The sequence below is a fragment of the Microcoleus sp. A003_D6 genome (assembly GCF_036702825.1).
GTDB lineage: Bacteria > Cyanobacteriota > Cyanobacteriia > Cyanobacteriales > Microcoleaceae > Microcoleus.
The window spans coordinates 1-57671 of sequence record NZ_JAUBWA010000004.1 but is presented as its reverse complement, the minus strand read 5'-3'; the positions used below and the strand labels follow the sequence as shown (position 1 = coordinate 57671).

33 protein-coding genes and 1 pseudogene (1 of these 34 running past the window's edge) are annotated in these 57671 nt (G+C 42.6%); 4 read left to right on the top strand and 30 right to left on the bottom strand.

Features of this window, described 5'->3' with window-relative positions:
* From QUB70_RS02305 to QUB70_RS32600, 5 genes and pseudogenes are all read right to left on the bottom strand, one after another.
* Window positions 1-191, bottom strand: partial view of an SDR family oxidoreductase gene (locus tag QUB70_RS02305; protein ID WP_332978127.1) — the beginning only. 712 nt of this gene lie to the left of the window's left edge; 191 of the gene's 903 nt are visible here — the first part of the coding sequence; its start codon is at window positions 189-191; its stop codon lies off the left edge, out of view.
* A 41-nt stretch (window positions 192-232) separates the two neighbouring features.
* Window positions 233-1612: a cytochrome P450 gene (locus QUB70_RS02300; protein ID WP_332978126.1), complete on the bottom strand. Its 1380-nt coding sequence runs from the start codon at window positions 1610-1612 to the stop codon at window positions 233-235.
* A gap of 49 nt (window positions 1613-1661) precedes the next feature.
* Window positions 1662-3044 (bottom strand): cytochrome P450, encoded by a 1383-nt coding sequence (locus QUB70_RS02295; RefSeq protein WP_332978125.1) that lies wholly within the window; start codon window positions 3042-3044, stop codon window positions 1662-1664.
* A 106-nt stretch (window positions 3045-3150) separates the two neighbouring features.
* The gene (locus tag QUB70_RS02290; RefSeq protein WP_332978124.1) at window positions 3151-3393 is read right to left on the bottom strand and encodes a hypothetical protein; all 243 of its coding nucleotides are present in this window, start codon (window positions 3391-3393) and stop codon (window positions 3151-3153) included.
* Window positions 3394-3406: 13 nt separating this feature from the next.
* Window positions 3407-3814 (bottom strand): annotated as a pseudogene (locus QUB70_RS32600) (MFS transporter); the annotation flags it as partial.
* Window positions 3815-3993: 179 nt separating this feature from the next.
* Here QUB70_RS32600 and QUB70_RS02285 point away from each other — a divergent pair.
* The gene (locus QUB70_RS02285; protein ID WP_332978123.1) at window positions 3994-4260 is read left to right on the top strand and encodes a hypothetical protein; all 267 of its coding nucleotides are present in this window, start codon (window positions 3994-3996) and stop codon (window positions 4258-4260) included.
* On the opposite strand, the gene QUB70_RS02280 is transcribed toward QUB70_RS02285, so the two are convergent.
* The 19 genes from QUB70_RS02280 to QUB70_RS02190 all read right to left on the bottom strand — a co-directional run bounded on the left by QUB70_RS02280 (window position 4249) and on the right by QUB70_RS02190 (window position 51781).
* Complete coding sequence (locus QUB70_RS02280; RefSeq protein ID WP_332978122.1) at window positions 4249-8325, bottom strand: non-ribosomal peptide synthetase; 4077 nt, start codon at window positions 8323-8325, stop codon at window positions 4249-4251. The two genes, QUB70_RS02285 and QUB70_RS02280, sit on opposite strands and share 12 nt — an antisense overlap.
* A 209-nt stretch (window positions 8326-8534) precedes the next feature.
* On the bottom strand, window positions 8535-11810 hold the full coding sequence (locus tag QUB70_RS02275; RefSeq protein WP_332978121.1) for a type I polyketide synthase: 3276 nt from the start codon (window positions 11808-11810) through the stop codon (window positions 8535-8537).
* A 52-nt stretch (window positions 11811-11862) separates the two neighbouring features.
* A complete protein-coding gene (locus QUB70_RS02270) occupies window positions 11863-12672 on the bottom strand; it encodes a class I SAM-dependent DNA methyltransferase (protein ID WP_332978120.1) in 810 nt (269 codons plus the stop codon).
* Between the two features lie 3 nt (window positions 12673-12675).
* Window positions 12676-14349 carry a pyridoxal-dependent aspartate 1-decarboxylase PanP gene (gene panP / locus QUB70_RS02265; RefSeq protein ID WP_332978119.1) on the bottom strand — a complete coding sequence of 558 codons (1674 nt, stop codon included), beginning with the start codon at window positions 14347-14349 and terminating at the stop codon, window positions 12676-12678.
* A 57-nt stretch (window positions 14350-14406) separates the two neighbouring features.
* Window positions 14407-19674 (bottom strand): amino acid adenylation domain-containing protein, encoded by a 5268-nt coding sequence (locus tag QUB70_RS02260; RefSeq protein WP_332978118.1) that lies wholly within the window; start codon window positions 19672-19674, stop codon window positions 14407-14409.
* A gap of 53 nt (window positions 19675-19727) precedes the next feature.
* Entirely contained in the window at window positions 19728-22568 is a 2841-nt protein-coding gene (locus QUB70_RS02255) for a type I polyketide synthase (RefSeq protein ID WP_442927687.1), read from the bottom strand.
* A gap of 61 nt (window positions 22569-22629) precedes the next feature.
* Window positions 22630-26004 (bottom strand): non-ribosomal peptide synthetase, encoded by a 3375-nt coding sequence (locus QUB70_RS02250; RefSeq protein WP_332978116.1) that lies wholly within the window; start codon window positions 26002-26004, stop codon window positions 22630-22632.
* A gap of 53 nt (window positions 26005-26057) precedes the next feature.
* A complete protein-coding gene (locus tag QUB70_RS02245; RefSeq protein ID WP_332978115.1) occupies window positions 26058-27128 on the bottom strand; it encodes an HAD-IIIC family phosphatase in 1071 nt (356 codons plus the stop codon).
* A gap of 4 nt (window positions 27129-27132) precedes the next feature.
* Window positions 27133-28317 (bottom strand): acyl-CoA dehydrogenase family protein, encoded by a 1185-nt coding sequence (locus QUB70_RS02240; RefSeq protein WP_332978114.1) that lies wholly within the window; start codon window positions 28315-28317, stop codon window positions 27133-27135.
* Window positions 28318-28360: 43 nt separating this feature from the next.
* Window positions 28361-28612 carry an acyl carrier protein gene (locus QUB70_RS02235; RefSeq protein WP_332978113.1) on the bottom strand — a complete coding sequence of 84 codons (252 nt, stop codon included), beginning with the start codon at window positions 28610-28612 and terminating at the stop codon, window positions 28361-28363.
* 33 nt (window positions 28613-28645) lie between these two features.
* Complete coding sequence (locus tag QUB70_RS02230) at window positions 28646-29503, bottom strand: 3-hydroxyacyl-CoA dehydrogenase family protein (RefSeq protein WP_332978112.1); 858 nt, start codon at window positions 29501-29503, stop codon at window positions 28646-28648.
* Window positions 29504-29559: 56 nt separating this feature from the next.
* A complete protein-coding gene (locus tag QUB70_RS02225) occupies window positions 29560-34254 on the bottom strand; it encodes a type I polyketide synthase (protein WP_332978111.1) in 4695 nt (1564 codons plus the stop codon).
* Between the two features lie 58 nt (window positions 34255-34312).
* Entirely contained in the window at window positions 34313-38587 is a 4275-nt protein-coding gene (locus QUB70_RS02220; RefSeq protein ID WP_332978110.1) for an amino acid adenylation domain-containing protein, read from the bottom strand.
* A complete protein-coding gene (locus QUB70_RS02215; RefSeq protein ID WP_332978109.1) occupies window positions 38584-43386 on the bottom strand; it encodes a type I polyketide synthase in 4803 nt (1600 codons plus the stop codon). The genes QUB70_RS02220 and QUB70_RS02215 overlap by 4 nt, the downstream gene beginning before the upstream one ends.
* A 38-nt stretch (window positions 43387-43424) precedes the next feature.
* Window positions 43425-46892: a non-ribosomal peptide synthetase gene (locus QUB70_RS02210; protein WP_332978108.1), complete on the bottom strand. Its 3468-nt coding sequence runs from the start codon at window positions 46890-46892 to the stop codon at window positions 43425-43427.
* A 58-nt stretch (window positions 46893-46950) separates the two neighbouring features.
* Complete coding sequence (locus QUB70_RS02205; protein WP_332978107.1) at window positions 46951-48459, bottom strand: 3-oxoacyl-[acyl-carrier-protein] synthase III C-terminal domain-containing protein; 1509 nt, start codon at window positions 48457-48459, stop codon at window positions 46951-46953.
* Between the two features lie 183 nt (window positions 48460-48642).
* Window positions 48643-50013, bottom strand: a complete 1371-nt coding sequence (locus tag QUB70_RS02200; protein WP_332978106.1) for a salicylate synthase — start codon at window positions 50011-50013, stop codon at window positions 48643-48645.
* Window positions 50013-51551, bottom strand: a complete 1539-nt coding sequence (locus QUB70_RS02195) for a benzoate-CoA ligase family protein (protein ID WP_332978105.1) — start codon at window positions 51549-51551, stop codon at window positions 50013-50015. Before QUB70_RS02195 ends, QUB70_RS02200 begins: the two co-directional genes overlap by 1 nt.
* Window positions 51551-51781 (bottom strand): acyl carrier protein, encoded by a 231-nt coding sequence (locus QUB70_RS02190; RefSeq protein WP_332978104.1) that lies wholly within the window; start codon window positions 51779-51781, stop codon window positions 51551-51553. Before QUB70_RS02190 ends, QUB70_RS02195 begins: the two co-directional genes overlap by 1 nt.
* Before the next feature lie 625 nt (window positions 51782-52406).
* Between QUB70_RS02190 and QUB70_RS02185 the strand changes: the two genes are divergently transcribed.
* Window positions 52407-53171 (top strand): thioesterase II family protein, encoded by a 765-nt coding sequence (locus QUB70_RS02185; protein WP_332978103.1) that lies wholly within the window; start codon window positions 52407-52409, stop codon window positions 53169-53171.
* A gap of 134 nt (window positions 53172-53305) precedes the next feature.
* On the opposite strand, the gene QUB70_RS32595 is transcribed toward QUB70_RS02185, so the two are convergent.
* The 6 genes from QUB70_RS32595 to QUB70_RS02160 form a co-directional block, all read right to left on the bottom strand.
* A complete protein-coding gene (locus tag QUB70_RS32595; RefSeq protein WP_442927686.1) occupies window positions 53306-53626 on the bottom strand; it encodes a transposase in 321 nt (106 codons plus the stop codon).
* Window positions 53627-54253: 627 nt separating this feature from the next.
* The gene (locus tag QUB70_RS02180; protein WP_332978102.1) at window positions 54254-54412 is read right to left on the bottom strand and encodes a helix-turn-helix domain-containing protein; all 159 of its coding nucleotides are present in this window, start codon (window positions 54410-54412) and stop codon (window positions 54254-54256) included.
* Between the two features lie 211 nt (window positions 54413-54623).
* Window positions 54624-54749: a hypothetical protein gene (locus QUB70_RS02175; protein WP_332978101.1), complete on the bottom strand. Its 126-nt coding sequence runs from the start codon at window positions 54747-54749 to the stop codon at window positions 54624-54626.
* A gap of 134 nt (window positions 54750-54883) precedes the next feature.
* Complete coding sequence (locus tag QUB70_RS02170) at window positions 54884-55402, bottom strand: pentapeptide repeat-containing protein (protein WP_332978100.1); 519 nt, start codon at window positions 55400-55402, stop codon at window positions 54884-54886.
* A complete protein-coding gene (locus tag QUB70_RS02165; RefSeq protein WP_332978099.1) occupies window positions 55399-55656 on the bottom strand; it encodes a hypothetical protein in 258 nt (85 codons plus the stop codon). The genes QUB70_RS02170 and QUB70_RS02165 overlap by 4 nt, the downstream gene beginning before the upstream one ends.
* Before the next feature lie 65 nt (window positions 55657-55721).
* A complete protein-coding gene (locus QUB70_RS02160) occupies window positions 55722-56582 on the bottom strand; it encodes an Rpn family recombination-promoting nuclease/putative transposase (RefSeq protein ID WP_332978098.1) in 861 nt (286 codons plus the stop codon).
* A gap of 218 nt (window positions 56583-56800) precedes the next feature.
* Here QUB70_RS02160 and QUB70_RS02155 point away from each other — a divergent pair, with 218 nt between their 5' ends.
* Window positions 56801-57064 carry a hypothetical protein gene (locus QUB70_RS02155; RefSeq protein WP_332978097.1) on the top strand — a complete coding sequence of 88 codons (264 nt, stop codon included), beginning with the start codon at window positions 56801-56803 and terminating at the stop codon, window positions 57062-57064.
* Window positions 57065-57154: 90 nt separating this feature from the next.
* Entirely contained in the window at window positions 57155-57589 is a 435-nt protein-coding gene (locus QUB70_RS32590; protein WP_442927684.1) for a GUN4 domain-containing protein, read from the top strand.
* Window positions 57590-57671: the final 82 nt, after the last annotated feature.

Here is a 57671-nt window from a genome sequence, read left to right as displayed (position 1 = left end):
GTTAAATTGCCAGAGCTAGCCTGCTTTAATGATTCAGCATCTTTTTCTTTACGAACTCCAGCAAAGACATGGTATCCTTGTTTTTCCAACAGCAGTGCGGTGGCTCGACCAACACCTGAAGATGTTCCTGTAATGACTACAGCACCTTTTTTACTTTCAATCATTTTCGTTATCTCCATTAAAAAGAACAAATCAGAACAATCCCTAAGCACACAAAAACTAACTTCAGAAGCTAAACCGATCCAGCAACAAACTGAGGCGATCGCTCTTGGCGCTGACGTTTACCCACGATGACCATCTTCAAGCCTTTAGCAGGAGGAAAATTGATGCCTAAAGGCTTTGGTTGTTCTGGCCTTTTATCTGCCAAAGCTAATTGATAGCGGGAAAGAATAGTCGCTAATACTAGCTTCATTTCAAACAGACCAAGAGCTTCAGCAGGACAACGACGAACACCGCCGCCAAAGGGCAGAAATTCATAACTAGAAAATTGTCTATCTAGAAAGCGTTCTGGCTTAAATTCCTTTGGCTGTGGATATAAATCCTCGCGTTGATGAGTTTGATAAATACAGCCTCTGAGTATTGTCCCTGGACTCAACTCGTAGCCCATCAGTTTGACTTGCGATTCTACTCTTCTTGGTAATGTTATCACTTGAGATGGATTAATTCGCAAGACTTCATTACAGACAGCATTCAGATAAGGCAGTGCGACAATACGGACGGGATCTGGAAAATCACCCAGATTATCGAGTTCTTGAAGCAGGCGATCGCGAACGGCAAGATTTGTGTGAATCCAGTATAACGCCCAAGCGATCGCGCTAGCTTCAGTATTGCGACCAGCGAATAGGAACGAGGGTAAAAGATCGCGCACATCCTCATTCGTCATCGGCTTCCCATTTTCATCAAGAGCTAATACTAAATCGGAAAGGATATCAGCACGGGAGGAGTCGGCTTGTTGGCGGCGATCGTTAATTTCGCTGTATAGCAGTTGGTCAAATTGCTGTCGCAGGTAAAGAAAGTATCCCCACGGACTCCGCCGACCAAAATCCCTTTGCAGAGCGGGGAAAGAGAAGATAAGGCTCATGATGGGAGAAAATGGAAAACTCAACAGAGAGGGAATTAGCTGCCTGAGTTGTTTGTAACGCTCTCCCTCATTTAAACCAAAAACTACCTCCAATATTACTTGCAAAGCAATAACTTGCACGATCGGAAATGCCAGAAATGGTTTGCCGATCGCTTGTTGGCTAATTATTTCCTCTGTGAGGTGACATATTCGCTGTCCGTAGGATCGCATTCGTTCCCCGTGCAGGGGAGGCATTAACAGTTTGCGGCGATGTTTGTGGCGCAAACCGTCTAGCAAAAGCAATCCATTAGTTCCTCCCAGCAAGGAGAGACCTTGGTTTAATTCACCTGGGGCGGTAATTTCTTTTGTGTTGGTAAAAATCTCCTTTAAACCCTCTGGGTTGCTAACGAAAACTACCGGGGTAGAACCAAACATAATCGTGAAAATTTCACCATAGCGTTTGGTAATGGCATTCATATAGCCAATCGGGTCAGATGCAAATTGAATGTTCAGTAACCAGGTGGGGGTTTTCGGCCCTGGAGGTAGTTTCATCGTAATGGGTAATTGGTAATGGGTAATTGGTAATTGAAATCAGCTATCCCTAATTAGGAAAGTTAGATACTAGCTGCTGCGGTTGCTTTTGATGTTGGCGCTGACCTTTGACTACCAGTTTCACACCACTGACAGGGTAACAAAGTAGTCCTTCAAACTTAGGTTGTTCCGGTTTGCTATCCGCTAGTTCTAATTGATAGCGTGAAAGTATAGTTGCCAATATTAGCTTCATTTCAAATAAAGCTAAAGTTGCACCGATACAAGTACGAGTGCCCCCGCCAAAAGGCAGAAATTCATAAGGAGAAAATTTTCTTTCTAAAAAGCGCTCTGGCTTAAATTTGTTAGGTTCTGGGTATAAGTCCTCGCGCCGATGAGTCAGACAAATATTAACTCTGAGCAGCGTACCGGGACTCAATTGATAACCCATTAACTCGATCGGTGATTCTACCAATCTTGGAAATGTGAATAACTGAGTGGGATAAATTCGCAAGGCTTCATTACAAACAGCGGTGAGATAGGGTAATCCGACAATACTCATTGGATCTGGCGAGTCGCCAAGACTATCTAGTTCCGTCACCAATCGATCGCGTACTGTCGGTAAATGGTGAATCCAGTATAATGCCCAAGCGATCGCAGTGGCGGAAGCATCCTGAGCCGCGAATAAGGGCGAAATTACCAAATCTCGCAACTCTTCATCTGTCATGCTCTCACCCGTTTCATCGCGAGCAAACATCAAATCAGATAGAATATTGCTGCGAGAGGGATCTGCTTGCTGGCGGCGTTCTTTCACTTCTGCTTCGAGCAGTTGGTAAAGTTCTTGCCGGAGTTGAAGCAGTTTCCCCCAAGGGCTCCAACGACCTAAATCTCGTTGCAGAAAGGGCAGAATGTTGGCAGCTTGAATTAAAGGAGTCCGCATCAAATTTATGATTGCCGGAAGCAGTTTCCTGAGTCTTTCGTAGCGTTCTCCCTCGCTTAAACCCAATACAATCTGAATGCTTATTTGTAAAGTAATATCTTCGATCGATGGGTAAGCTACAAAGACTTTGCCGATCGAATGCTGACTGATAATTTTCTCTGTCAGATCGCAGATTCGCTCTCCGTAAGAGCGCAACCTCGCACCGTGAAAGGCTGGCATCATCAACTGACGGCGATGTTTGTGGCGCAAACCATCGAGTTGGAGTATTCCTTGATTCCCCGTAATTAGGGCCATATCTCCGTTCAACTCTCCAGAAGCGGGAATCTGTTTTGTATTGGTAAAAATTTGCTCGATTCCTTTGGGATTGCTGACAAATAATACGGGAGTAGTCCCAAACGTGATGGTGAAAATGTCACCGTAGCGTTTTGCGAGAGTGTCCATGTAGCCAATAGGATTGGTGGCGATTTTAAGATATTGCAACCAGATGGGAGCTTTTGGGCCTGAAGGTAGGTTCATCGATATTTTTAATTAGTTGATGTATATCTACATTTGTCGTGAGATATGGAAGTGGAGTCGGATTTTTTCGATATGTTCTAAGTAGGAAGGTTTTATTCAAAACTCGTTACTCGATTTGTGGAGTTAGCTGAGTGCGTCTCGTCCGATCGAATTCTCGGGCAACGATCGCGATGCTAACCAAAGCAATGGCAAGAGAAATAATAAACACTCCCTGATAGCCCAGCGCTTGTGCGATTACACCACCGATCGCGGCAGCAATAATGCCAGAAAAGAAGAACGTTCGATCTCGATCGGCATCCGCCACCGCCGATAATTGCACCCACAGAGTTACCTGCACTCTGTGCGCCATTGCCAAAGCCTCGCTCGTGGGGTTCGAGCAACCCTAGGGCTAAGGCATCTGTGGCAACATCTTGGCTGGCACAAACGAAACAAATTACCACCAGAGATAAAAATGCAACATGAAGTTGACTATTAATGTCAATAAAGCCAAAAGCTACTAGAGTGCAAGCAACGATGAGTTGAAAGCAGATAATCCAAAATCGATAGTGTCCCCAACGGGTGAAACCGTAGCGATCGATCGGTGGCGACCAGAGGGATTTTAGCATCCAGGGTAAAGTCAACAGGGGGAGAAAACCGATTGCTTCTAAGGAGGCCCCACGCTGTCGCATCAATACGGGCAAAGCTTCGTACAAACACGCGATCGGGATAAACTGCGATACGTACAAGCTGCCAAGCAATCCGAATTTCTGTAAGCTTTTTGGGTTAATCATGGGACTGGGGACTGAGGACTGGCTGGAGAAAAACAATGTCTTGAGAGTACGCCAGCTTATTGCGATCGGGGAAAGTGGGTTTTGTAGAAAAAGTTGAGAAAATCTTTCATCAATATGTATACCCTAAATAATTATAATTGTCAAGTAGTTGTGAGTCATTAGTCAGCAGTCGATGACCAATGATCGATGACCAAAGGCTCAATATCTCAGTCGAAGGGGCAGTATTGGTCGTGCATCGAGTATTTTCCCTCTTTGCACCGCCGTCAAAGGCTAATTCCAGCAGTGGAGAGGTTGCGCGTTCGATCGCAATGGCGTTGTCGCGATCGATCGCAGAAACAGTTTCACTCAGTTCCTTCTGGCGAAAGACTGCGATTTTGACACTGGTTAGCTTTTTTACTCTAGCCCTGTCAAAGTGCGATCTACCTCAACAATATCTAGCAATCTAGTTCAATTCGATCGAGATAACCTTTCAACTGTTGGGCTAATTTTTGCACGTGAGGTTCAGCGAACATTGAGAAATGATTTCCCGGAACTTCAATAACTTCGATCGCTTGCTGGGAACACTTACCCCAACCTAACAATAAGTCATCGCTATGGAACTCAGAACTATCAAAATCATGCTCAATTTTATCGTGAGCTCGAAACAACGTAATTTTGTCAGGATAAACCTGGGGAACGTAATCTCGCATGGCTTGAACGTGAGATTTAAAAACCTTGTAATCGCGAATATACTGCGACATCTCCGTGTCGCTGACGATGAAGTTTGCCTTTCTATTCAATAACTGAAATTGCTCATCCAACGGTAGATCGAGCATTTCGTCGTAGGAGACTGAAAAATCGATACCGAACCAGTTTTTAATTGATTCAGCTAACCGGAGTAAAAATTTAGCATCATCATCCTTTGTTGGTTGAATAACTGTTTCTGGCAAAATCGCGTCAATTACCACTAGCAAGTCTACTTTTTGACCTTGTTTTTGTAGTTGTTGCGCCATCTCAAAAGCAACCACCCCACCAAAACACCAACCTCCTAAAAGATACGGCCCTTCCGGTTGCACTGCGCGAATTTCTTCGAGGTAATAAGCTGCTGTTTCTTCTACTGATTTAGGTTCAACTTCTACGGAACTGGGAGACTGTTCCAAGGCGTAAAATGGTTGCTCTCCACCGATTTTATCTGCCAAGTTTATGTAAGCGAGAATGTCTCCTCCGGCGGCGTGTACGCAAAAGAAAGGAGTCCTCGAACCCGAAGAATTAAGGGCTACCAGCGGGGAACCAGAACTCAAATTTGTTGGCTGGCTGACAATTTTAGCGAGTTTTTCTATTGTTGGGTTTTCAAACAAAATAGATAGGGGAAGGTTGTGTCCGAACAACTCGTAAATTTGAGCCATTAAGCGTACAGCTAAAAAGGAGTGACCTCCCAACTCGAAGAAGTTATCTGTAACTCCAATTGAGTTAATAGCTAGAAGATTTTCCCAAATTTTTACCAAACCTAATTCGGAAATATTTCTGGGCGAAACGAAGGATTTTGTAGAGTTTGAACGGATCGGATTATCAGTTGGAAGCGATCGCTTATCTACTTTGCCATTTGGTGTTAGCGGTATCGCATCTAGCAGCACAAAAGCAGACGGTATCATGTAATCCGGTAGTTTATCTTGCAAGTAACCGTGCAGTTGTGAAACTAAGTTTGGTTCATCTGTTACTATGTAAGCGATCGGATGCCGATCGCCTTGTGTCTCCTCCCGAATAATGACAACAGATTCTCGAATATCTGGATGTTGCAATATCGCACTTTCAATTTCTCCCAACTCAACCCGAAAACCTCTGATTTTTACTTGTTCGTCACGGCGACCTAAATATTCGAGATTGCCATCGTGCAAGTAACGCGCTAAATCGCCAGTCTTATAGAGTTTTGAGTTGGGAGTTAAAATAAACCGTTCCTCGGTTAGTTCGGGACGATTCAAATAACCTTTCGCCAATCCATCGCCACCGATGTACAATTCACCGCAGACTCCGACGGTCGTTGGTTGTAAATGGCGATCGAATATGTAAACTTGAGTGTTATCAATTGGATGGCCGATCGGAACGCTAGTTGCTTTTTCTGGTAATAAACTCGTATCGTAGTAAGTAGCATTAGCAGAAACTTCAGATGAACCGTAAAGGTTAATCAATTTGGCAGATGGAAGCAATTTTTGGAACGATCGCGCTAAGTCGAGAGGTAGTGCTTCTCCACTGGTTATCCAAAGTTTCAACTTCGATAATTTCTGAGTTAAATTACCGTAAGTATCGAGAATTAACCGCAGTAAGGAAGGAACAAGTATGACTCGCGTAACGCGATGGCGATCGAGCGTTTCTAGGAATAGTTTAGTGTCTTTGACAATTGGATCGGGAACGATAACGGTGGGAATTCCTTGGAGTAAAGGAGCAAAAATTTCCCAGACTGAATCTACGAAACTAATAGCTGTTTTCTGACAGCAAATATCTTGACTTTCAAACGGATAAGTTTTCCACAACCAGTGTAACCCATTAACTGTACCTCGGTGAGTGCCGAGAACGCCTTTGGGAGTTCCAGTCGAACCAGAAGTGTAGATTACATAAGCAAGATTGTCACTTCTCGATGCGGTGGCAGGATTTTCTTGACTTTCTCGATTGATAATTTCCCTGTCATCATCTAGACAAATAACCTGTATTTGTTGAAAGCGATCGCGTAATGATGAATGACTGATGACTAATGAAACTTGGGAATCAGAAACCATGAAAGAAAGACGATCGACTGGATAATTTGGATCGAGAGGAATGTAAGCACCGCCTGCTTTCAGGATCGCCAGAATTCCAACTATCATTTCCACCGATCGATCCAGACAAATCCCCACGAAACTTTCGGTTGTTACTCCCAATTTTTGTAAATAATGGGCAAGTTGATTGACCTTTTGGTTGAGTTGTCGATAGGTTATTTTTTCCGATAGATTAATTAACGCTAAACTATCGGGAAAATGCTCTACTTGCCGTTCAAATAATTGATGGAGAGACGCATCTTGCGGATAAGTCGTTTGAGTATTATTCCACTCCAATAACAGTTGTTCTCGCTGTTTGGTAGTTAGGATCGGTAGTTCAGAAATTTGGCGATCGGGATTAGCAACGATGCTTTCCAGTAAGGTTTGAAAATTGTCGATTAGTCCTGTAATTGTTGCCGCATCAAATAAGTCGGTACTGTACTCTAAAAATCCAGTTAATCCTGCTTTAGATTCGCCGATCGACAGAAAAATGTCAAACTGAGATGTGCCACTATCGAACTCCAAACTACGCAAAGTTAACCCAGCAATCTCTCGCTCGGAATTCGGCGTATTTTGCAGCACAAACATGACCTGAAACAAAGGATTTCGGCTTAAATCGCGATCGGGTTGCAATTCCTCTACTAGCTTCTCGAAAGGCAAATCCTGATGTGCGTAAGCGTCGAGAGTCACCCCGCGTACCCGACTCAAAAGCGTCCGAAAACTTGGGTCGCCGCTGAGGTCATTTCGCATCACCAATGTATTGACAAATAAGCCAAGAATTCCTTCTAATTCGGCTTGATTTCGATTAGCAATTGAAGAACCTATGAGGATGTCTTCTTGCTCAGAATGGCGGTAAAGTAAAGTATTAAAACCCGCCAGCAAAGTCATAAATAAAGTGACTTCTTCTTGCTGACCTAATTTACTTAGCGCCTCTGTTAGAGTTTGGGGAAAAGTAAAGTATTGCTTTGCGCCATTAAATGTGGTAATAGTAGGTCTGGAGCGATCGAGAGGCAATTGCAATACAGGTAAATCACCGCCTAGTTGTTGCTTCCAGTAATTGAGTTGGGTAGCGAGTAATTCACCTTGCAAGCGATCGCGCTGCCAAATTGCAAAATCTGCATACTGGATGGGAAGTTCCGGTAATGACGGAGATTGACCTGTGGAAAACGCCGCATACAGCGTTGCTAATTCCCCCGCAAACACTGAGATAGACCATCCATCGGAGACGATGTGGTGCATAGTCAAAAGGAAAATATGTTCTGTTTCGCCTAGACGCAGCAAAGTTGCCCGTACCAGAGGCGGTTGGGATAAATCAAAGGGTTTTTTAGCTTCCTCGCTTGCTATTTGTTGAACTTCAACCTCCCAATTTTGGTTCGATAAATGTTCGAGGTTGATAATAGGTAATTCCAATGTCAATTTAGATGCGATCGCCTGAAATGGTTGCCGCTCTACTATTACAAAACTCGTCCGCCAAGCTTCGTGACGACTGATAATTTCGTTAAGACTTTGCTTAAGCGCCGTCACATCAAGCATTCCCTTTAAATGAATGGCTGTCGGAATATTATAGAACGAACTTCCTTGATAAAGTCGATCGATAAACCAGAGTCTTTGCTGGGAAAAAGATAAAGGAATAAGATTAGAGTCCGATCGCTTAGGAATAGCAGAACTTCTAAATTTTCCTGTCTTCCATTTTTCTAGAAGGGCTTTTTTGGTTGCTGATAGATTAGAGGTTGAGTTTTCCATAATAGATGTTGTTGGTGATGAGTAATGAGGTTATACCAATTTAATGTGAAGTTGCACATATCTCGATCCCCCTAAATCCCCCTTAAGAAGGGGGACTTTGAGTGAAATCTTGTCCCCCCCTTATTAAGGGGGGCTAGGGGGGATCTGATTCTATGCAGCCTCATAAAAAATTGGTATTAGATGGGATTCGGTTGTGTAAAAAGAAAGTTTTATCGATTAGCCAATAAAGCTTCAACTTCTTCCTCAGATAATTCGGCAATTTTTTCTAGGAGAAGTTGGTCGATTGTTTCTGCTTGTTTGGCGACAGTGGATGCTTGAAGCAAAAGGTCGCGGAGTGGTAGTTCGACTGGGAAATGCGATCGCAATCGCGAAACTAATTGAGTGGCGATGAGTGAATCTCCTCCTAACTCGAAGAAATTATCGTGAATACCGACTTGTTTAATACCGATAACTTCTTGCCACATTTCGGCAATTTGTTGTTCTAATTCGTTAGTAGGAGGAACATACGAATTACTGAGGCTGGGTCTTAAATAGCGTGGGGAGGCGTCTGTTTGCTGGGATGGTTTTGTATCCGGGATTAGTTCTGCAAGTAAAGCATCAAAATCGTCTTGGTTTTGGGGATTAATGGTATAAATTCCAGCCCTGAGTTTAGCAAATTTTTCTCCTAACTTTATCCTAACTACATTTTGCTCTTTTTGTTCCAATTTATTAATTAATTGGGAACCGACACCAGATTCATCAACAAACACTAACCATCGATCTTTTTGGTCTGATGTTATTGAGTTTTTAGTCGCAGATAAGGATGGAAATTTGGCATCGATCCAGTAACGTTGGCGCTCGAAAGGATAGGTGGGGAGAGGGAGACGATGACGCGATTCGTGAGTAGAAAAACCCGACCAATCTATCTTTATGCCTGCCATCCAAAGCCGACCTAATGCGTTTAATAATAAGGCAACATCGGATTGTTGTTCTTGAGGATGGCGTAAGGAATTTAGCACGAGATGTTTGGCATCGGGTTCTAAATGCCGCTTAGTTAACGTGCTTAACGTCCGTCCAGGCCCAACTTCCAAAAATATTGCTTCCGGCTGTTTTAATAACTCGGAAATTCCGGCAGAAAATCTCACTGTTTGGCGCAGATGTTTGCCCCAATAGCTGGGATTTGTGGCTTCATTTTCTGTAATCCAAGTACCAGTGACGTTGGAAATAAAGGGAAGTTGGGGCGGATTCAGCTTCACTTTTTTAATAGCAAGTACAAACTGTTCTAAAATCGGTTGCATCATCTCAGAATGGAAGGCATGAGATGTATGTAAGGGGCGACAGTCTATAGCTTGGGAATTTAACTGATTTTGCAATGTTGCGATCGCTGCTGTCGAGCCTGAAACGACGCAGGAGGATGGCGCGTTAATTGCTGCCAAAGAAAGTTCTTTGCTCAAAAATGGCTGAATTTCTTGTTCTGAGAGAGGTACGGCGAGCATACTTCCAGAGGGCAATTGCTGCATCAGTTTACCTCTACTTGCTACTAGAAATAAGGCATCTTCTAAGGAGAAAACACCTGCTAAAGTAGCAGCTACATATTCACCAATACTGTGTCCAATTAGCGCTACGGGATGCAGTCCCCATTCTATCCACAACTTGGCGATCGCGTATTCAACAACAAATATAGCTGGTTGGGTAATTGCAGTTTGTTCCAATTGCTGAGAAGCTTCTGCGGTTTGTGCTTCGCTGGGATAGAGAATTGAACGCAGATCGATACCTAAATGAGGTTTGAGAATTTCCGAACAGATATCTATTTGTTCTCTAAATGTTGGCTCAACTTCGTAGAGTTCTCGCCCCATATTTACATATTGTGCGCCTTGTCCAGAAAACATGAATACGATCGGACGGTGAGAGGGCTTTTGGTAGTGCGTGAAAACTCGTTGCTTATCTACATTAGTTAGCGCATTCAGGGCATCTTCAATATCATGACAAACTACCATTCGGCGATGCTCAAAAGTCCGACGACCGACTTGCAATGTGTAAGCAACATCAGCGATATTTAAATCGGGATGCTGTTGTAAATGTTTTGCTAAATTCGCAGTTGCAGTCTCTAATGCTGTATTGGTTTTTGCTGAGAGTAGCAATAACTGCCAAGGACGTGAAGAACTAGAAACTTCAAGATCGGGAGTTTCTTCTAGAATTACATGAGCATTCGTTCCACCAATTCCGAAAGAACTGACTCCAGCACGACGCGGATTGCCGTTAGTTTTCCATTCCGACAACGTACTATTAACGTAGAATGGACTATTGGCAAAATCTATTTGGGTATTGGGTTTTTGGAAATGCAAACTGGGAGGTATTTCTTTGTGTTTAAGTGCTTGGATAGTTTTGATTAAACCTGTTATCCCAGCGGCTGTATTCAAATGTCCAACATTAGTTTTAACTGAGGCGATCGCACAAAAACCATTCCGATTAGTTCTGGTACGAAAAGCTTGGGTGAGAGCTGCAATTTCGATCGGATCTCCCAACGAAGTTCCCGTTCCATGCGCCTCAATATAACTAATAGTTTCGGACTCCACTCCAGCTAAAGCAAGTGCTTCTAAAATCACCTCCCTTTGACCTTCTACGCTGGGGGCTGTGTAACCAACTTTTAAAGAACCGTCATTATTAATTGCGGAACCTTTAATGACGGCGTGAATACAATCGCGATCGGCTACAGCATCTTCTAATCGTTTCAATACGACAATACCCAAACCGCTACCAAAAATAGTTCCTTGAGCATTTACATCGAAAGCTCGGCAATGTCCGTCAGGAGAATTTATTCCTCCTTCTTGATAGCGATAACCTGTTTTTTGTGGTACTTGAATTGAAACACCACCAGCTAACACGATATCGCTTTCGCCATTCAGCAAACTTTGGCAAGCTAAGTGAACTGCAACTAATGAGGTAGAACAGGTGGTTTGAATGTTAATGCTCGGCCCTTTGAGGTTTAATTTGTAAGAAGTTTGCGTGCAAAGGTGGTCTTTATCATTGCCAATTAACACTTGGAACGGATCGACTGATTCTATTAAATGGCGATTAGGATACAGGTTAGAAAATAAATAACTGCTCAGAGTTACACCTGCAAACAAACCAATTTGACCGGGATAACTTTCCGAATCGTAACCAGCATTTTCTAATGCTTCCCAAGCACATTCTAGAAAAAGACGCTGTTGGGGATCTGCGATTTCGGCTTCTCTGGGTGTAAAGCCGAAAAAGGCCGCGTCAAATAGTTCTATATCTTCCAGTATAGTGCCTGCTTTGACATATTTAGAGTCATTGAGTAAGGCTGGGTCTGTAACTGTAGAGATGAGTTCTTCATCTGTGAAAAAAGAAATTGATTCTACGCCATCTCGCAAGTTTTGCCAAAAATCATCAACATTTTTAGCACCAGGAAAACGCCCCGCCATGCCGACGATCGCGATTTCATCTTTTCCATCAAAACGATTTAATTCATTTGAACTATTCATGGGCATTACTGTTCCTCATTATCCAAGTAAACTTGGCAAACACGCTCTGAAGCTAAGGTTTACGAAAAACGTATATTATCCTTGAGTCTTTAAGGATATTGATTGGAAAGTCTTTGGCTAGATCGTAGATTGTAACTTTCTCAAACCCTACCTTTTCTAGGGCAGATTCAACTTCCGAACGAGAATAACCTCGTTGTGCAAAATTCACATCTGAACGTTCCCAATTTCCATTCAGTAATCGGAAGGTTACGTGCTTGACTTGGCATGATTTGCCATCGGGAGAATGACTGGAATGCTGAAGCCAAACATAATCATCTGCTATTTCACCAATAAATTCATCTTCAACTGAATTACTAGGATCTGAAGCTCGTTCTCCCTCACTCAAATCAAACCCAAACCAGCCGTTTTTTCCAAGTGACGAAAAAACGTTTTGGAAAGCCTTTGTCAAATCCTCCAGAGTCAATATATAGCTGAAGACATTATTTGATGAAACAATTGCATCAAAGTTAGACGGCAACTTACAGAAGCGAATGTCATCTCGGATAAATTGACCATTAGGTACATTCTCGCGAGCATAATGTAACATTTCCTCGGAGATATCTAATCCGGTTACTTGATAACCTTTGTCAATCAGACTTTTTACTATTTCTCCTTTTCCACAGCCAATGTCTAAAAGGTGCGCTTCCTTTGGAAGATGCTTGAGGATATGTTCCTGCATAAAATCTAGCCAAAGTTCTATCCCCTCTTTGCTTACTGGGTAAGCAAAAGCCCAATTATTATAAAGAGAGCGAGAGTTGTCTGCCAAAGATGAATTTGCTGAATACATAAGTTGAGTGTTGTTGTATTTGGAATTTTCAAACATTTTCTAAGCTACATTTTCTGTAGTTTCTAGAGAATTAGAGATCGAAATCTCTAAAGCAATCTCCATCTGGTCGTTTAAAACTGCATCGATATCATCTTCAGTGGTAAGTGGATTAGCAATCACCGCCCGCAATGCGACCATCGGAATTTCTTTTCCAGAACAGATAGTGGTTTTAGTTGTCCGCGAAATAAAAGTACGACCTGCTTGGCGCTGGGCTTTTTGAAGTCGTTCGTTAAATCGATCGATCAGTTGATTTTCACTTTCAGTTAACTGATTTTTAGCCACACTCTCTCTCAATGACTCCGGTATATAACGGTAAATTAACAGGTTAATATCCGGTTCTGCTAACAACTCAAATTCAGCTAGACTGCGGATGCGATCGGCCATATATTGAGTTTTCCGAATTCCTTCATCAATCAAAAATTCATATCCTTTTACCCCAATTAAGTTGAGCCCAGCATGAAGGAATAATGCCATTCCCGGTCGAGAACCTTCCAAAGCGCGTTTACCTAAATCGAATGAACCTTTACGCATGGTATAACTGGCATTTTTTTCGATCGCTTGTGCCGCGATCGGATCGCGCAAAAATACCATCCCAATACCAATTGGCAAATACATTTGTTTATGTCCATCAATCGTCACCGAATCAGCGCGTTCGATCCCAACAATTTTAGGTCGATGCTGTTGGGAAAAAATCAGTGGCCCACCCCAAGCGGCATCGACATGGAAGTGAACGTTCGCTTCTCGCGCAATGTCCGCCATATCGGAAAGAGAATCGACTCCACCTGAATCTGTAGTACCAGCAATGCCCACGATCGCGATAATATGTTTGTTTTGGTCGCGACAATCTGTGACAGCTTGACGAAGCGCACAGATGTCAATCCGATTGTTGCGATCGCTCTTAATTTTAATCAAACCTCGCGTACCGATACCCAACAAATCGGCGGCTTTTTCAAACGAGTAGTGCATTAAGTCCGAACCGATTACTACCGCACCTTTGTAGCCATAATAATCTAAGGCGGCTGTTAAACCTTCCTTTTCTATGCCTGGAAAGTCGTCTTTTGGCCCTAAAGAAGTATTTCTGGCGCACCAAAGTGCCGTGATATTCGCTGTAGTACCTCCAGAAACCAAAATTCCTAATGTACTCTCGCTGTTTTGAATATGCTGGGCGTAAAAGCGATCGCCAAAGTTGTAAATCAGTCGATGAATCATTGCCAAAGCTTGACGTTCATAAGGACTGAAAGCTTTAGCAGTTTCTATTTTAACGGCGTTTTGATTCATCGCCGTCATCAGTTTAGCTAGAGGCTGAACGAAATGGGGAAGTGCGGCGGTCATGTGACCGATAAATCGCGGCGATGATGTGTGGATTGAATGGTTAATTACGTTGTTGGATAAATATTCCAGGTAGCTTTCAAAATTAGCGGGTTCAATGGGAATTTGAGGATCGCAAAAGTTTTGCGTTAACGCTTGAAAATCAATGTCGCTGTTGGTTTTGATGTTGGCTAAAAACTCGCGAGTTACAGCGTTAATTTGCATCTCGATCGTTTTTTCTAGAGAGGCAGTGTGAGTGGATGGAGCAAAGAGTTCGATTGTTTTTTGTTCAATAGTATATTGGCTCGTGTTGTCGGGGTTAAAGGAGGTTTTGATTTTCAGCATTTCTTGTTGGTTTAACATCATTTTTTCCTACTTAATTGGGTTGAAAGATATTGGAAATCCGCCATCTGAAATTAGCTTTTAAGGCTGCTCTCTTCTTTGTCTTGCCGCTCGATGTTCTTGTCTGACTTGTCGGCGGCGGTTGATGGAATCTGTCGGGGTTATTGATGGTTGAGAATGATTTGCATAGGATCGCTGCTTGTTTTCCTCCTGAATTAAATATTCAGCTAAGTAGCCGATAGTTGGATATTGAAACATTCCAACTAAAGAAAACTCTCGCTGAAATATTTTTTGCATCTGGCTGTGAACGCGAACTAAGAGCAATGAATCACCACCCAAATCGAAGAAGTTATCGTGAATACCTACTTCCTCCAAATGGAGATATTCTTGCCAAATAGCACCAATGGTTTGCTCTATTTCCGTTCGGGGTGCTTGATAGGCTGCTTCCAATTTGGGACGCGCTTGTTCTGGTGCTGGTAGCGATCGACGGTCTACTTTACCATTGGGTAGCAATAGCAGAGTTTCTAACATCACAAAGGCGGATGGTATCATATAGTTAGGCAGCTTTTCTTGCAGCAGGCGATGAAGTTCGCTGGCTGCGATCGGCTGTTCTGAATCGGATACGATATAAGCCACCAATTGCTGATTATCGGGTTCATTTTCCCTAGCTAAAACTATTACTTGTCGTACAGATGGATGTTGAGCTAGTACCGCTTCAATTTCTCCTAATTCGATTCGGAAACCGCGAATTTTCACTTGGTTATCGATCCGTCCGAGAAATTCCAAATTGCCATCTGGTAAATAGCGAACTAAATCACCAGTTTTGTATAGTTTTGTCGTTTGTTCGCGATCGACGATCGCTAATGGATTAGGAATGAATTTCTCAGATGTTAATTCGGGACGATTGAGATAACCTCGCGCCAATCCTGCACCACCGACGTACAATTCACCAGGTACGCCAATGGGAACAGGTTGTAAGTTGCGATCGAGGACGTAGATTTGGGTGTTAGCGATCGCACGACCGATCAAAACTTGCGAATTAGCTCGATCTTGCGGACTGCTACTGTAGCAAGTGACATCAGCAGAAACTTCGGAGGAACCGTAAAGATTTAACAGCGTACTCTCCGGTAAAATCTGCCGAAACTTTTGCAATAAATCTACCGAAAGTGCTTCTCCACTTGTCACCCAAAAATTCAATTTTGGTAGCCGTTTTTGCAAGTCAGCAAACGTATCTAAAAGTAATCGCAGCAAAGAAGGAACCAAGACAAGTCGCGTCACTTTATTGTTAGCAAGAGTTTCAACGAACTGGTGAGGGTCTTTGAGAATGCGATCGCTGATAATAATCGTCGGTATTCCTTGCAGTAAGGGCCCGAAAATCTCCCAAACAGAATCTACAAAGTTTAACGATGTTTTCTGACAACAAACTTCTTCTCCTTTAAAAGGATAAGTTTGCCACATCCACTGAAAACGATTGATAGCGCCTCTATGCAAACCTAAAACTCCTTTAGGTTTCCCCGTCGAACCAGAGGTATAAATGACATAAGCCACATTATCAATTGTAGAATGACTGACAGGATTTTCTCGGTTTTCTTGCTGGATAATTTCCCAGTCAGTATCCAAGCAGATAACCGTCATTTTTGCAAAGTTTTTAACTAATGACGAATGACTAATGACCAATGACAATTTAGCATCAGCAAGCATGAAATCTAATCGTTCTTGCGGATATGCTGGATCGAGGGGAAGATAAGCACCGCCTGCTTTGAGGATACCCAAAATTGCGACGATGGAATCGAGCGATCGCTCTAAACAAATCCCCACCATTACTTCTGACTTTACCCCCAACTTTTGCAGGTAATGCGCTAGTTGATTAGCCTTAGTATTCAGTTCCCGATAAGTTAAATTCTGGTCTCCAAACATCACCGCTACAGCATCCGGCGTGCGTTCCACTTGCGCTTCAAAAAGTTCGTGAATGCAGTGATGAGGGTAGCCAGTTTGGGTATCATTCCATTCCACCAACAACTGTTTTAGTTCGGCTGACTTCAGTAAAGGTAAATCCCAAACTCGCTGTTCTGGATTAGCAATAATGCTTTCTAGCAAAGTTTGCCAATGTTTCATCCACCGTTCAATAGTTTGCGAGTCAAATAAGTCGGTGTTGTATTCACAATCGACTACAAATTCGTCATTTTGTTGGTGAATATCCAGAAAAATATCCGAGATGGAAGAATTGGTGGGATTTCTGACAAACTCAACTTTTTGGCTAAAAGACTCTGAGGTAGCCAGAGGTCTGTCCAAATTAAACAGTATTGTCACTAAAGGTGGACGACTGGTATCTCTTGGCAGGTTTAATTTCTTAACCAACCTAATAAACGGATAAATTTGATGGTCATAAGCGTCGGATAATACCTGTTTTATTGAACTTAAATATTCTGTGAATGTCGGGTTTTCCACAACTTGACTGCGGATTGGCAATAAATTCACATAGTGACCGACAAGAGATTCACCTTCAACAGATAATTGTCCGGCTGAAGGGATACCAATAACGATATCGTCCTGACCTGTTAATCGGTGAAGTAAAGCAAAAAAACCAGCCAAAACTGTTGTAAACAAGGTGCTTTTAAACTTGATGCTTTCGTGTTTCAAAGCGCCATAAACAGTTTTATCCAGCGTGAAAGTTTGTCGAGTACCGACGTAGCGATTAACTGACGATCGCGGACGATCGGTTGGCAATTCTAATACCGGAACGGAACTGGAAAATTGCTGCAACCAATAAGCCTCAGCTTTTGCCATTTCTGGACTTTCCTGCTGGCTTGCTTCCCACTGAACGTATTCGCTTAACTGCATTGGTTGTGGGAGTTGATGCGCGATCGCTTGACATTCGGCTGTGTAAATTGCAGTTAGTTCTTGTTGCAAAACTCCCAAAGACCAACCATCAGCAATAATGTGATGAACTGTAAGAACGAAAAGATGATGTTGTTGTTCTAATTTGACGATTTTGGTGCGGACTAAAGGGCCAGTTTCAAGATGGAAAGTTTCTCGTGCTTCTCTCGCTAAAAATTCCGCTAAATGTGTTTCGCGATCGCTGTTATCTAAAGACGATAAATCTACTACTGGAATGTTTATAGTCAGAGTCGAATTAATTTGTTGATAATCTCCTGACGGGCTAAACGTCGATCGCAATGCTTCGTGGCGATCGACTACTTCTTGAATTGCCTTACGTGCTGCTGTCAAATTGAACAAACCGCGCAGATGAATTGTCGTTGATTGGTTATAAGCGCGGGAGACATTTTCTCCCATTTGTGCCATTACCCAAAGTTCTTTTTGCGCTTCTGTTAGGGGGATTGAAAACTGGCGATCTGCGATCGGCGATCGGGAAGATTTTTTCCCATTCTCCACTCCCGATTCCCCGGGTAAAAATCCACCTTGTTGCATTTCGCTGATACTTTCCTTGACTGCTTGAATCATCCGCTCGATATCTGCATCGGTATGAGCGGTAGATAAGAAAAGTCTGCGATTTTCTAAAGCAAAGATTCCCTTTTCTAGAAGATGATAGAAAAACAAATCCATCCAATTGAGAGTGGGAGAATAAGCAAATCGGAATAGAGAACCAAAATGGACTATCTGAATTGGTAACTGTTTTTGCTCGAAGTAAGTATTGAGCGTGTTGGCTAATTTTATGGTTTTGGCAGTTAACTCTTCTTGCAGTTTCGCGCCGCTATTCTTAATGTGGGTGAGTGCAGCTAAAGTAGCAGCCATCACCAGAGGATGCTTGAAAAAAGTACCTGCAAAGTGAGTAACTTCGACTTCAGGATAAGACGCATCTCCATACCTCCAAAATCCACCATCTAATGCGTCCATAAAAGCAGCTTTACCAGCGATTACTCCGATCGGCAAACCACCACCAATTGCTTTACCGTAAGTTGTGATATCGGCTCGAATATTCCACAACGCTTGCATCCCGCCGGGGTGCATCCGAAATCCAGTAATCACCTCATCAAAAATTAAAGTAATTCCCGTTTCTTGAGTTAATTGTCTCAATTCATGCAAGAATTCTTTAGGTTGCAAATCCGGTTTAGCGCTTTGGATTGGCTCCACCAAAACAGCCGCTAATTCACTGGCGCGAGCTCTGATAATATCTAGCGATTTGGGATTTCCGTAATCGAGAACTATTACTTGTTCGACTTTATGTTGCGGAATACCAGCAGCGATCGCGATCGAACGCAAATTTCCCTCTTCACTCGGTACTCCGGCGACCAAAACTTCATCCAAAGTTCCGTGATAGGAACCTGCAAAAAAAGCAATCTTTTCGCGCCCTGTAATGGCGCGAGCGATGCGAATTGCTCCCATTACCGCTTCGCTGCCATCATTACAAAAACAAGCCCTTTCTTGACCTGTTAATTCGCAAACTAACTGAGCAGCTTTACCTGCCATTGCTGATTGCGGGCCGTGTTGTATTCCTTGGCGAACATAGTCTTGAATTGCATCAATAATAAAAGATGGAGAATGACCGAATAAAAGTGCGCCAAATCCCATTGACATATCTATATATTCATTACCATCAATATCCCAAATTCTCGCACCCGAACTTCTTTGAGGATAGATGGGATATACCATTTCTTTGATTGAGGGACGAAATCCCAATATCGATCTGGAATTAGCATGATGAACGCGATCGTTTTGTGTCAAATTTTTCGATGCTTGAGTGCGTTCGATCACCCGTGCGATTAATGCGTCTAAATGTTCTTGTTGGCGCGGAGTTAAATTCGCAGGACTGGGCGATTTTTGGATTTTGGATTTTGGATTTTGGATTGGAATTTCTCTCTGGCGTTCCTGTGCGATCGTTGCGGTAGGTATGCGTGTAGGTTGTTTCTGCTTTGGTGAAATATTTTCGCGTAAAAAATCCAGTTGTTTGGACATCACCTCAAGCTGCTGCGCCATCAAACGTTTGATGGCGGTATTGTCGGTTTGTCGAACTACATTATTTTCTGGAAATGGCGATTCTTTTTTATTTAGTTTTGAGTTATTTTTTCCCGGAAAATCGGGCGTTAATGTTGGCTCAACCGACGGGATTTGCTGAGCTATGTAGACGGCTAATTCGTTAAGCGTAGAGCTATTTTCAATTAATAGTTTTAAAGAAATATTGAGACCGAATACTTTTTTGATTGCGCCATTAATTTGGAGTAATTGCACGGACTCAAAACCGAGTTCTAGAAAATTAGTCCGATCGTCTATTTCCGAAGCACTTACTCCCATTGCTTTACCGACAATTTCTTTTAATGCTGACAAAATTTTGTCAGTTGGCGAGGGATGTATTGATGAATTCAGCTTTTGGTTGAGTTGGGAGTCAGACATTGGAATTTCCTTAATTATTAGTCATTAGTCAGATGAACCATGAAGCATAAAAGCTAGCCATACATTCTCAGGATATCTAGTTGTTGAGACATAATCTCCATTTGTTGAGCCATTATCTCTTCTATCTCGCGATCGCCTACATTTTCCTCCTCGATTGTATTGTCTACTTGTGTAATTTTTTTGTCAGGCACTGCTGAATTAGAAGGCTCAATCCAATATCTTTTTCGCTCAAAAGGATAAGTGGGTAAAGGAATGCGATCGCGTCGCTCGTGGCGATAAAATTCCGCCCAATTGACCGACACGCCAGCTAGCCAAAGTCTTCCCAATGCGTTCAGCAAGAATGCTATATCTGACTGGTAATCTTTCGGATGGCGCAACGAAGAAAGTACAATTGTTTGAGTATCCCTCTCTAAATGCTCTCTGGCAAAGCTACTCAAAGTGCGTCCCGGGCCAACTTCTAGGAGGATTCGCTTTGGTTCTTTTAGCAACTCAGCAATCCCTTCAGAAAAACGCACAGTTTGGCGTAGATGTTTCCCCCAATAATTCGGATCGGTTGCTTCTTTTTCAGTAATCCAAGTGCCACTTACATTGGATATGAAAGGAATTTGAGGAGCCTTTAGTTTGACTTTTCTAACTTCTGCGATGAACGGCTCGAGAATGGGTTCCATCATCTCAGAATGAAAAGCATGAGAAGTATGCAATCGACGACAATCTAAACCTTTATCTATCAAACGATTTTGCAGCTCGTCCACAGCTTTTATAGAACCAGAAACTACACACAAAGATGGTGCATTAATTACAGCTATAGAAAGTTCTTCATTTAGTTCAATTTCCTTTTCCGATAGAGGTACAGCCAGCATTGCACCAGCCGGAAGTTGCTGCATCAATCTCCCGCGAGTGGTTACTAATATCAACGCATCTTTCAAGGAAAACACACCAGCAAGAGTTGCTGCAACGTACTCGCCAATACTGTGACCGATCGCAGCTTCAGGAAGCACGCCCCACGACATCCACAACTGAGCTAAAGCGTACTCAATTATAAACAATACTGGCTGAGTAATATAAGTTTGTTTCAGTTGTTGTGCGGCTTCTTCTTCCCCTACTTCACTGGGATACAAAACGGTACGCAAATCTATTCCCAAGTGCGGTATTAGGAGTTCGCAACAATCATCAATAGCACGAGTAAAAGTAGATTCAGTCTGGTAAAGTTCCCGCGCCATGTTCGCGTACTGCACCCCTTGGCCGGAAAACATAAACACGATAGGGCGACTACCAGAATCCTCGTAGTGGGAGTGCAAAATATCGGGAATTAATATTTTTTTATTGCCTTTTTCCTCAGTTTTTAGAGTCAGCGCTTGTACAGCACTGTTAATATTTTCACATACCAACATTCGGCGATAATCGAATACTTTACGGCCAACTTGCAGGGTGTAAGCCACATCAGCTAAATTGAGGTCTGGATGCTGTTTTAAATGTGTCGCTAAATTTGCCGTTGCTGTTTCTAAAGCCGAACTTGTTTTAGCAGAAAGAACTAACAATTGATACTTTCTCTCTTTCTCTCCTGCTACCTTTAGATTTGGAAATTCTTCCAAAACGACATGAGCATTAGTACCGCCAATGCCAAAAGAACTGACTCCAGCACGACGAGGAATTCCGTCTGTTTTCCATTCACAGAGAGTGGTATTAACATAAAACGGACTGTTGGCAAAATCGATTTCGGGATTGGGTTTTTCAAAGTGCAAGCTGGCTGGTATTTTCTGATGTTTGAGCGCCAAAACTGTTTTGATTAATCCGGTTATTCCGGCGGCTGTATTCAAATGACTGACATTAGTTTTTACAGATCCGATCGCACAAAAACCCTTTTTCTTAGTTTGCGCTCCAAACACTTCTTGCAGCGCTCTAATTTCGATGGGATCTCCCAAAGAAGTGCCAGTTCCATGAGTTTCGATATAAGTGATAGTTTCAGGAGCAAAACGAGCGATCGCTTGCGCCTGAGCAATTACCTTAGCTTGACCCGAAACACTCGGTGCTGTATAACTAACTTTCGCCGAACCATCATTATTAATAGCTGAACCTTTAATAACCGCATCAATGCGATCGCCATCCGCCAAAGCATCTTCTAATCTCTTAAGTACAACAATACCCACCCCATTGCCAAAAGTAGTTCCTCCTGCTTTGGCATCAAAAGCGCGAGTGCGAGCGTCGGTAGAAAATATCCCACTTTCTTGATAAAAATAACCTTCTTTTTGAGGAACTTGAATTGACACGCCACCAGCTAGAGCCAAATCGCATTCGTAGCTCAATAATCCCCGACAAGCCGAATGAACGGCAACTAATGATGTAGAACAAGCCGTATTAACATTAATACTCGGCCCTTTCAAATTCAATTTATAAGAAATTCGAGTCGCTAAAAAGTCTTGATTGTTACCAATCCCCAGCGGCAAATAACCCATTGATTGCAATAAATCCCGATTTGAAATAATATTATTCAGCAGGTACGTACTCATGTTAGCACCCGCATAAACACCAGCCAAACCTGCATATTTTTCCGGGTCATACCCCGCATTTTCCAAAGCTTCCCAAGCACACTCTAAAAAAAGACGATGTTGCGGGTCTGTAATTTCAGCTTCTTTTGCCAGCATACCAAAAAATGAAGCATCAAACATCTCGATATCATCCAACACGAACCCAGCTTTCACATAATTCGAGTCATTCAGCCAACTATCTTCTACCCCCCCATCCCTCAACTCTTCATCACTAAACACTGAAATCGACTCTACTTCATCACACAAATTCAGCCAAAACTCATCAACATTTTTAGCCCCAGGAAAACGACCCGCCATCCCAATAATAGCAATTGGTTCTAACATACTCTCTCCTTCCCATTTATCCATTTCGACCTCTCCTAAAACTTTATCTAAATCTGTGTTCATCTGTGGTAAAAAATAATTGATATTAACGATTCCTAGCTTGTTTAAACAGTTCTTTTTGTCTGGCTACCGCTTCTTCCTGCTTCCTGACATGGCTATTAACTTCTTCAAACATCGGTTGTTCCCCATCGTGTTTTCGAGTCAAATATTCCGCCAACATCTTTATACTAGGATACTTAAATAAGTCGAGCGCCGAAATATCGCGATCGAACATTTTAAGCAATTTTGCTTGTACCTTCACCAAAAGTAAAGAATGCCCGCCAATATCAAAAAAATTATCATTAATCCCCACTTTTTCCAATTGCAATATCTCTTGCCAAACCTCAGCAATCAGTCGCTCGGCTTCAGTTTGAGGCATCACGTAATCCCGTTTCAAATCACGGCGATTTTCGGGTACTGGTAGGGCGCGATAGTCTACTTTACCGTTAGGTGTTAAAGGTAATGCCTCCAACTGTACGACAACTGATGGCACCATGTAATCCGGTAACTTTTCTGCTACAAAGCTGCGTAGTTCGAGGCTAATAGTATCTGAGACAATATAAGCAACTAAGCGCTTGTTATCTACTTCATCTTCTCTGAGTAAAACCACAGCTTGTTTTACTGCTGGATGTTGGTTAAGTACATTTTCAATCTCTCCTAATTCAATGCGAAAACCGCGAAGTTTGATTTGGCGATCGCTACGTCCCCAATACTCTATTTCTCCATTAAATCGATAGCGACCGATGTCTCCACTCCGATAAAGATAAGCGCCATTTTCACTGCTAAACGGATTGGGAATAAACTTTTCTGCTGTTAGTTCTGGGCGATTGAGATAGCCTCGCGCTAAACCATCGCCGCCAATGCACAGTTCCCCCGGAACACCGATCGGAACGGGTTGCAGGTGCGCGTCCAGCACGTATACTTGCATATTGGAAATGGGACGACCGATCGCAATTGAAGAAAGAGATTGGTTTTTGTTCGTGTCGTACCAAGTCACATCTGCGGATACTTCAGAGGAGCCATAAAGGTTAATTAAAATACTTTGAGGCATCCTTTCTTGGAAGCGCTGACATAGTTCCACCGACAAAGTTTCTCCACTGCTAACCCAATACTTGAGTTTGGGAAGTCGGCTTTGTAAATCTGGAAAAATTTCTAATAAGACGCGCAACAATGATGGCACTAAAACAAGGCGCGTAACCTGTTGCTGAGATAAAGTTTGAACCAGTTGATAAGGGTCTTTTACTATTTCATCGGGAATGATGACAGTTCGCAGTCCGTGCAGCAACGGAGCAAAAATTTCCCAAACTGAATCTATAAAATTTAACGATGTTTTCTGACAGCAAATCTCCCCTTGTTCAAAAGGATAAGGATTCCAATTCAAGCGATTAACGGCGCTGCGATGGCGACCGAGTACGCCTTTGGGTGTCCCGGTAGAACCTGAAGTGTAGAGGACGTAGGCGAGGTGGTCAGACAATTTTGGATTTTGGATTTTAGATTTTGGATTGGAGATTGTGTCCCATTCGCGATCGAAATAAACAACTATGGGAGTTATATTTCTACTTAAAGCTGGTAGTTCTTTAATTAAAGATTCGCGAGTTAATAATACTGAAACTCGAGCATCAGATAACATAAAATTCAGACGCTCTTGGGGATAGGCGGGATCTAATGGTACGTAAGCTCCACCAGCCTTTAGGATGCCTAAAAGTCCGACTACCATTTCGAGCGATCGCTCTACACAAATTCCTACCAAAACTTCCGATCGCACTCCTAATTCTCTCAGATAATCCGCCAAGCGATCGGCTTGTTGATTGAGTTCTCGATATGTTAACTGTCGATCTTTAAATACTACTGCAACTGCATCGGGCGTTTTTTCTACCTGAGCTTCAAATAGCTGGTGAATACAAGCATTTTTGGGGTAATCTGTTTGAGTGCAATTCCAATCTAAAAACTGCTGTTTTTCAGATGATGTTAATAGTGGTAATTCATTCAAAGGTCGATCGGGATTGGCGACAATTCCTGCGAGTAAGTGCTGGAAATGCTCGCTCGTTCTCGCGATCGTAGCTGCCTCGAATAAGTCGGTATTGTATTCTATAGTTGCCATGAATTCCTCACCTCTTTCTTCTATATACAAACTCAAATCGAATTTCGCAGTACCTCTATCGCTATCCAAACTACTCACCGTCAACCCCGATAACTCTAACGCTGATATCGGGGTATTTTGAAGTGCGAACATTACCTGAAATAAAGGCGTGTAACTCAAAGATCGTTGCGGTTGCAGTGTCTCGACCAACTTTTCAAATGGCACATCGCAATGAGCGTATGCTCCTACGCACACTTGACGTACTCGACTTAACAATTCCCGAAAAGTAGGATTGCCAGATAAGTCAGTTCGCAGCACTAAAGTATTGACAAAACAGCCAATTAATTGTTCTATTTCGCTCATGTTGCGGTTAGCAATGGGGGAACCGATCGCGATATCTTCAATTCCCGTGTAGCGATACAGCAAGATTTTAAAAGCGGCTAACAATGTCATAAAAAAAGTTGCATTTTCGTTCTGACTTAGCGCCTTGAGTGCTTTAGTTAATTCCGCCGTTATAGAGAAAGTTTTCCTCGCACCTCCGAAGGTTTGTACGGCGGGTCGAGGATAATCTGTGGGTAATTGTAGCACGGGAGGAGTGTTACTCAACTGCTGCTTCCAATAGGCAATTTGTGTTTCCAGAACCTCTCCTTTTAGGGACTGTTGCTGCCATAAAGCAAAGTCGGCATACTGGATCGGTAGTTCGCTAAGAGGGGATGATTTGCTGTTGGAAAATGCTTCGTAAAGTGCTGCTAATTCGCGCATCAGTACGCCATAAGACCAGCCATCATAAATAATGTGGTGCATGGTAACTAGCAGCACGTAATCTTGTTGACCAATTTGTAACAGCATCCAACGCAATAATGGCCCTTGAGATAAGTCAAAGGGTGATTGGCTTTGTTCAACCGTAAGTTGCTGGATTTGGTTGTTTTGTTCTGATAAAGGCAAGTCGGATAAATTGACTATTGGTAACTTTATAGTGAGAGATGGAGAAATGATTTGGACTGGTTGTCCTTCCATCATTTTGAAAGTAGTTCGCAGGGATTCGTGGCGTTCTATAATTTCGTTGAGACTGCTCTCTAGTGCTGCTACATTAAGCTCACCTTTGAGTTCTATTGCTCCCTGTTCGTTGTAAGCAGAATTGTCGCGATCGATTTGTTGGAGTAACCACAGTCTTTGTTGAGGAAAGGACAGCGGTGCAGGATTGATACGATCGCGTTTGGAAATAAGATTTATTGGGGAATCAGGCTGAATTTCACCCCGCAAGCGTTTGGCGAGAAGTGCTTGTTTGGCGGGGGAAAGTCCATCGCGTTTTGCTAGTATTTGTTGTTTGTTTATGTCCATTTTTTGATAAGCTGTTGGTATATTTCTTTGAGCGCAGATGAATAGTGATTTTTCTAATTGATGATTTCGATGTTCATATACTTGGGATAAGGTTGAATTGTTTGTAGATCGTTTTCGAGAATTACCAGCTCGCCGTTGCGATCGATTTCTTTGAATCCTGAAAATTTATAAGCGATGTACATCATCCGATTTCGATTGTTTGAAAGAAATTCTGCACGCAATGGAACGTTATTATCCTTGGCGAGTTCGAGCAGATAATTTAGCAAAACTGTGCCGACACCTCTAGACATAACGCGACAAGACATAAGAAAGAGTTTTATAGTCCAGAAGCTGTCGGAATATTCGACGAGAGCTAAGCCGATTTTTCCATAATTTCCATACTTATCATTTAAACTGGCGATGAGCAGTTTGTGGCGATCCGATCGACTAAACATATTCAGTTCGTCATAGGAATATGTGTAACCTGTTGTGTTTAGTTGATTGGTGCGTACTGTTAATTCTTCGGCTCGCTGTAAATCTTCTTCTTTAGCGTCAGAAATCGTCAAGTGCATATTGAGGGTAGCTAAGAAGTCTTCTTGCGAACCGATGAATTCTGATTCAGCTTGATTTCGCTGGATATCGCTGAGGTACATCTGCCTTCTTTTTTGAGAATCCTCTGTGATAAAACGAGGATTCATTTCTGGCATTTCTAGTAGATATTCTAGGCGATCGACATTAATACAAAGGACTTCAGGAAGTGAAAAATTTACTTCTTCGAGTTCAAAAACTTGGTCGTCAACGAAAGCGATCGCATCTGTCCCGATATTAATTAATTTAGCAATTTCTTTAATCGAAAAAACCTTAGAATTCCAATGGATCTGAGGATAGAGAAAATACTCGTGCAATCCTACTTCTTCTAGTTTCTCGATCGCACTACTATATTCATTCTTGCTAGCGATCGATTGTAAGATTCCTCGACTATCCAAAGTTTTGATGATGTCGAGTATATCGGGTCGCAAGCAAACTCGATCGCCTTCTAACAATATGCCGTTCCAGATGGTGTTATCCAAATCCCAAACTACACATTTGATCGAGCGTGTTTTTTCTTGTTTGTTGTCTGTTGGCACAGAATTTAAACTAATCATTTTTTCACGTCCTTGCTACTAATTCTTGAGATATCGAACTGCGATTTTGTGAGAATATATATTCTTGATAACCATAGTCAGCGATGGTAATCTGTTGAATTTGGGTACTACCTTCGATGATTTCCATGATTTTCGCATCCCGTAAATACCGTTGAACTGGGTATTCGCTGCTGCAACCATTTCCCCCGTGAATTTGGACGGCATCGTTGGCTACTTTGGTGGCGATCGTAGAAGCAAAATATTTGGCGATCGAGGTTTCCATAATTGATTTGGGGTCGCCAATATCTTTGAGATAACCTGCTTGATAACATAGTAATCTGGCGGCTTTGATATTCGCGATCGCCTCAGTAATCATTTGTCGAATTAGTTGATGCTCTTTGAGATAAACATCAAATTGCTTGCGTTGACTCGTATACTGAATGCAGGCTTCCAGGCAAGCTTGAGCGATTCCTACACAACCCCAGGCGACGCTGTATCGTCCGCAATCTAGTGCTGAAGATGCTACGTGGGAGAAACCAAAACCTTGTCTGCATACTAGATTTTCTTGGGAAATTTGACAATTATTTAGGTGCAGTTCTGCTAACATCGAACCTCTGACACCCAACATTCCTAAAATTGGTTTAATGGAGAGTCCCGGACTGTTTTTTTCCACTAAAAAAGCAGAGGGTTTACCTTCCCACTTGGCAAAAACTAAGAAAACATCGGCAATTTGTCCGTAAGTAATCCATTTTTTTTGCCCGTTTAAGATATAAGAGTCGCCAGAAAGTGTTGCTGTCGTCTCTACGGCTTTTGCGTCGCTACCTACGTTAGGTTCGCTCAATGCGAAAGCTGCGATCGCATCGCCGGATGCTAATTTAGTCAGCCAATGCTCTTTTTGAAACTTACTGCCCCATTTGAGAATACCATGCGCGACCATAGAATGAACTGTTAGCAAACACCTGAGCGAAGAACATCCCCTTCCGATTTCCTCGTTTAGGAGACCGTAGGCGATCGCATCCATGCCAATGCCGCCCCAGTCTTCGGGTAATATGGCTCCTAAATATCCTTTGTTAGCTAGCTTTTGGATGATTTCGGGCGGAGTTCTTTCTTCGCGATCGATGCGATCGGCATGAGGAACTATTTCTTCATCTACAAAAGCTCTAAAAGAGGAGCAATTGTCTTTTTGCTGAGAAGTTAATTCGAGTTTCATTATATCACTTAATCCTCAAAATGTCAACATCAAATTACATCTTTCAATCTCTCGCTAATACGGTGGTTTTCCGCTCTAGTAACGACACCATAGAGTTGATACTCCTGAAGTTGGCAAATTCCAGGTCTTCGTTTTCGATCGTCACTTCAAACTCTTTTTCTATAAACAACACCAATTGCATGGCAAACATGGAATTGACGAATCCCAAAGCAAAGATGTCTTCATCATCCTGCAATTCATGGTTGCCAAAAAACTGAGAAAGGAATTTTTTGATTTTGTCTTTAGCTGCTTTCATGTTGTGTAATTTTTAATGACTTATGACCAAGGACTAATGACTGTAGGTATAGAAACCTTTTCCGCTTTTTCGCCCGTGCAATCCAGCATCTACCATTTTTTTGAGTAAAGGACAGGGGCGATATTTACTGTCATTGAAACTTTCGTATAAGACTTCTATCGAAAAGAGAATTGTATCTAAACCAATTAAATCTGCTGTTTCTAATGGCCCCATTTTGTGACCGAAACAGGATTTAAAAATTTTATCAACCTGTTCGGCAGAAGCGACTCCATCTTGCAACAGAAATATTGCTTCGTTAACGGTTAACATTAGCACCCGATTAGAAACAAAACCAGGGGAATCATTAACTAAGATAGATTCTTTTCCCATCTGAGTTAATAATTCGTTTGCGGTTTGGATTGTCGGTTCGGAAGTATGATAACCGCGAATCATTTCCACCATTGGCTTCATGGGTACTGGGTTCATGAAATGAATGCCAATCACTCGATCGGCACGCTTGGTAGCGGAACCGATCCGAGTAATGGAAATGGCAGATGTGTTGGCGGCAAAAATAGTTTCTTCCGGGCAAATCGCGTCTATTTTACTGTATACCTCCTTTTTAATATCCCATTTTTCAGTAACATTTTCAACTACAAATTCCGCTTTTTCTAGGAACTGATAGTTACTGGAAAAAGTGATTTTATCCAAAATGTCATTTGGACTCTCAGTTTTCTCTTTTTTGTTAAAAAACCCTTGAAAACGGATATTATTTTTGATTTCCTGTTTTGCTCGTTCCAGAATATCATCTGAAATATCTATAAGCACCGCATGATGTCCGGTTTGGGCTAGATTTTGCGCTACCCCAACTCCCATAACACCTGCTCCGATTACACCGACTGTTTGAATTTTCATACTTAATCCTTTGGTCATTGGTCATTAGTCATTAGTCATTGGTCATTAGTCATTGGTCATATCACGGAATTAACTGGTACAAGTTCGCGAACTTCATCTTCAGTTAATTTTTCTAATTCGTTGATGATGATTTCCTCAATAACAAAAGCTAATTCAGCTACAGATGGTGACTGAAAAAGGGAAAGAATAGATAGTTCTATCTGGAAGTCTTGGCGAAGCCGAGAAATTAACTGAATCCCGATTAAAGAGTTACCGCCTAAGTCGAAAAAGCTGTCATTTATGCCGACGCGATCGATTCCCAGTAAATCTTGATAAATGCCAGCAATTCTATACTCAGTATCATTGCTAGGTGAAACATAGGCAGTTTTTAAGCTAGGTCGCGAGTGAATTGATTCGGGGCGAGACTTCTGTGATTTTTCCAGTAAAGTGGTTAAGTCAAAATCCTCGTGCTGCTCAATTACAGCCTGGAGATTTCGCGTTGATACCACTACTTGAGGGAGTTGACAAGACAGAATGTGACCTAACGCCTCTATACCTTCTTGAAACGTTATGCCGTATTTCTCTCGCATTTGCTTAAAGCTAGCTTGCATCTGTGGCTCAAATGACAGCAGTGCATCTTGCCAGCTATCCCATTGCCACCAATCCCAATTAATTGAGACAGTAGGCACTTGATGCCGAGAAAAATTGTAATGGGCAAAGGCATCAAGAAAAGCATTAGCGGCGCAGTAATCTACTTGACCAAATCCACCATAAATTGAAGTGAATGAAGAAAATAAAACTAAAAAATCTAGCTTTAGATCCTTCAATACAGCATCTAATACCAGTGTTCCCTTCATCTTAGGCTCAAGAACACTGTTCGCCAATTCGGTCGTTTTCAGTTGAACAAGACCTGCACCTGGAACTCCGGCTGCGTGAATTACTCCATGAATGTCCCCGAAGCGATCGCATACTTCCTTAACCATCGCTTGCATTTGTTCGAGGTTAGCAACATCTGCTTTGATAACGAGAACTTCTGCACCCAATTCCTCTAAAAGCTGAATTTTCTTGATTTTTGTACTCACTAGATTTTGCCGATCGTGGCTTGATAAATATTGCTCCCACTCAGCTTTCGGGGGTAATCCTGAACGTCCAATTAGCACCAACTTGGCTTGAGTGGTCTTTGCCAAATGTTCGGCAATTGCCAGTCCAATTCCACCCAATCCACCTGTGATAATATAAACTCCTCCTTGCCGTAACTTAGCTGTGCGTAAGGTTTTATCTTGCACTGGTAGCGGCTCAAAGCACTGCGCCCATCGACGATTTCCGCGATACGCAATGACCGGCTCAGATAGCTCGACAGCTAATTCTGCCAACAGTCGATCTATCAGTTGTTCCCATTGCTTAGTACCCGATCGGGGCACAGTAATATCAATGCTACGACAGGTGATATTTGAATATTCCTGGGGAATAACTTTACATGGGCCTAAAAGAGTTGCTTTTTCTGGGTACAATTCATCTTCGTCAGTTAACTCCTGTAGATTATTGGATACGACAGCGATTTGGAGAGAGTCAGTAAGATTTTGTTCTCCCAGTGCCTGCGCCAGAAAAAGCAGACTGTAGAAGCTGAAAACTTGAGTTTGTTCTAACTCCTCAAGTGCTGAATGTATGCGATCGCTCGATGTTATGTTCCACAGATGAGCGATGGTTTGGGGAATTTTATTTAACTCGCTAAGGGCTTTTATTAGAGCATTGTAGTCATCTCTATTTTGAGGATCGATTGTATATTCACCCTCTCTGAGTTGGCTAAATTTTTCTCCCACTCTTACCACTATTACATCTTGATTCTCCCTCTCTAGCCGCTCTACAATTTGTGAGCCTACCCCGCAAGCATCGATAAACACCAGCCAGCATTGCTTTTTATCTATTAATTTCCTCAGTTCAAAAGCTCCAATTGGTGCAACTTGTTTCCAAGATGGAATATAAAACCAATCGGAAATATCAAGTTTTTGTTCTAAATCTTTCCTAACGAGATGGAGATTAGGCGTATTTTCTGGTGGTTCGATCCAGTAACGCTGACGATCGAATGGATAAGTCGGTAACGGAATCCGATGATGGCGATCGCGGGTATAAAGTCTCGACCAATCTATCTTGACTCCTGAAAGCCAAAGCTGACCCAAAGTGTTGAACAAGAAAGCCAAATCTGACTGTTGATTGTAAGCATCTCGCAGCGAAGGTAACGCGACTTTATCCGCGATCGCAACATTTTCTAAACATTGTAATCCTAAGCTGCACAATGTCTGTCCCGGTCCAATTTCTAATAGAATCGGTTTGTGTTTTTTCCACAACTCTTGCATCCCATCAGCAAATAAAACGGGTTGACACAAATGCTTCGTCCAATAATTAGGATCGGTAGCTTGTTCGGCAGTAATCCAAGTTCCGGTGACGTTTGATAGATAAGGAATCTTTGGTGCTTGAAGATTGACGGTTTTCACTAATTCGGTAAAAGATTCAGCGATCGCTTCCATCATCTGAGAATGAAAAGCATGGGAACTTTGCAAGCGCCGACAAGCTAAACCTTTTTCAGTTAGTTGAGCAGCCAATTCATCGATAGCGTTTGTAGTTCCCGCTACTACGCAAAAAGCAGAACCATTAATTGCCGATAAAGAGAGGTTTTTATTCAGCAAAGGACGCACCTTTTCCTCACCCAAAGGAACCGCTAACATGGCTCCATTTGGTAACTCTTGAATCATCTGCGCTCTTTTGGCTACGAGAGTAAGAGCATCTTCCAGAGATAACACTTCTGCTAGCGTTGCGGCGACATATTCACCGATGCTGTAACCGATCGTCGCTACAGGATGAATTCCCCAGGAAATCCACAACTGAGCTAAAGCATATTCAATAACAAAAATAGCGGGTTGGGTGAGACAAGTTTGATTAAGTTTTTGAGTTGTTTCATCCGCCTGTTGTTCGCCGCGACCGAGCATTTTTCGCAGATCGAAACCTGATGGAGAGGCGGTTTGCGGATCGTTGCGATCGCGATACATGACATCTCGCAGATCCAACCCCAGCAAAGGTTTGAGAAATTGACAACAGCGATCGACGGTTTCTTGAAATGTCGGTTCAACTTGGTATAATTCCCAAGCCATGTTGACATATTGAGTTCCCAGTCCTGTAAACATAAAAGCGACTGGACGTTCGATTCCATCCTGAATACTATTAAGAATTCGTTTGGGATTTTGAAGCGCAGCGATCGCATCTTGAATATCTTTGCAAACCACCGTTCGCCGACGATCAAAAGATCGACGGCCAACTTGCAAGGTGTAAGCGACATCAGCTAAGTTGAGGTCGGGATGCTGTTTCAAGTGTTCGGCTAAATTTGCCGTCGCCGTTTCCAAAGCCGTGTCAGTTTTGGCAGATAACATTAGTAATTGCCAAGGACGAGACGTTTTAGAAGTTTGAGCAGGCGGCGCTTCTTCGAGAATTACGTGAGCATTCGTCCCTCCAATTCCTAAAGAACTAACCCCAGCACGGCGAGGATTTTGTTGCGTTTCCCACTGTAAAAGTTTGGTGTTTACATAAAACGGACTGTTAGCAAAATCAATCTTGGAATTGGGTTCTTCAAAATGCAAACTCGGTGGAATTAACTGATGTTCGATCGCTAAAACTGTTTTAATTAAACCTGCTACGCCAGCAGCAGCACCGAGATGCCCGAAATTAGTTTTAACGGAACCAACTGCACAGAAAGCTTTTTGTGTAGTACGGCTTTGAAAAACTTGTGTCAGCGCGGCAATTTCGATCGGATCTCCTAAAGGTGTTCCGCTGCCGTGAGCTTCAATATAATTTATTGTTTCAGGTTCAATTCCCGCGATCGCTTGAGCTTCGGAAATCACTGCTGATTGACCGTCGGGACTGGGAGCAGTATAACCAGCTTTCAACGCGCCGTCATTATTAATTGCCGAACCTTTGATAATTGCATGAATGGAATCTCCATCTGCGATCGCATCTGTTAATCGCTTGAGAACCACCACTCCTACACCGCTACCAAAAATGCTTCCCCGCGCTTTCGCATCAAAAGAGCGGCAATGTCCGTCGGGAGAAGCAAATCCCTCTTGAGACAAATACCCAACCTTCTGTGGAACGCGAACTGCAACACCACCAGCCAAAGATATATCGCATTCGCCATTCAATAAACTTTGGCAAGCGATATGAATAGCCACCAGGGAAGTAGAACAGGCGGTTTGAACGCTGACACTCGGGCCTTTGAGATTCAACTTATAAGAAACTCTGGAAGATAGATAATCTTTATCATTTCCTAGCAGCGTTTGTAAATCTGATAGACCAAAATTAGGATAGATATTATTGAGCAGATAAGTGTTAGTTTCTACACCCGCGTAAACACCGATCGAACCTTGGTAAGTTTCCGAATCGTAACCTGCATTTTCGAGTGCTTCCCAAGCAGATTCCAAAAATAATCGATGTTGCGGATCTAAAATTTCGGCTTCTTTCGGACTGAAGCCGAAGAACTCAGCGTCAAATCGATCTGCGTCTTTTAGAACGGCATTAGCTTTGACGTAATTAGGGTTATTAAGCAAAGTTGAGTCTACACCTGAAGAGAGTAGTTCTTCATCTGAAAAAAATGCAATTGACTCTACACCTTCTCGCAGATTTTGCCAGAAAACCTCGATATTTTTTGCGCCGGGAAAACGACCTGCCATTCCGATAATGGCTATTTCCGCTCCATTCATCTCATTCTGTAAATGCACTTCACTCATTTAATTTGAACTCCTTTGATTGTTTACAATTGGTCATTTAAAATCACAACTCAAAAATCTAAAATTTTCTCTCCCGATGCTTCTGTCTGGATTGTTGTTGTTGACCTCGTAATGTTTGGCGATCGCTCCGTATTGAGCCTCGCTCTTGACCTTGTTCGGTCGAGGTTCTTGTAGTTTCGTTTTGATTTAAGTATTTGATCAAAGAAGAAATCGTTGGGGCTTTAAACATATCAACGATCGGTATTTTTTTGCCAAATATTTCTTGCAATTTGAGTTGAGCCTTGATCGTGAGTAACGAATTCCCTCCCAACTCAAAGAAATTGTCATTAATTCCCACTTTTTCGAGTTGAAGTACCTGTTGCCAAACCCCTGCAATTAGTTGTTCGGAATCAGTTACTGGCTCAACGTAAGCCGCACTCTGCTGGGGAAGCAGACTTTCTAGTGCAGACAAGGCGAGGCGATCGATCTTACCATTCCGTGTTAATGGTAAAGCGTCTAGTAGCACATAAGCAGAAGGCACCATATATTCGGGAAGTTTCTGCTGCAAGAAATCGCGTAATTCATCATTTAATGATTCTGAGTGATGATTCTGAAATGTTGCAGGTTTTTCCTCCAACCATTGCTTAGTCCAACTTGGATCTATTCCTCCACCTACCATGCTGTGAAGTAAAATTTGACTGGATTCTAAGGCAAATAAATCTCGCAATTGTTCAAATTCTATAGAACCCATAGGACACAAACCGATTTCATATTTGGGCGCGGTTTCCATTAGTAATTGACTGATATAACCCGCCTCCAGCATACAAAAATCTCGCGTCACTTCTCCATACATCGGAGCGATCGCACTCAGTTGTCCGATCAAAAATATGGAAAAGGCTGATTCCTCAAAAATTAGCTGATTTTTTTGATATATCCTGCTGTTAATCTCACTAGCCGCACTCAGAAACACCAAACGATGGTAAGTAGGATGGTAATAGTAAAATCCACTTTCTAACCCTTCCACTCGGTTAGGTTTAATATACAAATATGCCTGCACGGGGTAGAGGCCACCAGCGGAAGCATAGCGATATTTAGGTAACGGGGAACTATCCAGCGTTATTGGTAGCAGGCAACTTAAAAACTCACCTAACTGTTCCAAAGAAATGGCTCGATCTAAAAATTGCCGATAACTTTGACGCTGCAAATAAGCCTGGTTCATCATTTCATCAAACTCAGGTTTTGGCAACTCAATACTGGGTTGAGTGGGTTCAATCTGTCGCAATTCTAGTTGTTTGAACTTAAATTCAATGCGTTCTACCGGATCGATTAACACTCCTTCAAGTTCACCCGGTTCATAAGCTTCATCCAGCTTGTTTTCGGTAAAAATTTTATGTTTGGGAACGATGTAAGCCACCAAGCGCTGTTGGTTAGACTGATTACCCACAACAGTAACTACAGCAGCTTTTACATCAGGATGTTGAGTTAATGCTGCTTCGATTTCTCCGGTTTCAATGCGCTGCCCTCGAATCTTAATTTGGAAATCTACTCGTCCTAAAAACTCGATATTGCTATCTGGTAAATAGCGACCTAAATCTCCCGTGCGATAAATCCGTTCTCCCGTGCGCGGATGAGTGATGAAATTAGTTTTAGTTTTTTCTTCATCCTGCCAGTAACCTTTGGCTAATTGTACGCCAGCGCAGTACATTTGACCGGGAACCCAGACCGGACAATCTTCTAAAGATTCGTTCAAAATGTAATATTTGGCATTAGCCATCGGTTGACCGTAAGGGATACTCTTCCAGTTTGGATCGACTTTTTCGATGAGATAACCGATGTTCCAAATTGTAGTTTCAGTCGGGCCGCCAATACTGAGAATTTGGATATTTGGCAGTAAAGATTTTAGTCGATCTGGCAAAGAAATCGGTAGCCAATCTCCACCTAAAATTGCCAAACGCAAACTTAAAGGAATAGTTGCAGATTGCTGTTCGACATAACTAACCAACATCTCCATCATCGCCGGGACTGAATTCCATAAAGTTACTTTTTCTCGCACCATCAAATCTACCCAGTGCGATGGATCTTTTACTGCTTCAGCATCTGGCATGACAATGCTACCGCCAGCACTTAAAATACCAAAAATGTCGTAAACAGATAAGTCGTGATTGAGTGCGGTTACAGCTAGGATAGAGTCTTGGTAACTGACATTAAAACGTCTATTGGTGTGGATAACCACATTCGCCACGTTGCGATGAGTAATCATTACTCCTTTGGGTTTGCCAGTCGAACCAGAGGTGTAAATTACATAAGCTAAATCGTCTGGTTTTTGAACTGGATATAATGCTTGTTTGCTTTCTTGTACTAAGTCTTTATTATCTAAACATAGTAGTTGAATTCCTTCACGCCCAGCAAGTTTTTCTTTTAACCAAGATTGAGTCAAAACAATTTCAACTTGGCTGTTTTCTAGGAGATAAAATAAGCGTTCTTCAGGCAATTCGGGGTCAATGGGAACGTAAGCAGCACCGGCAGCTAAAATGCCCATAACTGCAACAATTTGTTCCCATCCTTTCTCCATTACTATGGCGACTAGCTTATTGGGAAGAACTCCTAATTGGCGCAGTCGATGACCGACTTGATTCGAGCGATCGAATAATTCCTGATAGGTTAAGCTGCTAGTGGAAGTTACCACAGCCGTTTTTTCCGGTCGCTGTTTAACTTGAGTTGCAAACAAACTGTGGAGTAACGTATCTGATACTTCAGCAGCAGTATTGTTGATAGCTGCGCGTTGTTCTAATTGTGCTGATGGTATTAATTGCGGCGTTGTTTCTTGCCAAGTGTTCTCTTCATCAGCTAAACGTTGTAGGAGATGACAAGCTGCATCAAACATATCATTTATCATCCCTGCTGGGAATAGTTCGTCTACGACTTGCCAAGTGTAGGTTAGCGAGCCATCTGACTCCACAAAATAGATATTATCTATCCAAATTTGCGGGGTTTGGTAAACGTTATAAACAACTTGCCCCAGAGGAATATCTCCGATCGCATTATCATCCACATTTTGAGGAGTTGTCGTAAATACGATCGGCATTGCGACTCCTCCCGCCTTGCCTTGAACCTTAGCTAATTCCCGCAGGACTCGCACTCCCGTTACATAGTCGTGTTCTAAATCCTGCCAAAGTTGCGATTGAATGCGCTGCGATCGCGCTTCAAATGATTCATTTCCTGAGTTGTCTATTTCTAGAAGAGTAAATGAAGCTACCTCTCCCAGGATGTCGTTAACTTGAGGATGCAATGGTAGGCGGTTAAATCGAGGTACGTTGATAGTAAATCTAGGGTTTTTACTCCAGCGCCCCATCACTTCTGCGTAGACGGCAATCAAAGTTCCAGCTAAGGTTAAACTTCCTTTAGCCGCTCTATTTGTTAGTCTTTGTACCGTTTGAGATTCTAATTTGTATTTGAGACTAACAAATAGAGGGTTTTTGAGATTGCTGGGATTTTGTGCTAGGGGTAATTCCGGTGCTGGTGGCAATGTGGGGATACGAGATAGCCAATATTTTAAAGATTTTTGATAGAGAGGTGAATTTTCGAGATCGAGCACAGCTAGAACGTAGTCTCGGAATGAAAGTTCTAGGGTTGGGAGGAAGCGATCTGGATCTTCATAGAGTTCTTTTAACTCTCGGAATAAAAGCTGTAAACTCCTACCATCAAGACACCAGCCATCGATGCTGATATAAAGCCTGCTGCTATTTCCATCTAAATGAGATGCGACGATTTCAAATTGAGGCCACTGTTCGAGAGGTAACATTTGGTGCGAGAGGCGATCGCGAATCATTTCTATTTGAAAAGCTACAGCCTCAGCGTCTTTTCCCCGCAGATCTAATACCTGAATTTCATAAGGCGGTACTTGCGGCAAAATTTGCTGCTGTCCATCTGGCAAAACTATTGCTCGCAACATATCGTGACGGTTAATTAACTGCTGCCAAGCTAAGTTTAATCGGTCTATATTTAGATCGACGATATCGATTTCTGTATAGCTGTGGATCGACACATTCCCCATATCAAAAGAATCCGTTCTGCCGATCCAGTAAGCCTGCTGCATATCGTTGAGCGGGAAAGGCTCATACCGATTTTTTAGGTCTGGTGAAATCAAAGGCAATGTTTGGTCTTGAATACTAGAATGTTCGCTAAATTTTTTGAGAAATGTCAGGATTTCCGTTTTGCGATCGGTCAATTGTTCGCGCAATGAATCTGTCAATATTTCCTTGGGAGCATTGCAGCGCAGGCGATCGTTATCTACCCAAAGTTTGATACCGAGTTCGCTGATGTTGAATAAAAATTCGTCAATTGATGGTTTCATAATTCGATCTCCATTCTGTCATCTAATTCAGTATTAATAGGCGCTTGAAATTTTTGAGTGGTCAAGCGAATCTTCTCGATGTACTGGGAAATTTCGGCTACAGTCGGTGTATCAAATAGGATGCTTAGCGGCAAATCCATCTCGATCGCTAGGCGCATCTGAGCAATAATTTGGGTGGCTAATAAGGAATGTCCGCCTAATTCAAAAAAGTTGTCATGGATACCCACTTGCTTAACACCTAGAAACTTTTGCCAAATGTTAGCAATCGTTTTTTCTATCTCGTTGAGGGGAGCAATATAAGCATTACTCAGTTCGGGTCGGGGGTGTGTTGCTTGGGATAAATCTGGTTTTTCTCCGGTTTCTGAGAAACTTAGTATGCTATCCGAATTATGACGCTCAATTAAGGTCGTCAAATCGCGGGTCGATACTAAAACTTGGGGCAATTTACTCTCTAGAATTCGTCTGAAAACATTGATACCTTCTGATGGTAATAATCCATCTTCGAGTAATTTTATTGGCAATCTTTTTGCATGAAACTGGGGATTTGGAGAAGCTAATACGTTATATTTTTCCTTTTCTGCTAAGCCAGGAGAGGAGATAGTTAAATAGACGTTTTGGCTTTCAGAACTGGCAGCAGTTTGGTTTTGTCGCTCGATCCCGATCGTATCACTTTTTGTTTTTTCCAACAAAGGATGTTCTACCGAACTTGATTTTTCTTGAGCAATATCGGGAGTTCGATCTAACTGCTTCACCGCTGACGCTGCCATTCCCACTTCTTGCCAAGCATCCCAGTTAATACAAGTAGTGAACGGGCCATTTGTGGAGTTTTTGTAGTGAGAAAAAGCATCTAGAAAAGCATTAGCACCAGCATAATCTACCTGTCCAACTCCGCCTATCACCGAAGCGAGAGAAGAGAACAAAACAAAGAAATCTAACTCGACATCTTTGAGTATAAAATCAAGCACCAAAGTACCTTTTACTTTAGGAGCTAAAATACTTTCAGCTTCCTCCCGCGTTTTGCGTTGAATTACACCGCCTCCAGGAACCCCAGCAGCGTGAATCACGCCATCGATCTGACCGAATTGTTTCTGAGCAAGAGCGATCGCAACCTGCATTTGTTCTAAATTAGTCACATCAGCGGTAGCTACCAAAACCTCTGCGCCTGACTCTTCAAATTCGAGTAGTTTGCGGATCTTGCGGCTAATGTTATCTTGCTCATTGTGAGTAGCTAACCATTGCGATCGCAACGAGCGATCGGGAAACGCAGAACGTCCTACTAACACCAGTTTTGCTTTGACAGTTTTTGCCAAATTTTCTGCTAAAACAAGACCAATTCCCCCCAGTCCACCTGTAATTAAATAAACTCCTCCTTCTCTTAAAACTGGTGTTTCTTCTAGTGCTTCATTTAGTTGAACTTGCTCAAAGGTTTGTAACCAGCGATTATTCCCACGATAAGCAACGATCGCATCAGAAGATTCAGCTACGATTTCTGTCAATAGTTGGTCTAGAAGTTTTTGTGGCAAACTTCCCGAAGGTGGAAGAACAACATCAATGCTGCGACAATTGATAGTTGGATATTCTTGCGCGATCGCTTTCACAGTTCCCAGCAAAGTTGCTTTTTCTGGACAGAGCAATTCATCTCCAGTTACTTCTTGTATGTTATTAGAAATAACCAGAATTTGGAACTCATCATTTAAGTTCTCCTCCCCCAATGCTTGCGCTAGAAATAGTAGACTATAAAATCCTGTTTCTTGCGATCGGTCAATCCATTCCCAGCCCGATCTTTGAGTTTCGCCCGTAACAGTCCACAAATGCGCGATCGTTTTGGGAATCTTTTCTCGGTCAAAAAGTGCTTTAATCAAAGCCTTGTAGTCATTGGGTTGTTGAGGATTGACAGTATATACTGCTTCCCCAAATTTGGCAAATTCTGACCCGATTTTGACGATAATTACTTCTTGATTTTGCCGTTCCAATCGTTTCAATAATTCTACACCCAAACCGCATTCATCGATAAATACCAGATAGCATGACTGAACTTGTATGGTATTCGATTTAGGCGTTGAGAGCAGAGAACGTTTCCACGATGGAATATAAAACCAATCTGCAATATCGGGTTTTCTATCCAAGGTTACTTGACGATTACTAGCTGATTCTTCTGGTGGATCGATCCAATAACGTTGACGCTCAAAAGGATAAGTTGGTAAAGGGATGCGATTCCTGCGGACAGCTTCGCTAACGCGTTTTTCACCTGCATAAAATCCCGACCAATCTACCCGCACTCCTGCTAACCAAAGTTTACCCAAAGTATTCAGTAAAAATCCTGAATCTGACTCTTTATCCTTGAGATGAGGAAGCGAAGAAAGTACGATTCGTCCAGATGCTTGCTGTTTAGTCAGGGTAGTTAATGTTTTTCCTGGCCCAATTTCGAGGAAAATTAGTTGAGAATCTTTAATTAACTCGGAAATTCCTTCAGAAAATCGCACGCGATCGCGCAAATGTCGCGCCCAATAATTCGGATCTGTAGCTTCTGTTGCAGTAGTAATCCAAGTACCAGTAACGTTGGAGATAAAAGGAATTTGAGGAGGATTGAGCTTGATTTTTTTAACTGTTTGTAAAAACGGTTCGATTATCGAATCCATCATTGCCGAATGAAACGCATGAGAGGTATGCAATTGGCGATACTCTATGCCTTTTTCTGCTAGTTGGCGTTCGAGTTTTTCTACCGCTTCTACCGTTCCTGAAACTACACTCAGAGATGGACTATTACTGGCGGCGACAGAGAGGTTTTTATTCAAAAATAATTGTACTTCTTCCGCCGATAAACTGACAGAAATCATCGTCCCAGAAGGTAGTTGCTGCATCATTTGTCCGCGAGTGGCTACCAGGGACAAAGCATCTTCCAGAGAGAACACACCAGCGAGACAAGCTGCTACATATTCGCCAATACTGTGACCGATGATCGATTGGGGTTGTACTCCCCAGGATATCAATAATTTGGCGATCGCGTATTCAATAACAAATAGTGCTGGTTGAGTAATAGCAGTTTGCTGTAATTGTTGCGTTGCTTTTTCGGTTTCTTCCTTACTTGGGTAAATCAACTGGCACAAATCTAACCCTAAATAAGGTTGAAGTAATTTAAAACAGCGATCGCACTCTTCTCGAAAAATTAATTCGCTCTGATAAAGTTCCCGCGCCATGTTGACATATTGTGACCCTTGCCCTGTAAACATGAAAACCACGGGGCGATCGCTTGATTCGATAAAATTAGTAAATACTCTTTGCGGATTGCCTGATTTGAGAGTTTTTACTGCATCTTCAAGGTTATCTGCTACGAGCATCCGGCGATAATTGAACGCTCGACGACCAACTTGCAAAGTGTAAGCTACATCGGCAAGATTAATATCGGAATACTGCTCTAAATACTTAACTAAATTACTTGTAGCTGTGTCTAATCCCGAATTAGTTTTAGCTGAAAGTATTAATAATTGTTGGGCGCGAGCAGGACTAGAAGCTGCTGGTGTAGGAGCTTCTTCGAGAATTACATGAGCATTAGTTCCCCCAATCCCAAAAGAACTCACCCCAGCACGACGAGGATTACCGTTAGCTTTCCATTCCGAAAGTTTACTGTTGACATAAAACGGACTATTCTCAAAATCTATCTGCGGATTTGGTGTCTCGAAATTGATACTGGGAGGTAGTATTTTGTGGTGGAGTGATAGAACTGTTTTGATTAAACCCGTAATTCCAGCAGCAGCATCTAAATGCCCAACATTTGTTTTGACCGAGCCGATCGCACAATAACATTTCTTATCAGTATTGACTCGAAAAGCTTGTGTAAGCGCCGCAATTTCGATCGGATCGCCTAAAGGAGTTCCGGTTCCGTGAGCTTCTATATAACTGATTGTTTCTGGCTCTACTTCCGCCATAATTTGAGCCGCTCGAATTACTCTCGCTTGACCCTCTTCACTGGGAGCAGTATAGCCAACTTTTAATCCACCATCATTATTAATAGCCGATCCTTTAATAACAGCATAAATGCAATCTCTATCCGCGATCGCATCATCCAACCGCTTGAGAACAACTACTCCTATTCCGTTACCGCCAATTGTGCCATTTGCTTTAGCATCAAAAGCTCTGCACTTTCCATCAGGAGAAATAATTCCTTCTGGAGATAGTGTTAGTTCGTTTTGAGGAACTTTGACAGCAACGCCAGCCGCCAAAGCCATATCGCATTCGCCGCTTAATAAGCTTTGACAAGCTAAATGAACTGCCACTAATGAACTCGAACAAGCTGTTCCTACACTAACACTCGGCCCTTTTAGATTCAATTTGTACGAGACGCGAGTTGGAACGTAATCCTTATCGACTCCAACCAGAGTTTGCAAGAAACTCATTGAATCCATCAATTCTCGGTTGGGATGAAGGTTATAAAGCAAGTAAGTGCTAATTCCCGTTCCCGCATAAACTCCGATCGGTCTTTGTTCGATTTCAGAGTCATAGCCAGCATTTTCCAGAGCTTCCCAAGCACACTCTAAAAACATTCTGTGTTGGGGGTCCATCGTTTCTGCTTCTCTAGGATTAAAGCCAAAGAAAGAAGCATCGAATTGTTCTACATCCTCAAGAACAGAGCCTACTTTTATTTGGCGATCGCCTAATTTACTTTCTCTTGAATTTGCAAAGGTTGAAGTTAAATTTACTCCTGCTTTCAAATTCTCCCAAAAGTCATCAATGCTTTTACTACCTGGAAATCTTCCAGACATACCTACGATCGCAATTTCTAATCCATTTATCTTGTTCATAGTTGATTGGTCATTTACTAATGACTGATGACTGACGACTAATTATTAACTAATCTGGATTTTTTAAATCTTTGTTGGAGCCGATTTTTTCCTTGTTGGAATTTCTCTTCAGCTTCAGCTTTTGGCTCGTGCAATGAGGAAACTGATTTGTGGTTTAAATGCTTTGCTAAAGCACTAATTGTTGAGTATCTAAACAAATCAGTTAATGCAATATATTGTACCATGTCTGGCAACAAATCTAGCAGCCTCCTGTAAAATTTTACGATCAGTAAGGAATTCCCACCCAAGTCAAAGAAATTATCATTAATGCCTACCTTTTCCAGTTCCAAAATCTCTCGTACAGCGGTAGCAATTGTTTTTTCAACTTCGCTTTTTGGGGGGACGTAAGCAACTTCTATTTTTTGGAAAATACTATCTTGAATCAGAATAGTATTTCGGTCTACTTTCCCGTTAGCAGAAAGGGGTAAAGCATCCAGAAATGTAAAAGCTGATGGCATCATGTAATCGGGTAACTTCTTTTTAAGAAATTCGCTAATTTCTTCAATAGGAATTGGTTTTCGGTCAGGAACAAGGTATGCTACCAACTGTTCTTTATGCTGTTCCCCAATTGCTGCAACTACCGCAGCTTTTACATTGGGATGCTGTATCAAAGCAGCCTCAATTTCTCCCACTTCAATGCGCTGTCCTCGAATCTTGATCTGGAAATCAACTCGTCCTAAAAACTCAATGTTGCCATCAGGATGATAACAACCTAAATCTCCTGTCCGATACAGACGTTCTCCCGTGCGCGGATGAGTAATAAAACTGTCGGCAGTCTTTTCTTGATTGCGCCAATAGCCTTTTGCCAACTGCACTCCAGCACAGTACATTTGTCCCGGAACCCACATCGGACAGTCTTCTAAAGCATCATTCAAAATATAATATTTCGAGTTCGCCATCGGTTGACCGTAGGGAATGCTCTTCCAGTTTGTATCGACTTTTTCGATGAGATAACCTATGTTCCAAATTGTAGTTTCAGTCGGCCCGCCAATGCTGAAAATTTGGGTGTTTGGCACTAAAGATTTTATGCGATCTGGCAAATAAATCGGCAGCCAATCTCCTCCTAAAATTGCCAACCGCAAACTTTCTAGTAGCGCTCCAGATTCACCCTCCATGTAATCTACCAACATCTCCATCATCGCCGGGACTGAGTTCCATAATGTCACCCCTTCTCTTACCATTAAATCTACCCAATGACGGGGATCTTTCACAGCAGCAGCATCCGGCAAAACGATCGCGCCGCCAGCACTCAAAAGACCGAAGATATCGTAAACTGACAAATCGTGATTGAGAGCGGTCAAAGCTAAAATTCTGTCTTGAGAAGTAACATTAAAACGCCTATTAGTATGAACTACCACATTCGCCACATTGCGATGAGTAATCATCACCCCTTTCGGCAATCCCGTAGACCCAGAAGTATAGATAACATAAGCTAAATCGTCGGGGGTTTGAACAGGATTTAATGCTTCCTTGCTTTCTCCGGCTAAGTCTTCATTATCTACGCAGATTAGTTGAATTCCTTCAGAGCAAGTAAGTTTTTCTTTCAACCGAGATTGAGTTAAAACGATCTGAACTTCACTATTTTCTAACAGATAAGATAAGCGTTCTTCAGGTAATCCGGGATCGATGGGAACGTAAGCAGCACCGGCAGCTAAAATACCCATAACTGCGACAATTTGTTCCCATCCTTTCTCCATTACTATCGCGACTAATTGATTGGGAATAACTCCTAATTGGCGCAGTCGATGACCGACTTGATTCGATCGCTCGAATAATTCCTGATAAGTTAATGTTCGTGCGGATGAAATCACTGCAACTTCATTTCCTCTATCCCGGACTTGCGCGGCAAATAAACTATGCAGTAAATCGTCTGGAATCCGCGCATCTGTAGAATTAATAGCATTCCTTTGCGCTAATTGCGCCGGAGGTAAAAGTTGCCGATTCGTTTCCACCCAGGCCGATTCAGAAGTAGCAAGTTGATCGAGCAAACGACAATATGATTCAAACATATCTGCGATCGCACCTTCCGGGAAAAGTTCTTCAACGACATCCCAATTAAATGTCAAAGTTTCTTTTTCTTCCCAAACTTGAATATCCATCCAAGCTTGGGATGCTTGACTAATTCCATATACTAATTCGCCAAAATGACTGAACGTTAAAGTTTCTTGTCCCAGAGAACGGAAGCCGATAGTGCTGGTAAAAACTATTGGCATCGCGCTAGGAGTTGTACCTCTCTTGCGAGCTAATTCCCGCGTCACGCTCACTCCACTAAAATAGCGATGTTCTAAATCTTGCCACAGTTGTTTTTGAAGGCGGAGGGCTCGATCGATAAACGATTCGCGAGCGGAATTGTCTACTGCTAAAAGGGTGACGGAGGTAAAATCTCCTAAGATGTCATTGACTTGGGAATGTAGCGGTAGACGATTAAATAAAGCCAGATTAATTGTAAATTTTGGGCTTTTGCTCCAAAGCGCGATAATTTCAGCAAAAGCTGCCAGTAATAGTCCAGAAGGAGTCACACCCGCTTGAGCCGATCGCAACTTTAACTGTTGCCATTTAGTTCGTTCCAATCTGCTTTCGTAGCGCTTATTTTGATGCTGTTTTAGCTCTTTGGGATTCTTCGCTAAGGGTAAATCTGGAGCAGGTGGAAGGTTATCCAAACGATTGAACCAATATTCTTGCGATCGCCTATATAATTCTGTATCTTGCAACGCTTGTTCTGCCAAAACATAATCTCGAAATGTGATTTCCAACGGTGGCAATATCGCATCAGGATTTTGATACAGTTGAAACCATTCATCAAATAAACGAAACAAACTCCAAGCATCAAATACTTGCAAATCGTAGCTGATATGCAGCCGAATTATATCCCCATCTAACCGCGTGGCTCTAAACTCAAACAAAGGCCATTGGTCAGCAGGTAAAACTTGATGGGATAGGCGATCGCGAATTGCTTCAATCTGAGATATTACAACTTCTTCCTCCTGTCCCCTCAGATCCAAAACCTCCATTTGATATACAGGAACTTGTTTGAGAACTTGTTGCTGACCATCTGGCAATACTATTGCCCTCAGCATATCGTGGCGATCGATTAATTTGGGCAACGCCTCATTCAATTTTTCCACGTCTAAGGCGTGACATTCAATCTCGTAGTAACCGTGATTTGCGACATTTCCTAAGTCTAATACCCCACTACGACCCACCCAAAATGCGTGCTGCATATCAGTCAAGGGAAAAGGTTCGTAGCGCAAGTCTGGTGCTGGCTTAATTACAGGCAAAGAAGTAGAACTAGCACTCATGCTGTTCTGGCGTAATAACAGGATAAGTTCTGATTTATGCTCAATTAATGAGTTACGCAATTCAGGAGTAATTGCTCCTTTCGGCGCATCAATTTCTAGGGAAGTTCCATCAGTAGAAAGTTTTATGCCTTGGTTAGATAAACTGTTTAAAAGTAGATGCAGATTCATATATTTAGCTTTAAGTTTGTATTGCACCAATTGACGATTGTTTATTTCTTTGTGGTTCTCAAAGACTTAATATTTCCCTTTTTTCCTCTTCTTTTAATTTGGTAACAAAACTCGATTCTGATGCCGTTAAGTTCGCCAAAGCTAATTGATTAAGCACCAGTTCGGCTAATTGAGTTATGTTGTTGTCGCCAAAGAATCTTTCTATTGGCACTCGCACTTGTAGATCCGTCTCGATTCGACTCCTGAGTTCAAAAGCCATTAAGGAATCAAGCAGTAAAGCAAGGGAATGCTGCGGACTTAGACTATCGAAAGGCAATTGTAAAGAATTGGTTAGCCATTCTATTAGATATGTTTCCAATATTTGCTGCTGTTCTGTTGGTGCAGCGGCGAATAGTTTTTCCTTGGATATAACAGCTTTTTTGATATCGAAAAGATTGACTGCGCTTCGATCTTCTTCTCGATTAACATTAATTGGGGGAGCGGGAGCAGTTCCTAGCGCCACATCACCCCAGCGCATCACCGTTGCAGCAGCAGTTGCAGCCGCGCCGTTGGTATAAACGAGAACTAAGTCGTTGTCGCGAATTTTACCTGCAAGAGCGGCATGGTATAAATTAGCGATCGCAAATACAGAACCGATATTCGCATACCAAGGATAAAGATCGATCGTCCGTTCTGGATCAATGCCCAATGCCCTCGCACAAAGCCTCGCGTACCACGCCGTCGGAGTATTGAAGGCAAAAAAGTCAATTTGTTCGAGAGTCACGCCAGCCGCCGCCACAGCCCCCTCACAGCAAGTACGAACGAACTCCACACTTGTTTCGGCGAAGCTGCTGGCGTTCTCACCCGTCCGAGTACGCATTCGAGGTTTTCCCTGCGCGTCTGCGATCAGTTCGTGTAAATACGCACCACAAGTAGCAGCAGTGTTAATTATTTTACTGCCCAAAACACCGCGATCGCGTTTGAGCGAATCCACCACAAAAGCCCCAGCAGCGTCTCCCATAGACCACGACAGCGTATCTTCCTCATCTACAGAGTTAGATTCGATGTGAGAAACAACCACCAAAACATTGTGATACTCTCCCATTTGCACCAACGCACGCGCATTTTGCAGCGCAACTAACGCACTCGAACAAGTAGATTCCAGATTCCAAGCCGGACATTGTAATTGCAATTCGCGTGCTAGATAAGAAGCATTACCAGGAACAAGTTGTTCGGGAAAAATAGAAGCAACAATCGCTAATTCCACTTCATCAGTAGAAAGTTTTGCGGCATCCAGCGCCTCCCTAGCAGCGCGACATTCCAGCATCAGCGACGACTCGCCTGCACCCAACACTCTTCGCTCGACATTACCGCGAAAAGGGTCCGATAAATATGGTGCGACTTCTTGCGACCAAATAGCAAATCCATCGTCATCAGAAGTAGATTCAACAGATTGAGATAACCTCGTTCTTCTTGGCGGAGTTACAGCAAACAAATGAGGTAACTTTTCCAGCCAATAATCATTAGTCCGAATTTGGCTGGGAAAACAGAGTGAAAGCGATCGAATACCAACTGAACAATTGATCATAACTATTAAAACTAGGAGTGATTCTTAGGTAGGTAGTTGGGCTTTAGCCCTCTTAGGTAGGTAGTTGGGCTTTAGCCCTCTTAGGTACGTAGTTGGGCTTTAGCCCTCTTAGGTATGTAGTTGGGCTTTAGCCCTCTTAGGTATGTAGTTGGGCTTTAGCCCTCCCGGAGCGCTGAAGCGCAACTACGTACCTTTGCTTGGAGATTTCAACACTAAATTTGTTAACATCGTATTCATCTTATTAACAGACTCCACGTATTCGTTTTCGGGAATAGATTCTGCCACAATTCCTGCGCCAGCATTTAAGTAAACCCGATCGCCATATTGGTAAGCCGAGCGAATTGCGATCGCAATATCTGCCATACCATTGCTATTCACCCAACCAATCCCACCAGCATAAATTCCCCTCGGTTCTTGTTCTAGTTGTTCGATCCATTTGAGAGCTTTGTGTTTGTCAATTCCCGATACTGTAACTCCCGGAAATAACACTTTTAAAGCATCCCATAAAGTCTTTTCTCCTTTTAGTTGACCGCCAATTCGCGATGATAGATGCTGCACGCACCTGTATTGTTTCACCTGCATGAAGTCAAAAATCCGAAGAGTTTCTGGTAGACAAACCTCAGCCATCTCACTTTGCGCCAGCCAAATCGAAAGCGCGTGTTCTTTTACTTCTTTAGCATCAGTAAATAACTCACTTTCCAATTGTACATCTTCTGACAAATTTTCCGATCTGGGTCTAGTTCCCGCCAAAGGATTAGTAACTACAAAGCCATCCGCACTAACTTCCATTAAAATTTCAGGACTGAAGCCTACCGCACTTACTTCGCCAACACGCAAACAATACGATCGCGCACAATTGTTGTTTTTCGCTCCTAAAACATAAGTTCCCAGCAAATCCATCTCCCCTTTCACTTTCACGGAACGGGAAATAATTGCTTTATGTAAATCGCCATTTTGGATAGCTTGAATCAGATCGGAAACCTGGTTTTGATACTCTTCTTTATCGGCAAAATCAACAACGGGTGGTGTTGCTACATAGTCTCTCAATTTATTATCAATTGATAACGCTTCCAGAACTTTTGTTGGTGACTTGATGCTTCTGATATGAACTCCTCTAGGAGCGATCAAAAGTTCAATTTCTGGAACCAAAAAATAGAGCAGCGGTTGTTCAATTGCCTTGGAGTAGGAGGAGTAGAAGCGAGCCACATCAAAGCCTATGTAACCATAAGCAGTCCAATTCTCGATCGGCAAAGACGCTAATGCTGATTCTACTTGTTTGAGCGGATCTGCGATCGCTTCTGACTTAATCTCACCCATACAGGCGATCGAAACATCGTGAGAACTTACTGATATTTCCGCTAAAGCATTACCAGCAATACGTACTTCATTCTCACTTCGGTACATCACATAGTTAGAAAAAATCCCAGCATCTAATAGATTCTGCAACAGAATCAGAGGATCTCTCTGACCTGGTACGAATAGTTCGTGATAAGTTAATAAGTTGCTTGCTACCTGATACATGGGGTCAAAATTTTGGTGAAGGGAGTTAAACATTAATGGGTTTTCAGCAATGATTTGCGATGAATTTTTCCGGTTGGCGTGCGCGGTAATGTTTCCAAAAAGTGGATTTTTTTAGGAGCCTTAAAATGGGGTAATCTAGTCCTAGCCAATTGTCGAATCTTCTCTTCTAAATCGGGAGATTTATCGAAGCCGGGTTTAAGGCTGACGTAAGCAATAATCTCAGTTAATTGTTCGCCGCGATCGCATTCTGGCACTACCGCCGCATCAAGAACACCTTCATGCTGGAGTAAGACATCTTCCACTTCAAATGGCGACACCCACATCCCATTTACTTTGAAGAAATCATCCTTACGTCCCATAAACCAGAAATAACCATCCGCATCGCACAGATACTTATCCCCCGTTCGCATCGCGTTTCCATAAAGAGCTTGTCGCGTTTCCCGCAGGCGATTCCAATACCCCAGCATCAGACTTTCTCCACTCACCTCTAGGTCGCCAATTTCCCCTGCTGGAACAGGAAAACCATTTTCATCAACCACTCGCACATCATAACCGGAAAGGGGACGACCGGAACTGCCGGGACGACATTCTCCCTCTGCATTAGATAGAAAGATATGCAGCAATTCTGTCGTACCAATACCCTCATAAATCTCAATTCCGTAAGTGTCTCGCCACTTATACCAAATAGTTTTTGGTAGTTGTTCGGCGGCTGATAAGCACAACCTTAAAGAGGAAGTATTTAGAGGCGCAATTTCATGCACTGAGAGAATGCTGGCATATATGCTGGGTATGCCAAATAAAATTGTCGGTCGGTAGCGATCGATGTCGGCGATGATATCAAAAGCATTGTTGGCATCTGATAATATTGTGGCTGCACCAACTGCGATCGGCATATATAAACTATTCCCTAAACCGTAGGCAAAAGGCATTTTAGCTACTGAATAGGTGATGTCATCTTGATGCAAACCTAGCTTAGCTTTACCATACAGTTCTGCACAAACTACCATACTTTGGTGGTTGTGAATTACACCTTTGGGTTTACCCGTACTACCGGAAGTGTAAAGCCAAAAAGCAGGTTCGTCGCCAGATGTTTCGGCGTAAGGTAGCTGTTCGTCTGTCTGCTGAGTAAGCAGAGATAAAAATGGTTTTTCTCCGTCTGAAAGGAGAATATTTTGCAAGAAATGAGAGTGGATGGGAGTCAGTTTTTCTTGCCACTCTTGGTTAGTCACCAAGACTTTGGCGCGTGAATCTTGCAGAATATAGTGGATGTCATCAATCGTACAAGCCGTATTGATCGGAACTGGTACTGCGCCGAGGAAAATTGCCCCCCAAAAAGCAAATACTGATTCTGGAGTGTCTGACAAAAGAATGGCTATCCGGTTTTCTCGCGCCAATCCTAACTCGGACAATAATCTAGCTGCACGTCGGACAAAGTTGTTTAATTGGGCATAAGTATAAGTCGAATCCTGATAGTAAAACGCTACTTTCTCGCTACGTCCTTGTGCCAGGTTGCTTTCCAAGAAGTAAGCTGCAATGTTAAAGATGCTAGGTAATTTTGCGGAAATACTCATTATTTATGTTCGGCTGGCATCGCCGTTTCGATCTCATTACAGATTTGAGCTAATGTCATATCTTGGCGCGTTCCAAGTTTTAGATTAACCCCCAATCTTCGTTTCAATTCCACAGCAACTTGTACTGTTTCAACGGAGTCAAGTTGTAAATTCGCGCGGAGTAAAGTGTCTTGATGAAGGGACTCTTCGGGAATACCTAAATTAACCAGTATTGCCTTCAGTGTATCCATCGCCTTTTGACTTCTCATGCAATAAACGATCCTTTTGACTTCTCATGGAATAAATGGGAGTGATGTTTTGACTTAATTTTCCTGGCTTTCACTTGAAAATGTCGATTTTTTCAGCGAACCGATCGTTAACCGCAAGAAGAACAACCTGCATCAGCCACGCTGACTTCGTTTGCTCGATAGTTGAGAACTGATTTCAATAAGCTAGACGAATTGTATTACCTATTCTCGATTCTTGGCAAGCCCTAATCAGGAAATTTTTGTAAAGTTTTATTAAGAGTAACAAACGGTTACGTATTAGACCTCGGCTAGATTTAGATTTTCTTCATACAGGGCAAGGGTTTGAGATTTACTTTGTGAAAACTCTATTCAGGCAGACGGGGTGAGTGCGCCTCTCTCACCTTGATGAGCCAAGCGTTGAGGCTCCTTAACCTTGAGAATGCTCGCAGCTTTTTGACGGAATTATTGATAATAATTATAGGTAGCCATCGCCAGAGATGCTTATTGTCCGTTATCCAAACCCGAAAAAGTCGCGTGTAGTCAGCCGCAGGCATCGCCCGCACATATCTTTTTTGAGATAGATTAACTCAAACCCTTGCTGCGTCAAGTCTTTCAACAGTATTAATTTATGAACGCTACCATAACTGCAAACTCCTGGATTACCTATCCGAAACCCAATCCTGAAGCCAAGTTACGACTATTCTGCTTCCACTATGCCGGGGGTGGGGCTTTGAGCTTTCGTGCTTTTCCAGGGAACCTACCGTCCGATGTAGAGGTTTGTCCGATCGAACTTCCCGGACGCGGATTTCGACTGCTGGAAACTCCCTTCACCGAGATCGAGCCAGTAATTGAGGCTCTTGCCCTTAACATTCTGAGCAGCCTTAACAAACCTTTTGCTTTCTTCGGTCACAGTATGGGCGCATTGGTGAGCTTTGAACTGGCGCGACTACTCCGCAAAGAGTACAACCAAAGTCCACTGCACCTATTTGTATCAGGACATCGCGCTCCTCAAATTCCCGATCGCGACCCGCCCATTCATGCTCTAGCAGAATCAGAATTTCTCCGAGAATTGTGCCGTTATAACGGAACTCCCAAAGCCGTGCTAGAAAACGCCGAACTGATGGAACTGCTACTTCCTACTCTGCGATCCGATTTTGCTGTGGTTGAAAATTACGCTTACTTGCAGGAACCGCCGTTAGATTGTCCGATCGCTGCTTTTGGTGGCTTAGAAGATTGGAAAGTCGGTATCGAAGACCTAGAAGCATGGCAAAAGCAGACAAACTCTGCTTTTTCGCTGGAGATGTTTCCCGGAGATCATTTCTACCTGCTCTCAGCCCAAACACTTCTGCTGCAACGCCTTTCACAATTACTATCAGCAGTTGAACTCCCATGAACTGGTAGGCTCAGTCATACAGCATATTCCAGGTTCAAGAAGTACATTCAATATCCCCGTAGGGACACGGCAATGCCGTGTCCCTGCCTCTGCTATGTACCTCACATACCACCAAAAGTGCTGTATCAGCCCTGTCAAGGTGTATGCTGAGTCTGCTTAGCACGCATCAAACTGTTGAAATCTCGAAGGCTTGGATCGTTTCCGGTTATAGATGCTATTGTTAAGAGTGAAAAGTCTTCAAGAAAAGCGCGGACTTTTGCTTTGATTTCATCTAAATTCTCATAAATTTTCAAGCTCAATTTTTGTCTTATATGTTGCCATACTCTCTCAATTAGATTCAATTCAGGACTGTATGGTGGCAGAAAAATTAGGAAAATGTTGTCGAAAATTTGGAGATTGCTACTATAATTAAACCTACCATTATCTAATTGAACAAAATTGAAATTATCTGATATTCCGAGGCGTTCCCGATCTAATAATTATTGAAAATCTACACCATCCAGATGTGAAAATTCTTACCCTATACTTTCTCCTGTTTGCGGAGCTAAGCTGTCGCGCATTTAAATTGCATATTCGGGGCGGGCTAGAAGCCCAACCCCTACTCCCCAGAAGAGTTTGATTGTTTTTTGACAGCCAATTTAAATGCAGAACAGCTTACCGCCCATATAAATAGTAAGCTTTAAAATTCCATTGAACTTTACCTATTGGTTTGATACCACGAGCTGTATTTTTTTTTCCTCTCTCTTGTTTATAACCAAATTCTAGTTTCATCTTGACACCAATATTTGAGACCATTTTTTGCTCTATTGGGGGTAACAAACTCCAACCAGCAGGCTACTTTCAGCAATTTTTCTAGTTTTTTTAAAACTCGATCCCTGCCACAGGAATCTTTTTTGTTACTCACAGGTATTGGTAATTTTAACTTAGCTTTCATGCGATAGTGCAGTTGCTTGTGTAAAGTTTGATATGTGACGGATACTTGATAGTTATCTTCCACCGATCGGCTTTTTTTTTATAACTCTTAAACTCGCAGGTTTCCTCACTAATTTTTATTGATATTCCTGCGATTACTTCTTGGGGAATTACTCGCTCGTCTCCCAGTCGATCGGCGCAGCTTTAATAATTCTGACTCTCCCGCCATTACTATATTGCTTTAACCATCTTTGGACAGTGATTCTATGTACTCGCCAAAGTTCAGCTACCTCGCTCGATGTTCGCGGCGTGACCCAGATTTTTACCAATAAAGTGCCTGAAGTTTTTGTCGGTTAGTTATCGTTCGCTGTCGCTGCATAATTATTTTTAACTCAGTAAGCTAATCCGCATTTAAATTGCATAGTCAAATAAATTTTTCCTCTTGTGGGGTGGGCATCCTGCCCGCCCTCAACATACAAATTAAATGCACAACAGCTTATTGTCAAAAAAATTCAGTTTTTGCCTCTGAGTCAAGAGGGGCTAATTGGCAAAGCTGTAGCGGATAGATTCGCTGCGTCGGCTGAGGCTGCTGGGGAATGAGTTAGAATCGATCGCGATCGCCCGTTTTGCAAAGAAGAGTTCGATCGCCCTTATGCACTTAGGCACTCCAAGCAAAGAAACCGGGTTTTTTACCGAAGCTGCGGGATACAACGCGTCTTATCGTAAAAAACCCGGTTTCTCGGCCCCTATACGATCGCCCCTTACAACAAAACACTCACTCTATCCCTGACTCAATAAATCTAAAAACTCTTGGACAAAGCGATCGGGTTCTTCGCGGCATCTGTTAGCGTCGCAGTAGATGATGCTAATTCCGTGGGATGCAAACAGTCGATCGCGTGTTTCGTCTTTTTCTGTGTCGGATGCCATATTTCCAGAATACCCCATTTGCCTTGGTGGAATATGAGGAAATCTGGTTCTTGGTTTTGTCGGCCTGCGGGTGTTGTGAGGCGGGCTTTGGAGTTGGGGAAGAATAGGGTGTTTGTGCGATCGAGCGCTTCGGCAATTTTCACTTCTTCTTCGCAGCGAAAGCGCAGATCGTTCCAGTGATAAATCCGTTCTTTTATGCTAGATAAAATTCCCTGGTTATGTGCGTCTTCAGCCTTGATTTCATCTGATACTGTATGATAATCAGATAGAATTGCACCGTGTAAATCTGCTGACGAATCAGATTCACTTAAGTTTGCGAATGATAGTCTGGCTCCGGTTAAATTAGCACCGCTGAGGTTAACTCCAATAACTTGAGTTCGATGTAATGTCACTTGATGTCGCCGCAAGTACCGATTAAAGACAGAGCGTAAATTACTTTTTCGTCAAAAGCGTCTGAGAGTTGTTTCCAGAGTTTAGCCGCCAGCGCTTTTATGTATTCATCATTATATTGAGAGAGTTGAGAAATTTCTTCATAGGAATGTCGGCCTTCCCAGCATTGTCTGAAGATGAGCTCTTGCACGTCGTTTAACTGTTCGTCGTCATCTAGGACTGTTTCGACAATGGCGAGAGCTTCATCGACAGTCATGGGTTAAGTTTCCTTAAAGTATATATCTGGTAAATTCTTGAACATATCGGACTATATTTTACCAACTAAGGCTGGCGTTCATTCAACCAATTGGTTAAATCCGAGGCTTCTGAAAAATCCAGCAGCGCCTCCCCTAAATCCTCTAATTCTTCTACGGATAAAGTCTGAATTTGCTCGCTGATTTGAGGAGCGATCGCACCGATGCGTCGAGTCAACTGGCGAGTGAGGAACGACAGCGCCTCATTTTTCCTTCCTTCAAGGAGACCTAGTTGTCTTCCTTCAAGGAGACCATCTTCGCGAATTTCTTGGTAAATCACAGAACCGCGCATAGTTTCTTTCCTAAATAGTTGTCTGATTAAGTCTTTTTCAAATCTCAAACCTGCGAGCACTTGAGTACAAGCGAGTAAATCCGCTTGTTGAGTAGGTTCTTCGATTATAGCAATCTGAGTAGCTATTTGCTCTAACAAAGTTCGCGGGGAGTTGGTTTGAGATAGTGTCGCCAGCGGGAGTAGGCCGGGGACGGACAGCAGTAAAGCGGGGTCTTGTTCCCACAGGCGAAGGACTCGGTAGCCGTGTCTGGTGTTCGCGTCTGTGTACTCGGATACAAAAACTTGTTCTGAGGCTGTTTGCTGCAAAAAGATTACTACTTGATTGATGTCACAGGAGTATTGTCGTTTGAGCCTGACGTAGTAGTCTAGCATCCTGAAGGCGATCGGCGGGTCGGAGTAGGGTCGGGTTTCAAATTCCAGATGGAGGATTTGGCGATCGGTTTGGAGGAAGACGAGAGAATCTGCGCGGATGGGTTCTTGAATGAGTTCGGTTTTGAGTACCTGAATGTTGGTGGGTTCGTCAATTGGTAGCAGCCAGCGGACGAAGGCGGCGGGGAATTTTTCGGCTAGGTATTTGCAGGTGTTGTCGTAGGCCAAAACGGTTGGGTTGTGAGGGGTGATTAGAAGAGTTTAACTCTAGCGGCATCTACCTGAGAGGGGATTTTAGGGAGATTTGGGAAAAGCAACCACTTTTTATCACTTTTAATCACTTTTTGTCACTGACAAAGATGAAGTTGACTCATTAGAATACTTCAATGCCAGAAACTGGCTAGCGTTCATGTTTACAAATTACCATAGCAGAGGAGTTGACAAAAGTGAGTTTACCATACAACCTTGTCGAGGCAATTCGGAATATTGTAACTGGTTTGGCTTTGGCTCAAGGCATTTTATCACCCCAACAGGTTTCTGATATTCCCAACTCAACAATAATAGCTCAATTTGAAGAGCAAATTGGAATAGCAGACCAGGCGGAAAGAGAAAGGGTGGAAATGGAACTAAAAAAAGTCAAATCTAGTCAATCGACCATGCTCGATATCGCCAAAGAAACTGGCTATGGTAGCGGTAATTATGGTGGATAAACCAATTTTAATGGATTTTTACCAGTAGAAACAACCATAAGGGGGATTGAGTTACAATCCCCCGCTGCACTTTCCAAAGGATAACTATTAATGTGGATTTTAATTTTAATTGTGTTGGCTGTAGTTGTCTACTGTGTAATGTCACAGGCATCAAGCAGCAATCAATCTAGTAAGGCCTCAAGTAGGACTCAAGCTAATCAAGTTGTGGATTATTCAAATCTTGAAATAACATCACTTGACAGCAGCGTCTCTGCTCATTATAACTACACACACCTTCGTGACCTACTAGCAGAGGGCAAATGGAAAGAAGCTAACAAAGAAACAGGACGGCTGATGCTCGCCGTAGGATATCTAACAGCAGAGAAAAAAGTCCGGGATGGAGAATGGACGCACGCTGACCCGGAGTCAAATCGTTTAAATTTCCTACATTTATGGTACTTCCCTTGTCCTGACCTTTGTACTATTGATCGACTTTGGCTTAAATATAGCAATAGACATCTCCAAAATAGTAACAGTTCGTGGTAAGATCACATCATAAAGCTTTTTTAACACAGAAACATGAGCGACATACTAAATCATATTGAAGAGCATCCTAAAGAAACACAGC

Bases quoted from the DNA above. Each gene is read 5' to 3' on its own strand.
- QUB70_RS02300 (WP_332978126.1), bottom strand. From the start codon at position 1,612: ATGAAACTACCTCCAGGGCCGAAAACCCCCACCTGGTTACTGAACATT.
- QUB70_RS02295 (WP_332978125.1), bottom strand. From the start codon at position 3,044: ATGAACCTACCTTCAGGCCCAAAAGCTCCCATCTGGTTGCAATATCTT.
- QUB70_RS02290 (WP_332978124.1), bottom strand. From the start codon at position 3,393: ATGGCGCACAGAGTGCAGGTAACTCTGTGGGTGCAATTATCGGCGGTG.
- QUB70_RS02285 (WP_332978123.1), top strand. From the start codon at position 3,994: ATGATCGATGACCAAAGGCTCAATATCTCAGTCGAAGGGGCAGTATTG.
- QUB70_RS02280 (WP_332978122.1), bottom strand. From the start codon at position 8,325: ATGGAAAACTCAACCTCTAATCTATCAGCAACCAAAAAAGCCCTTCTA.
- QUB70_RS02275 (WP_332978121.1), bottom strand. From the start codon at position 11,810: ATGAATAGTTCAAATGAATTAAATCGTTTTGATGGAAAAGATGAAATC.
- QUB70_RS02270 (WP_332978120.1), bottom strand. From the start codon at position 12,672: ATGTTTGAAAATTCCAAATACAACAACACTCAACTTATGTATTCAGCA.
- panP (WP_332978119.1), bottom strand. From the start codon at position 14,349: ATGATGTTAAACCAACAAGAAATGCTGAAAATCAAAACCTCCTTTAAC.
- QUB70_RS02260 (WP_332978118.1), bottom strand. From the start codon at position 19,674: ATGTCTGACTCCCAACTCAACCAAAAGCTGAATTCATCAATACATCCC.
- QUB70_RS02255 (WP_442927687.1), bottom strand. From the start codon at position 22,568: ATGGATAAATGGGAAGGAGAGAGTATGTTAGAACCAATTGCTATTATT.
- QUB70_RS02250 (WP_332978116.1), bottom strand. From the start codon at position 26,004: ATGGACATAAACAAACAACAAATACTAGCAAAACGCGATGGACTTTCC.
- QUB70_RS02245 (WP_332978115.1), bottom strand. From the start codon at position 27,128: ATGATTAGTTTAAATTCTGTGCCAACAGACAACAAACAAGAAAAAACA.
- QUB70_RS02240 (WP_332978114.1), bottom strand. From the start codon at position 28,317: ATGAAACTCGAATTAACTTCTCAGCAAAAAGACAATTGCTCCTCTTTT.
- QUB70_RS02235 (WP_332978113.1), bottom strand. From the start codon at position 28,612: ATGAAAGCAGCTAAAGACAAAATCAAAAAATTCCTTTCTCAGTTTTTT.
- QUB70_RS02230 (WP_332978112.1), bottom strand. From the start codon at position 29,503: ATGAAAATTCAAACAGTCGGTGTAATCGGAGCAGGTGTTATGGGAGTT.
- QUB70_RS02225 (WP_332978111.1), bottom strand. From the start codon at position 34,254: ATGAGTGAAGTGCATTTACAGAATGAGATGAATGGAGCGGAAATAGCC.
- QUB70_RS02220 (WP_332978110.1), bottom strand. From the start codon at position 38,587: ATGAAACCATCAATTGACGAATTTTTATTCAACATCAGCGAACTCGGT.
- QUB70_RS02215 (WP_332978109.1), bottom strand. From the start codon at position 43,386: ATGAACAAGATAAATGGATTAGAAATTGCGATCGTAGGTATGTCTGGA.
- QUB70_RS02210 (WP_332978108.1), bottom strand. From the start codon at position 46,892: ATGAATCTGCATCTACTTTTAAACAGTTTATCTAACCAAGGCATAAAA.
- QUB70_RS02205 (WP_332978107.1), bottom strand. From the start codon at position 48,459: ATGATCAATTGTTCAGTTGGTATTCGATCGCTTTCACTCTGTTTTCCC.
- QUB70_RS02200 (WP_332978106.1), bottom strand. From the start codon at position 50,013: ATGTTTAACTCCCTTCACCAAAATTTTGACCCCATGTATCAGGTAGCA.
- QUB70_RS02195 (WP_332978105.1), bottom strand. From the start codon at position 51,551: ATGAGTATTTCCGCAAAATTACCTAGCATCTTTAACATTGCAGCTTAC.
- QUB70_RS02190 (WP_332978104.1), bottom strand. From the start codon at position 51,781: ATGGATACACTGAAGGCAATACTGGTTAATTTAGGTATTCCCGAAGAG.
- QUB70_RS02185 (WP_332978103.1), top strand. From the start codon at position 52,407: ATGAACGCTACCATAACTGCAAACTCCTGGATTACCTATCCGAAACCC.
- QUB70_RS02165 (WP_332978099.1), bottom strand. From the start codon at position 55,656: ATGACTGTCGATGAAGCTCTCGCCATTGTCGAAACAGTCCTAGATGAC.
- QUB70_RS32590 (WP_442927684.1), top strand. From the start codon at position 57,155: ATGTGGATTTTAATTTTAATTGTGTTGGCTGTAGTTGTCTACTGTGTA.